At 64.2% G+C, this 42,686-nt stretch carries 49 protein-coding genes; 23 read left to right on the top strand and 26 right to left on the bottom strand.

The window, feature by feature from the left end; genetic code table 11:
- Positions 1–82: 82 nt before the first annotated feature.
- Complete coding sequence (rpsI, locus tag RMO89_RS18085) at positions 83–610, top strand: 30S ribosomal protein S9 (RefSeq protein ID WP_310534902.1); 528 nt, start codon at positions 83–85, stop codon at positions 608–610.
- Between the two features lie 93 nt (positions 611–703).
- Here the strand turns inward: rpsI and RMO89_RS18080 are convergent, their stop codons facing one another.
- Complete coding sequence (locus RMO89_RS18080) at positions 704–1,435, bottom strand: metallophosphoesterase (protein WP_310534901.1); 732 nt, start codon at positions 1,433–1,435, stop codon at positions 704–706.
- Between the two features lie 3 nt (positions 1,436–1,438).
- Positions 1,439–1,705 carry a hypothetical protein gene (locus RMO89_RS18075; RefSeq protein WP_310534900.1) on the bottom strand — a complete coding sequence of 89 codons (267 nt, stop codon included), beginning with the start codon at positions 1,703–1,705 and terminating at the stop codon, positions 1,439–1,441.
- 203 nt (positions 1,706–1,908) lie between these two features.
- On the opposite strand from RMO89_RS18075, the gene RMO89_RS18070 reads away from it, so the two are divergent.
- A complete protein-coding gene (locus RMO89_RS18070; protein ID WP_310534903.1) occupies positions 1,909–2,202 on the top strand; it encodes a UrcA family protein in 294 nt (97 codons plus the stop codon).
- A gap of 86 nt (positions 2,203–2,288) precedes the next feature.
- On the opposite strand, the gene RMO89_RS18065 is transcribed toward RMO89_RS18070, so the two are convergent.
- The 3 genes from RMO89_RS18065 to RMO89_RS18055 form a co-directional block, all read right to left on the bottom strand.
- The gene (locus RMO89_RS18065; protein ID WP_310534899.1) at positions 2,289–3,053 is read right to left on the bottom strand and encodes a LytTR family DNA-binding domain-containing protein; all 765 of its coding nucleotides are present in this window, start codon (positions 3,051–3,053) and stop codon (positions 2,289–2,291) included.
- The gene (locus RMO89_RS18060) at positions 3,053–4,315 is read right to left on the bottom strand and encodes a histidine kinase (RefSeq protein WP_310534897.1); all 1,263 of its coding nucleotides are present in this window, start codon (positions 4,313–4,315) and stop codon (positions 3,053–3,055) included. The genes RMO89_RS18065 and RMO89_RS18060 overlap by 1 nt, the downstream gene beginning before the upstream one ends.
- 300 nt (positions 4,316–4,615) lie before the next feature.
- Complete coding sequence (locus tag RMO89_RS18055) at positions 4,616–6,139, bottom strand: fumarate hydratase (RefSeq protein ID WP_310534895.1); 1,524 nt, start codon at positions 6,137–6,139, stop codon at positions 4,616–4,618.
- 215 nt (positions 6,140–6,354) lie between these two features.
- Here RMO89_RS18055 and RMO89_RS18050 point away from each other — a divergent pair, with 215 nt between their 5' ends.
- The 6 genes from RMO89_RS18050 (at position 6,355) to RMO89_RS18025 (ending at position 11,810) form a co-directional block, all read left to right on the top strand.
- On the top strand, positions 6,355–6,942 hold the full coding sequence (locus RMO89_RS18050; RefSeq protein WP_310534894.1) for a protein-L-isoaspartate O-methyltransferase: 588 nt from the start codon (positions 6,355–6,357) through the stop codon (positions 6,940–6,942).
- Positions 6,943–6,971: 29 nt separating this feature from the next.
- A complete protein-coding gene (locus RMO89_RS18045) occupies positions 6,972–8,378 on the top strand; it encodes a TolC family outer membrane protein (protein ID WP_310534893.1) in 1,407 nt (468 codons plus the stop codon).
- Positions 8,379–8,397: 19 nt separating this feature from the next.
- Complete coding sequence (locus RMO89_RS18040) at positions 8,398–8,817, top strand: DUF2497 domain-containing protein (RefSeq protein ID WP_310534891.1); 420 nt, start codon at positions 8,398–8,400, stop codon at positions 8,815–8,817.
- Positions 8,818–8,880: 63 nt separating this feature from the next.
- Positions 8,881–10,992 (top strand): S9 family peptidase, encoded by a 2,112-nt coding sequence (locus tag RMO89_RS18035; RefSeq protein WP_310534890.1) that lies wholly within the window; start codon positions 8,881–8,883, stop codon positions 10,990–10,992.
- A 12-nt stretch (positions 10,993–11,004) separates the two neighbouring features.
- Positions 11,005–11,439: a thioesterase family protein gene (locus RMO89_RS18030; RefSeq protein WP_310534888.1), complete on the top strand. Its 435-nt coding sequence runs from the start codon at positions 11,005–11,007 to the stop codon at positions 11,437–11,439.
- Positions 11,436–11,810 (top strand): (2Fe-2S) ferredoxin domain-containing protein, encoded by a 375-nt coding sequence (locus tag RMO89_RS18025; RefSeq protein ID WP_310534886.1) that lies wholly within the window; start codon positions 11,436–11,438, stop codon positions 11,808–11,810. The genes RMO89_RS18030 and RMO89_RS18025 overlap by 4 nt, the downstream gene beginning before the upstream one ends.
- Here RMO89_RS18025 and RMO89_RS18020 read toward each other — a convergent pair.
- The gene (locus RMO89_RS18020; protein WP_310534885.1) at positions 11,807–12,100 is read right to left on the bottom strand and encodes a hypothetical protein; all 294 of its coding nucleotides are present in this window, start codon (positions 12,098–12,100) and stop codon (positions 11,807–11,809) included. The genes RMO89_RS18025 and RMO89_RS18020 overlap by 4 nt on opposite strands.
- Positions 12,101–12,217: 117 nt before the next feature.
- Between RMO89_RS18020 and RMO89_RS18015 the strand changes: the two genes are divergently transcribed.
- Genes RMO89_RS18015 through xth form a run of 3 tightly spaced genes read left to right on the top strand, consistent with a single transcriptional unit; the run spans position 12,218 to position 13,815 of the window.
- Positions 12,218–12,649 (top strand): CBS domain-containing protein, encoded by a 432-nt coding sequence (locus RMO89_RS18015; RefSeq protein ID WP_310534884.1) that lies wholly within the window; start codon positions 12,218–12,220, stop codon positions 12,647–12,649.
- A 54-nt stretch (positions 12,650–12,703) separates the two neighbouring features.
- A complete protein-coding gene (locus RMO89_RS18010) occupies positions 12,704–13,036 on the top strand; it encodes an iron-sulfur cluster assembly accessory protein (RefSeq protein ID WP_310534883.1) in 333 nt (110 codons plus the stop codon).
- On the top strand, positions 13,036–13,815 hold the full coding sequence (gene xth, locus RMO89_RS18005) for an exodeoxyribonuclease III (RefSeq protein WP_310534881.1): 780 nt from the start codon (positions 13,036–13,038) through the stop codon (positions 13,813–13,815). The genes RMO89_RS18010 and xth overlap by 1 nt, the downstream gene beginning before the upstream one ends.
- Positions 13,816–13,871: 56 nt before the next feature.
- Here the strand turns inward: xth and RMO89_RS18000 are convergent, their stop codons facing one another.
- From RMO89_RS18000 to RMO89_RS17955, 10 genes are all read right to left on the bottom strand, one after another.
- The gene (locus tag RMO89_RS18000; protein ID WP_310534879.1) at positions 13,872–14,450 is read right to left on the bottom strand and encodes a cell wall hydrolase; all 579 of its coding nucleotides are present in this window, start codon (positions 14,448–14,450) and stop codon (positions 13,872–13,874) included.
- A gap of 300 nt (positions 14,451–14,750) precedes the next feature.
- Positions 14,751–15,095 carry a DUF1491 family protein gene (locus RMO89_RS17995; protein WP_310534877.1) on the bottom strand — a complete coding sequence of 115 codons (345 nt, stop codon included), beginning with the start codon at positions 15,093–15,095 and terminating at the stop codon, positions 14,751–14,753.
- Positions 15,095–15,592 carry a PaaI family thioesterase gene (locus tag RMO89_RS17990; RefSeq protein ID WP_310534875.1) on the bottom strand — a complete coding sequence of 166 codons (498 nt, stop codon included), beginning with the start codon at positions 15,590–15,592 and terminating at the stop codon, positions 15,095–15,097. Before RMO89_RS17990 ends, RMO89_RS17995 begins: the two co-directional genes overlap by 1 nt.
- Entirely contained in the window at positions 15,567–16,028 is a 462-nt protein-coding gene (locus tag RMO89_RS17985) for a PTS sugar transporter subunit IIA (protein ID WP_310534874.1), read from the bottom strand. Before RMO89_RS17985 ends, RMO89_RS17990 begins: the two co-directional genes overlap by 26 nt.
- Before the next feature lie 110 nt (positions 16,029–16,138).
- The gene (hpf, locus tag RMO89_RS17980) at positions 16,139–16,705 is read right to left on the bottom strand and encodes a ribosome hibernation-promoting factor, HPF/YfiA family (protein WP_310534872.1); all 567 of its coding nucleotides are present in this window, start codon (positions 16,703–16,705) and stop codon (positions 16,139–16,141) included.
- A gap of 7 nt (positions 16,706–16,712) precedes the next feature.
- On the bottom strand, positions 16,713–17,417 hold the full coding sequence (dnaQ, locus tag RMO89_RS17975; protein WP_310534871.1) for a DNA polymerase III subunit epsilon: 705 nt from the start codon (positions 17,415–17,417) through the stop codon (positions 16,713–16,715).
- 80 nt (positions 17,418–17,497) lie between these two features.
- Positions 17,498–18,100: a dephospho-CoA kinase gene (gene coaE, locus RMO89_RS17970; protein ID WP_310534870.1), complete on the bottom strand. Its 603-nt coding sequence runs from the start codon at positions 18,098–18,100 to the stop codon at positions 17,498–17,500.
- Positions 18,097–18,951 carry a shikimate dehydrogenase gene (gene aroE / locus RMO89_RS17965; protein WP_310534869.1) on the bottom strand — a complete coding sequence of 285 codons (855 nt, stop codon included), beginning with the start codon at positions 18,949–18,951 and terminating at the stop codon, positions 18,097–18,099. Before aroE ends, coaE begins: the two co-directional genes overlap by 4 nt.
- Entirely contained in the window at positions 18,948–19,532 is a 585-nt protein-coding gene (locus RMO89_RS17960; RefSeq protein WP_310534867.1) for a Maf family protein, read from the bottom strand. The genes aroE and RMO89_RS17960 overlap by 4 nt, the downstream gene beginning before the upstream one ends.
- Entirely contained in the window at positions 19,529–20,353 is an 825-nt protein-coding gene (locus RMO89_RS17955) for a pyruvate, water dikinase regulatory protein (RefSeq protein WP_310534866.1), read from the bottom strand. The genes RMO89_RS17960 and RMO89_RS17955 overlap by 4 nt, the downstream gene beginning before the upstream one ends.
- 331 nt (positions 20,354–20,684) lie before the next feature.
- Between RMO89_RS17955 and hemE the strand changes: the two genes are divergently transcribed.
- From hemE to RMO89_RS17935, 4 genes are all read left to right on the top strand, one after another.
- Positions 20,685–21,713, top strand: a complete 1,029-nt coding sequence (gene hemE / locus RMO89_RS17950; protein ID WP_310534865.1) for a uroporphyrinogen decarboxylase — start codon at positions 20,685–20,687, stop codon at positions 21,711–21,713.
- 21 nt (positions 21,714–21,734) lie between these two features.
- On the top strand, positions 21,735–22,178 hold the full coding sequence (locus tag RMO89_RS17945) for a CopD family protein (protein ID WP_310534863.1): 444 nt from the start codon (positions 21,735–21,737) through the stop codon (positions 22,176–22,178).
- Positions 22,179–22,483: 305 nt separating this feature from the next.
- Positions 22,484–23,740 carry a transcription termination factor Rho gene (rho, locus tag RMO89_RS17940; protein ID WP_310534862.1) on the top strand — a complete coding sequence of 419 codons (1,257 nt, stop codon included), beginning with the start codon at positions 22,484–22,486 and terminating at the stop codon, positions 23,738–23,740.
- A gap of 10 nt (positions 23,741–23,750) precedes the next feature.
- The gene (locus RMO89_RS17935) at positions 23,751–24,884 is read left to right on the top strand and encodes an aspartyl/asparaginyl beta-hydroxylase domain-containing protein (RefSeq protein ID WP_310534861.1); all 1,134 of its coding nucleotides are present in this window, start codon (positions 23,751–23,753) and stop codon (positions 24,882–24,884) included.
- On the opposite strand, the gene RMO89_RS17930 is transcribed toward RMO89_RS17935, so the two are convergent.
- Positions 24,885–25,583 (bottom strand): dienelactone hydrolase family protein, encoded by a 699-nt coding sequence (locus RMO89_RS17930; protein ID WP_310534860.1) that lies wholly within the window; start codon positions 25,581–25,583, stop codon positions 24,885–24,887. It lies immediately after the preceding gene.
- A 144-nt stretch (positions 25,584–25,727) separates the two neighbouring features.
- Here RMO89_RS17930 and RMO89_RS17925 point away from each other — a divergent pair, with 144 nt between their 5' ends.
- From RMO89_RS17925 to RMO89_RS17900, 6 genes are all read left to right on the top strand, one after another.
- Positions 25,728–25,985 (top strand): DUF6489 family protein, encoded by a 258-nt coding sequence (locus RMO89_RS17925; RefSeq protein ID WP_310534859.1) that lies wholly within the window; start codon positions 25,728–25,730, stop codon positions 25,983–25,985.
- Between the two features lie 13 nt (positions 25,986–25,998).
- Complete coding sequence (gene mnmE, locus RMO89_RS17920) at positions 25,999–27,276, top strand: tRNA uridine-5-carboxymethylaminomethyl(34) synthesis GTPase MnmE (protein WP_310534857.1); 1,278 nt, start codon at positions 25,999–26,001, stop codon at positions 27,274–27,276.
- A gap of 64 nt (positions 27,277–27,340) precedes the next feature.
- A complete protein-coding gene (mnmG, locus tag RMO89_RS17915) occupies positions 27,341–29,206 on the top strand; it encodes a tRNA uridine-5-carboxymethylaminomethyl(34) synthesis enzyme MnmG (protein ID WP_310534855.1) in 1,866 nt (621 codons plus the stop codon).
- Positions 29,203–29,856 carry a 16S rRNA (guanine(527)-N(7))-methyltransferase RsmG gene (gene rsmG, locus RMO89_RS17910; protein ID WP_310534854.1) on the top strand — a complete coding sequence of 218 codons (654 nt, stop codon included), beginning with the start codon at positions 29,203–29,205 and terminating at the stop codon, positions 29,854–29,856. The genes mnmG and rsmG overlap by 4 nt, the downstream gene beginning before the upstream one ends.
- On the top strand, positions 29,853–30,629 hold the full coding sequence (locus RMO89_RS17905; RefSeq protein WP_310534852.1) for an AAA family ATPase: 777 nt from the start codon (positions 29,853–29,855) through the stop codon (positions 30,627–30,629). The genes rsmG and RMO89_RS17905 overlap by 4 nt, the downstream gene beginning before the upstream one ends.
- Positions 30,626–31,612, top strand: a complete 987-nt coding sequence (locus RMO89_RS17900) for a ParB/RepB/Spo0J family partition protein (RefSeq protein ID WP_310534850.1) — start codon at positions 30,626–30,628, stop codon at positions 31,610–31,612. The genes RMO89_RS17905 and RMO89_RS17900 overlap by 4 nt, the downstream gene beginning before the upstream one ends.
- 79 nt (positions 31,613–31,691) lie before the next feature.
- Here RMO89_RS17900 and RMO89_RS17895 read toward each other — a convergent pair whose 3' ends face one another.
- Positions 31,692–32,372 carry a glycine zipper 2TM domain-containing protein gene (locus RMO89_RS17895; RefSeq protein ID WP_310534848.1) on the bottom strand — a complete coding sequence of 227 codons (681 nt, stop codon included), beginning with the start codon at positions 32,370–32,372 and terminating at the stop codon, positions 31,692–31,694.
- Positions 32,373–32,592: 220 nt separating this feature from the next.
- Between RMO89_RS17895 and RMO89_RS17890 the strand changes: the two genes are divergently transcribed.
- Positions 32,593–34,053: a sorbosone dehydrogenase family protein gene (locus tag RMO89_RS17890; RefSeq protein ID WP_310534847.1), complete on the top strand. Its 1,461-nt coding sequence runs from the start codon at positions 32,593–32,595 to the stop codon at positions 34,051–34,053.
- Between the two features lie 20 nt (positions 34,054–34,073).
- On the opposite strand, the gene RMO89_RS17885 is transcribed toward RMO89_RS17890, so the two are convergent.
- Both RMO89_RS17885 and RMO89_RS17880 read right to left on the bottom strand, forming a co-directional pair.
- Positions 34,074–34,901, bottom strand: coding sequence for an ATP-binding protein (locus RMO89_RS17885; protein WP_310534846.1), 828 nt, complete (start codon positions 34,899–34,901; stop codon positions 34,074–34,076).
- Positions 34,898–36,634, bottom strand: a complete 1,737-nt coding sequence (locus RMO89_RS17880; protein WP_310534845.1) for an acyl-CoA dehydrogenase — start codon at positions 36,632–36,634, stop codon at positions 34,898–34,900. Before RMO89_RS17880 ends, RMO89_RS17885 begins: the two co-directional genes overlap by 4 nt.
- A 58-nt stretch (positions 36,635–36,692) precedes the next feature.
- Between RMO89_RS17880 and RMO89_RS17875 the strand changes: the two genes are divergently transcribed.
- Positions 36,693–37,640, top strand: a complete 948-nt coding sequence (locus RMO89_RS17875) for an L-threonylcarbamoyladenylate synthase (RefSeq protein ID WP_310534844.1) — start codon at positions 36,693–36,695, stop codon at positions 37,638–37,640.
- Positions 37,641–37,646: 6 nt separating this feature from the next.
- On the opposite strand, the gene RMO89_RS17870 is transcribed toward RMO89_RS17875, so the two are convergent.
- The 6 genes from RMO89_RS17870 to RMO89_RS17845 form a co-directional block, all read right to left on the bottom strand.
- Entirely contained in the window at positions 37,647–37,967 is a 321-nt protein-coding gene (locus RMO89_RS17870) for a hypothetical protein (RefSeq protein ID WP_310534843.1), read from the bottom strand.
- Between the two features lie 49 nt (positions 37,968–38,016).
- Positions 38,017–38,772, bottom strand: a complete 756-nt coding sequence (locus RMO89_RS17865; RefSeq protein ID WP_310534842.1) for a head GIN domain-containing protein — start codon at positions 38,770–38,772, stop codon at positions 38,017–38,019.
- Between the two features lie 127 nt (positions 38,773–38,899).
- Positions 38,900–39,433, bottom strand: a complete 534-nt coding sequence (locus tag RMO89_RS17860; protein ID WP_310534841.1) for a CarD family transcriptional regulator — start codon at positions 39,431–39,433, stop codon at positions 38,900–38,902.
- Positions 39,434–39,748: 315 nt separating this feature from the next.
- Entirely contained in the window at positions 39,749–40,087 is a 339-nt protein-coding gene (gene fdxA, locus RMO89_RS17855; RefSeq protein ID WP_310534840.1) for a ferredoxin FdxA, read from the bottom strand.
- Positions 40,084–40,398: a S4 domain-containing protein gene (locus RMO89_RS17850; protein ID WP_310534839.1), complete on the bottom strand. Its 315-nt coding sequence runs from the start codon at positions 40,396–40,398 to the stop codon at positions 40,084–40,086. The genes fdxA and RMO89_RS17850 overlap by 4 nt, the downstream gene beginning before the upstream one ends.
- A gap of 8 nt (positions 40,399–40,406) precedes the next feature.
- Positions 40,407–42,686 (bottom strand): helicase-related protein (locus tag RMO89_RS17845; protein ID WP_310534838.1); only part of this gene is annotated, 2,280 nt, incomplete at its 5' end.

Here is a 42,686-nt window from a genome sequence, read left to right as displayed (position 1 = left end):
GCACCGAGCATCCGCATGGTGGCACCCAGCCCCAGCCGCTCGACGTTGCTGCCATGAACCGCAAGAACAAGGTGGGCGCATAATGTCCGAGAACACCGTCACCGATCTCGCCGATCTCGGCAACCTCGCTGAAGGCGTCGCTGTTGAAGCGGCTGCCCCTGCTGCTGAAGCCCCGGTCCGCACCGGTCCTGCCGCGCCGATCCGCGACAAGGAAGTCGACGCCCAGGGCCGCGCCTATGCTACCGGCCGCCGCAAGGACGCCGTGGCCCGCGTTTGGCTCAAGCCCGGCACTGGCAAGATCACGGTCAATGGCCGTGACCAGGCCGTCTACTTCGCCCGCCCGACGCTTCGTCTCGTGATTGACCAGCCGTTCCAGATCTCGGACCGCGTTGGCCAGTACGACATCGTTGCCACGGTCAAGGGTGGTGGTCTTTCGGGCCAGGCCGGCGCCGTCAAGCACGGCATCGCTCAGGCTCTGTCGAAGTTCGAACCGCTTCTGCGCAGCACGGTCAAGGCCGCTGGCTTCCTGACGCGCGATCCGCGCGTCGTGGAACGCAAGAAGTACGGCCGCGCAAAGGCACGCCGCAGCTTCCAGTTCTCGAAGCGCTGATCCAGCCCTTCGCTGCAACAAACGAAACGCTCGGCCATCGTGCCGGGCGTTTTGCATTGTGCAGTGCGCAAGTGTGGGCCGAAAGTGTCGCGGTCAGCCGTGGACGCGGTTGGTTACCAGCAGCCCGGTTTCGCGCGACCAGTTGAGCTGGTTGTAGCTCGGCGCGGTGGTCCGCACGCGTTCCGACAGGGTGCCCGCGCCGATCATGCGGATGGTATTGCCGTCCAGCTCGACAGTCTTGTCGAAGGCATCGTGGACATGGCCCGACAGCACGGCATCGGCGCCCGCACGCGCCAGTGCCGCCAGCGCCCGCTTGCCGCCGCGGGTCGACGCCTTGGAATGGGTGTCCGCCTCGATCAATGGGTGATGGCAGGCGACCAGACACAGCGGCTTGGCCATGTGCAGCGACACCCGTGCCAAGGCTCTCTCCAGCCTGTCTCCGCTAATATGGCCCTTTGACTGGTCGATCCGGAACTGGAAACGCGTGATCGTACGCAGCGAGACGATTTCGACATCTGGAAACGTCAGCTCGGTCGACAGCTCCGCGCGCAGCGCGTCGTAATGCCGATAGGGCCACAGCAGCCGCCCGATCGGGTTGTTATAATAGGGCATGTCATGGTTGCCCGGCTCGACCAGCATCGGCACGCCGAGCCCCTTGAGCCATTCGCGCGCCGCAGCAAACTCGCGCCGGGTACCGCGCATGGTCAGGTCACCTGTGCATATCACCGCATCGGGCTTCTCCTGAGCCACCTCACGCGCGAACCAGTCGAGCGCTTCGCAGTCTTCCTGCCCGAAATGCAGGTCGCTGACGTGGAACAGTCGCATGGGTCAGATCCTCTGCGACAGGATCAGCCAGGCCGACAGCGCGTTCATCGCCGAATAGGCGACATAACCCCAGACCCACTGGCTAGCGCCATTGGCGACGACCAGCATGGTGCCCAGCAGCATCAGGAATTCGACAATCATGCTCACCTTCCCGCCCGGGCTGCGGAAGATCGATGGCAGCTGCGCCAACATTGGATGCCCGCTTTCGAGGACAGCCTTGTGCATGGCGAAATTCGCCACGCCCATGATGAAGATGAAAACCAGTGCCATGTGCAGTCTAATCTAGGGCGAACCGCGCCGAATGCCAGCGCCCAGTGACGTTCGTCGGTCATGGTAGGCGTCTTATCGATGTAACACACCTCTGGTCGGCGCGATGAACCTGTCGGTCGACCCTTGGTCGCGGAGGGCCGGGTCCGGGCCTAGCTCAAGGATGCGCGGACACCCCCGCCGCGCGGAAAACCGAGGAAGTGACGATGAAGAGCATCTTTGCGCCCGCCCTGGCACTTGCTGTGCTGGCCGCCCCCTTTGCTTCAGCCATGGCTGCCTCACCGCAGCGCAACTCAGTGCAGTTCAACGATCTGGACCTCGAATCCGCCGCTGGCAAAAAGACCCTGGATGGCCGTATCCGCAATGCCGCACGCCGGGCCTGCGACGATGTGGAATTGACCGGAACCCGTCTTGCCAAGTCAGCCTGCGTCGCAGACGTCCGCCGCCAGGTGATCGCGCAGGTCGAATCCTATCAGAATCGCGTCGGCAAGGGCGGCTGAGACCGCCACCATAACGACCGGCGACAAACGCCAGACTGACCCGGGCCGAATTGTCCCCTTGGCCCGGGTTACTTTTTATCTGAAGTTCAGCGGCCCGCCATCGCCTTGGCCTTGGCCAAGTAAGTCCGCCCGATCCGCACCGCCGAACCATCAGCCAATTCCGCCGACCAGACCCCCAGCCCGTCGTGCCGGAGCCCGACGATGCGATCCCGCCGCAGGATCGTCGAGCGGTGGAGCCGGATAAACATCGCCGGATCGAGCCGCGCCTCAAGCCCCGAAACCGTCTGCAGCAGGAGGTACGAACGCCCCTCGCCTTCCTTGGTCCCGACATAGAGCCGCACATAGTCGCGCTCGGCATCGATCCGGTCGACATCGGCGGCAGCGACGCGCAGCAGTTCGGAGCGGTAAGGCACCCAGAATTCGGCGATCCACGGACTGGCCGATTCGCTGCGCTTTTCCCCTCGCCGGGCGACCGCGCGCTGGATGGCGCGGCCCAGCCGGTCCGGCGCGACGGGCTTCAACACATAGTCGACGGCATCGAGATCGAAGGCCTCGACGGCGAAACTGTCATGCGCGGTGACGAAGACCAGCGCTGGCGGATTGGGCCCTTTGGCCAGCGCCCGGGCGACGCCGAGGCCGTCGAGTTCGGGCATCGTCATGTCGAGCAGGACTAGATCAGGGTCCAGCGCCCCGGCCTCACGCAGCGCGCTGGCACCGTCGCTGGCCGTGCCGACCACGTCGAGCCCGCCGATCTGGCGGCACAGCACTTGCAGCCGCTCGATCGCCAGCGGCTCGTCATCGACTATCAGTGTGCGCAGCGGCTGTTCCATTGTCCCCTCGTTCTCGCTCATCACGGCATCGGCAAGCGGAGTTCGGTACGGTAACCGCCCGGCACCGGCCCCGAAACGAAGGCCGCGCCATCGCCAAAGCGCGCGCTCAGCCGGTCGCGCACATTGGCGAGGCCGATGCCCATGCCGTGTTCTTCCTTGCCGGTGGCCGGACCGTCATCGACCACGCTGACCACCAGCCGCCCGAATTCGCTGCGCGCCGTAATCGTCAGGGTGACGGGCCGCGTGCTGCGGGCAACGCCGTACTTCACCGCGTTTTCCACCAAGGGCTGCAGGATCATGCCGGGAACGGGAACCCATGCCAGATCCTCCGGCACTTCGACCACCAGCGCCAGCCGATCGGGAAAGCGCACCGCCTCGATCTCGAGGTAAAGCCGCTGCAATTCGATTTCCTCGGACAGCGGATGGTCGCCGGTCGAATCCTCGGACAGGCCGCGGCGATAGAAGGCGGCGAGCGACTGGATCATCGTCTCCGCCGCCTCATTCCGGCCGGTGATGACCAGTGAGGACAGCGAATTGAGCGTGTTGAACAGGAAGTGCGGATTGATCTGATAACGCAGCGATCGCAGCTCGGCGGCCTTGGCGGCGCGGCGGTATTCGCCCTCGCGCCGTTCGGAAACGCGCGCCTGCTCGGCAATCAGCAGCGCGAGGTAAATCGCGCCCCAGGCGATGACGAGGAAGTAGCGTGACAGCGCCACGTCGGTCAGCTGGCGCCAGCGGGTCTCGGCCGCCGTTGCCGGATCGATGGTGACGAGGTTGTCCGCATCGGCTTCCTGCTGGGCGATGGTGCGCACATGCGGTTCGGGCGTGGGCAAGGCGAGCGGGCTGGCCTCGGGCACCGGCGGCTCTTCCACCTGCTTGCCCGGAACATCGACCAGCACGTTGCCAGCCTCGTCACGGCGGATGCGGATGCCTTCGCGCTCGCCGATCTTGTCGACCACCTGGTTCTCGATGTCGGAGAATACCCACTGGTTGATCTTGGCCATGGCAAGCGAAGCGGGCAGGGCGACCAGCGCCACGGTCAGCGCCTTCAGCCACAGGCTGCGCGAATCGAGCAGGCGCAGGATTGGCCAGATCCCAGCGGTCACCGCCATGCAGGCAACCGTGACCGCCAGCCGCCGACCGAACAACGGCCCCTGATATTCCAGCCCGACGAGATAGCTGCGCAGCGTCGTGACCAGCAGATAGCACAGCCACATGCCGGCTATCGAAGCCAGGACAAGCCGCGCGGGAACACGCGGCGGCAGGGAGTTTGATTCGGTCATGCGCGCAGCAACCGGCTTAGGGCCATGCCCGCAAGGCAGCCAGTCGCTTTGTCGAGGGTCGTCTGCCGTTGGTCGAAGGTGCTTGAAAGCAGGCCCGGCATGATGAAACCGGAATTCGCCACAAATCCGTGTCGTCATGCTGAACTTGTTTCAGCATCCATCGTGCCTCATGCCCGAAGCGTCGGGTAATGAAGCAAACCGCGCCGCTGCTCTTCCCATGAGAGAGCAGAGCAGGCGGAGAAATGGATGCTGAAACAAGTTCAGCATGACGGTGGAGATAGTGGGTGAGATACCCGCCGATCAGGCCTTCAGCAGACCTTCCTTGGCGATCTTGTCCTTCCACACCAGCGGAGCGATCTGGTGGACGTTGTTGCCTTCGCTATCGACCGCGACCGTCACCGGCATGTCCTCGACGGTGAATTCGTAAATCGCTTCCATGCCGAGATCTTCGAAACCGACGACCTTGGCCTCGCGGATCGCCCGCGCCACCAGATAGGCGGCGCCGCCTACGGCCATCAGATAGGCAACCTTGTGCTTGGCGATGATTTCGGTCGCGCCCTGCCCGCGCTCGGCCTTGCCGATCATCACCAGCAGGCCAAGATCGAGCATCATGTCGGTGAACTTGTCCATGCGGGTGGCTGTGGTCGGGCCGGCGGGGCCGACGACTTCGCCCAGCACTGGATCGACCGGACCAACATAATAGATCGCGCGGTTTTTGAACTCGACCGGCAAGGTTTCGCCCTTGGCCAGCATGTCCTGAATCCGCTTGTGCGCCGCGTCACGCCCGGTCAGCATCTTGCCGTTGAGCAGCAGGCGGTCGCCCTGTTTCCAGCTGCAGACTTCGGCCTGGGTCAGCGTATCGAGGTTCACCCGCTTCGCCGCCGCATCCGGCTGCCAGTGAACATCGGGCCATTCATCGAGCTTGGGCGTTTCAAGGAAGGTCGGCCCCGAACCGTCGAGCGTGAAATGCGCGTGACGGGTGGCAGCGCAATTGGGAATCATGCCCACCGGCTTGCCCGCGGCGTGGCACGGCGCGTCCATGATCTTGACATCGAGGATGGTCGAAAGTCCGCCCAGTCCCTGCGCGCCGATGCCCAGCGCATTGACCTTGTCGAAGATCTCGATGCGCATCGCCTCGATATCGTTCTGGGGACCGCGCGCTTTCAGCTGGCCCATGTCGATCGGCTCCATCAGCGCCTGCTTGGCGAGCAGCATGCAGTGCTCCGCCGTGCCGCCGATGCCGATGCCGAGCATGCCCGGTGGGCACCAGCCGGCGCCCATCTGGGGCAGCATCTCAACCACCCAGTCGACGATGTTGTCGCTGGGGTTCATCATCTTGAACTTGGACTTGTTTTCCGAGCCGCCGCCCTTGGCCGCGACATCAATCGATACCTTGCTGCCCGGAACCATCGTCACGTGCAGCACACAGGGCGTGTTGTCGCGCGTGTTGCGGCGGGTGAAGGCGGGATCGGCGAGGACCGAGGCGCGCAGCTTGTTTTCCGGGTTCAGATAGGCGCGGCGGACGCCTTCATCGACCACGTCCTGCAGCGACTTGTCCGAACCCAGCCGGCAGTCCTGCCCCCATTCGACGAACACATTGACGATGCCGGTATCCTGGCAGATCGGGCGGTGGCCTTCGGCGCACATGCGGCTGTTGGTGAGGATCTGGGCGATGGCGTCCTTGGCAGCCGGGCCCTGCTCCGCCTCATAGGCTTCGCCCAGTGCGCGGATGTAGTCCATCGGGTGATAATAGCTGATGTACTGGAGCGCGTCGGCGACGCTTTCGATCAGGTCTTCCTCGCGGATCGTTACCATGTCGGCCATTGCACCAGCTCCTTCGCATTTGGGCTATCGAGCCGCCCTTAGGACGGAGGCGTGCGGGGGTCAAAGCGTTGCAGCTTCGCCACGGCGACAATTCACGACATTCCGGCCCATTCTAAACGCTTGGCGCGTGGCGGAGCATGGCTTAGAAGCGGACGGGATTGCGCCGCTGTATTGTATGTGCAATACAGTGCGAACGCGAATGAGGATTTCGACGCATGACCCTGCTTGACGAGCGGCCGACGACTGCCCGCCGCGCGATGATTGACAGCCAGCTGCGCGTCAGCGGCGTCAATGACCCTGCCGTTCTCGCCGCCTTCGACAAGGTGGCGCGCGAAGACCACGTTCCTGCCGCGCTCGCCGGATCGGCTTATATAGACCGTGCATTGGCACTGGGCGATGGCCACAACCTGCCTGCACCGCTGGTGCAAGGGCGGATGCTTGTCGAAGCGGCAATCCAGCCGGGAGAAAAGGTCCTCGTCGTCTCGACCAACGGCTATCTCGCCGCGCTGGCAGGCGTCCTGGGCGCTTCGGTCACGACGCTCGCCCCCGCCGATGTTGCGGGCAAGAAGAAGGCTGGCCTGTTCGACGTGGTCCTGATCGACGGCGCTGCCGAAGCGCTGCCCGCTTCGCTCGCCGGCATGGTCTCCGATGACGGCCGTGTCGTTACCGGTGTGATCGAGCGCGGCATCAGCCGGCTCGCCACTGGCCGCAAGGCGGCGGACGCCATCGCCCTGCTGCCGCTGGCCGACATGGGCATCCCGGCGATTCCCGAATTTGCCGCGGCAAAGGGCTGGAGCTTCTGATCTTGACCCACCGTTTTCGTCTTGCCCTGATGGCCGCTGCGGCTGCCGGAACGCTTGCCGTTCCCGCAGGCGCCGATGACCTGCGCGAGGCGCTGACCCTGGCTTATAATACCAACCCGTCGCTGCAAGCGGCACGGTCGAGCCAGCGCGCGCTGGATGAAAGCGTGCCGATCGCCCGCGCCGCCGGGCTGCCCTCGCTGTCGGGCGCGGCGAGCTATACCCATGTTCTCTCGGGCGCTTCGCCGACCGGGCCGAACAAGATCTTCAGCCTGTCGGCCGACATTGGCGTGCCGGTCTATTCCGGCGGTGCGATCAAGAATCAGGTCCGCGCTGCCGAAACCCGCATCACTGCCGGGCAGGCCGACCTGCGCGGCACCGAAAGCGCGATCTTCAGCGCGGTGGTCGCGGCCTATCTCGATGTTATCGCCAACGAGGCCATCGTCGGCCTGCGCCGCAAGAACGTTCAAGTGCTGGGCGTCAACGTCCAGTCGACCCGCGACCGGTTCGAGATCGGCGACCTGACCCGCACCGACGTTGCCCAGTCGCAGTCGCGCCTGGCGATTGCGCGCAGTGGCCTCGAAACCGCAGAGGCCAGCCTCGCCGGCAGCCGCGAGCGCTATATCCAGCTGGTCGGCAAGGCGCCTGAGAACCTTGAGGCGCCGCCGCCGCTGACCGGCATCCCGGTAACCGCCGAAGACGCCGTGGCCATCGCGCTGGAAAGCAACCCCGACCTGATCGCCGCACGCACCCGTTCCAAGGCCGCCGGCTTCGACAGCGCCGGTGCCGGAGCAGGCCGCCTGCCGCGCGTTTCGGTTTTCGCCGGGGCCGATCGCACCGACTATCTCGGATCGCTGGGCGGCGGAGTGGTCAATCAGGTCAGCAGCGGCGCGCAGGTTGGTGTACGCGCATCAATCCCGATCTTTTCAGGCGGGCTCCCTGCCGCGCAGCAGCGCCAGGCCCGCGCCCGCGAAAGTGCGACGCTGGAAAACGAGATCGCCGCCGAGCGCGAAGTCATCGCCACGGTCCGCTCCGCCTATACCCAGTGGCAGGCGGCAGGCGCGGTGATCGTCTCGAGCCAGACCGCGGTCGATGCAGCCTCGCTCAGCCTTGAAGGCGTGCGCGCCGAAAACAGCGTCGGCAACCGCACGATTCTCGATATCCTCAATGCCGAGCAGGAACTGCTCAACGCGCAGGTCCAGCTCGTCTCTGCCCGCCGCAACGCTTACGTTGCAGGATTCAACCTGCTCTCCGCCATGGGCAAGGCCGAAGCCCGCGATCTCGGGCTGGATGGCGGCGCGCTTTACGATCCGCAGGACAATTACAAGCGCGTCCACGGCAAGATCTTCGACTGGGATCTCGACCCGGCGCCTACGCCCAAGTCGACGAGAACCGTTGACACCAAGGTGCAGGACGGTTCAGTTCCAACGGTGAAGTGAATCGGGGGCAAGACTTCTAATGACTCAGCCGGGCGAACCATCAGTCGAGGATATCCTCGCTTCGATCAAGAAAGTGATCGCCCGCGATTCGCGGCTTGATGAACAGCCGCGCCGCACAAAACCAACGGTTTCCGACAGTGAGAGCGATCACGAAGAAGCGATTCTCGACCTCGTCGAAGAAGTCGGCTCGGGCGACGAAGCCCCGCTGGTGACCGAGCAGGCCCGCCTGTCGATGCGCGAATCACTTGCCGCGCTGTCGGTCATGGCAGCACCCGGCGTGGCGCCGCAGATCGTCCGCTCGGGCGAAACCTCGCTTGAGGGCATGACGCGCGAACTGCTGCGCCCGGCGCTGGCGGAATGGCTCGACAAGAATCTGCCGCCGCTGGTCGAAGCCATGGTCGCCGCGGAAATTCAGCGCATCGTCGGCAAAAAGATCTGAATCCGCTCGGGTTTGGGCAACAGCGCTTGCACCGGGCGGCCCGCAGCGGCTAACCGGTTTCACATGAAAAGACATGCTTTCGCGCTGCTCGCGCTTTCGTCCGCGCTCGTCGCCGTGCCCGCGCTTGCCCAGTCCGCACCATCGGCGCAGAAGCCGATGGGCATCGAGGACCTCCTCACGCTCAAGCGCATTGCCGCGCCGGTTGCCTCGCCCGATGGCAAATGGGTGGTCTGGCAGCAGACCGACACCGACGCGCAAAGCTACAAGCGGCAGGCCGGCCTGTGGCGCGTGATGGCCAAGGGCGGCACGGCAGAGCGCGTTGCTGACCTGCCTGATGCGGCTGAAAGCGACCCCGCCTTCAGCCCGGATGGCAAGCGGCTCTATTTCTTGTCGGGCAAGTCGGGTTCGAGCCAGGTCTGGTTTCTTGATCTTGCCAACGCCGGCGCAGCACCCGTGCAGGCATCGAAGTTCAAGGCCGATGTCTCGGGCTTCAAGCTTTCCCCCGATGGCAGCAAGCTGATCGCCTGGGGCGATGTCGCGCGCGATTGCCCGACGCTCGGCTGCGAGAAGGATGGCAACACCACCCTGCCCGGGCCCGGCACCGGCCGTCACTACAAGGACGGCGCCGGCTTTGTCCGCCACTGGGACGCGTGGGAGACGCCCGGCAATTACAGCCGCGCCTTTGCCTTTGCGCTGGGCGCGGACGGCATGGTGGCCGACAGCGGCACCTCGCTAGATGGCCCAGCCGGCGTGCTGACCGGCGATACCCCGACGAAGCCGAATGGCGGCGGCGAGGAACTGGCTTGGGCCGCCGATTCGAAAAGCGTGTTCTTCGCCGCGCGGCAGGCCGATCGGAATGAACCGCTCTCGACGAATGTCGATGTCTGGCACGCGATGCTCGATGGCAAGCCGCCGCACAGCCCGACCAGCGCCAACAAGGGCACCGATTCGCTGCCCACGCCCTCGCCCGACGGCAAATGGCTGGCATGGGCGGCGATGGCTCGCCCGGGCTACGAGGCGGACCGCATGGTCGTCCAGATCATGAACCTGGTCACGCATGAGAAGCGCAGCCTGACCACGGCATGGGACCGCTCGGCCGCCTCGCTGGCATGGACGCCCGATTCGAAGAGCCTGATCGCCACCGCGCAGGACGTGATGGACACCCCGGCCTTCCGCATCGATCCGGCGAACGGCAAGGTCGAACGGCTCAAGCTGATGCCAAAAGGCATGACCGAAGGCCACATTGGCAATGTCGTGCCGCTCAAGTCCGGCGGCCTGCTGTTCACCCGCGACGCCATCGCCAATCCCGCCGAGGTGTGGATTACCGATAAGATCGGCAAGCCGGCCCGCCAGCTCAGCCGCGCCAACGATGCCCAATTGGCGGGGATGGTGCCCGTTGCCACGCAGCGCTTCAGCTTTGCCGGAGCGGGTGGCGACACCGTTTGGGGCCAGATCCACAAGCCGGCAGGCGCAAGCGCCAAGCTGCCCGTTCTGCTGTTCGTCCACGGCGGGCCGCAGAGCACCTATAACGATGCGTGGTCATGGCGCTGGAACCCGAAGGTCTTTGCATCGCAGGGTTATGCAGTGGTCTCGGTCGATTTCCATGGTTCGACCGGTTACGGTCAGGCCTTCACCGATGCGATCACCAAGGACTGGGGCGGCAAGCCGCTGGTCGATCTGCAGAAGGGCATGGAAGCCGCGCTGAAGATCGACGGCGCGCTGGATGGCTCCAACACCTGCGCGCTGGGGGCCAGCTATGGCGGTTACATGGTCAACTGGATCGAGGGGCAGTGGCCGGACCGGTTCAAGTGCCTCGTCCAGCACGACGGCGTCTTCGATGCCCGCGCCATGGCCTATGAGACCGAGGAGCTGTGGTTCGACGAGTGGGAGCACGGCGGCAAGCCCTATTACGAATCGCCCGAAGAGTACGAAAAGTGGAACCCGGTGAACCACGTCGCCAAGTGGAAAACACCGATGCTGGTGATCACCAGCGAGAAGGATTTCCGCATCCCCTATACGCAGGGCCTCGCCAGCTTCGCCGCGCTTCAGCGCAAGGGCATTCCCTCCGAACTGCTGGTCTTCCCGGACGAGAATCACTGGGTGCTCAAGCCGAAGAATTCGAAGCAATGGCACCAGACTGTCTTCGCATGGCTTGACCGCTGGCTGCGGAAGTAGCCAAGGGGGGTCATGGCCAAACCTGACCCCTCGCTGCTCGATCCCGCACGCTATCCGTTCTCGACCGAAGTCGACGTGCGCTTCAGCGACATGGATGTGAATCGTCACGTCAACAACGTGTCGCTGTCGAACTTCGTTGAGGAAGGGCGCGTGCGGTTTCACCGGGCTAGCGGCTATCACGCGGCGATCGCCGGGGTGGGATCGATGGTGGCAAGCGTGGCCATGGAATATGTCGGCCAGGCATTCTATCCGGGCACGCTGCACATGCACGCCGGGGCATCACACATTGGCCGCACCAGCTATACGCTTGAATTGCTGATCACGCAGGAAGGCCGCGCCGTGGTTTTTGCGCGATCGGTGATGGTCTGCACCAGGGACGGCAAGCCGCATCCGATCCCGGATGCCTTCCGCGATGCCGTGGCGGCCGATTGGGGTGTGCGATCATGACCGCAGACAGCCCGCGCATCACCGCCGCGCGCGAGGCGCTGGTCGAGGAATATCCCGCGCCGATCAAGCGCCACATTTTCATCTGCGCCGAAGCCCAGAAGGCCAAGTGCTGCCCGCCCGCCATCGGCGCGGCAAGCTGGAAGTTCCTCAAGAAGCGGCTGCGCGAAAAGGGGCTCGACCGCGACGGCGGCATTGCCCGGACCAAGGCCGATTGCCTGAAGGTCTGCGCCGCCGGACCCGTCGCCGTCGTCTGGCCGGACGGTGTCTGGTATCATTCCTGCACCGAAAAGGCGCTGGAACGGATCATCGACGAGCATCTGGTGGGCGGCGTTCCGGTGGAAGAATTCCGGCTCTACCCAGCCGAAGATTAATCTTCCTCGTCAGCCAGCGGATCGATCACGCTGGCATCGTGGCCGGTGCCATTCGACAGGTAGACCAACCCCATCAGCGCCGACATCAGCAACATGGCAAAACCGATGCCGAGCCCGGTGGCGATGTAGAAGTGGATCGAGACGAAGCCGACCTGCTGGTACAGTACGAACCAGCTCAAGATCACCACGCTGGTCGTGACCAGCGCCATGAAGCGCATCATCCGCTTGTACCGCGCCCAGGCAAACTGGGCGACGCGCGGATCGTCGAGCGGGCTGGGCTTGAGTTCCATGGGCCGGCCATGCTCCCGCCGGCTGCACTTGGCAATGGGGCGACTCTCGCGGGGACTCGCCTCGCAGGATGAATCGTGTCACCTTCCCGGCAGGCAAAGATGTCCGGGAGAGCCACCATGACCATCGCGCGCATAATCGCGAGCCGATCCAACGCCGAAATCATCAGTTGCAGCGCTGACATGACCGTTCGCGAGGCGATTGCCCTGCTGGCCGAAAAGCGCATCGGCGCGCTTCCGGTTTGCGAGGATGGCGGCGTTATCGGCATCTTCTCCGAACGCGACGTTATCTATTGCCTCGCCAATGCGGGGGCCGATGCGCTCGACAAGTCAGTCAGTGACGTCATGACATCGCCGGCGATCACCGTCGCGCCGGACACCGAAGTGCTGACCGCGCTGGCCCTGATGACCCGGCGGCGCATCCGCCACCTTCCCGTCACCGAAGGCGGCCGCGCAGTGGGGTTCATTTCGATCGGCGACCTCGTCAAGCACCGCATCGACCGGATCGAGGCTGATGCCGAGGCCATGCGGAGCTATATCCAGTCCGCTTGAACGCAGGAGCTATCCCGCCTTGCCGCCATCGCGGCGAGTGCCTACATCGGGCGCATGGACGCTGCGACAATCACTCTAACGCCTTCCGCTGCAAAGCGCGTGGCCTTTATTGCCGAAAAGCAGGGCAAGCCGGCGGCTTTGCGCCTCGCGGTCGAGGGCGGGGGCTGCTCCGGCTTCCAGTACCGCTTTGGCCTTGCCGAAGGTGTCGAGGCGGATGACGTGATCAGCGAAACGGACGGCGTGAAGCTGGTGGTGGATACCGTCAGCCTCGATCTGGTTGCCGGATGCGTCGTCGATTTCGTCGAATCGATGGGCGGATCGATGTTCAAGGTCGAAAACCCGCAGGCCGTGGCCGGCTGCGGTTGCGGCTCTTCCTTTGCCGTCTGATGAAGATCGCCACGTACAACATCAACGGCATCAAGGCGCGGCTGCCGCGCCTGCTGGAATGGCTTGAGGAAACGCGCCCGTCAGTCGCCTGCCTGCAGGAGATCAAGACTCAGGACGAGGGCTTTCCCGCCGAAGAGTTCGAAAAGATCGGCTACCATGCCATCTGGCACGGCCAGAAGGGCTTCAACGGCGTCGCCATTCTGGCCGATGGGACAAAGCCGGTTGAAGTCGCGCGCGGGCTGGCAGGAGAGCCCGAGGACGAGCATTCCCGCTATCTTGAGGCTGATGTCTTCGGGTTACGCGTCTGCTGCCTCTATCTGCCCAACGGCAACCCGCAGCCGGGGCCGAAGTTCGATTACAAACTGCGCTGGATGGACCGGCTGCGCACCCGTATGCGCGAAGTCATGGCCGAGGAAGTCCCGGCGATCGTGCTCGGCGATTTCAATGTGGTGCCCGAAGACAAGGACATCTGGTCGCCCAAGGCTCTGGCTGGCGATGCGCTGATGCAGCCCGAATCGCGCGATGCCTATGCGCGGATGCTGGGTGATGGCTGGACCGACGCACTTGACCGGCTCAACCCGCAGGGCGGCGTCTGGACCTTCTGGGACTATCAGGCCGGTGCCTGGCAGCGCGACCACGGCTTCCGCATCGATCACCTGCTGCTCTCACCCGAACTCGCCGACCGGCTGGTCTCCGCCGGCGTCGACAAGGACCACCGCGGCCGCGAAAAGGCCAGCGACCACGCGCCGGTATGGGTCAAGCTGCGCCCGGAAGTCTGAGCGCACGAAAAAAGGGCCGGAATTACCCGGCCCCCCGTTTCATTTTCATCCCGGAATTACCGGTAGAAGACGTGGTTGCCCAGCTTGCCGACGCGGGCAAGGCGCCAGCCCGGCGAAACGCGGGCAGCGTGGAAGAACATGGCGCCTTCGACGGGGCTTTTCCAAGATCCTTCATGCGCGATCTGGGCCAGGGCGACGGCTTCCTTCCAGTCCTGCGACCCCTTCGGAATCGCCGGCATCGAGCCGCCGCGCACGAAGGAGAACTGTGAGGGCTGGTAGACCACACCGCAATAGGAATTGGGGAAACGGCCCGAGCGCGAGCGCGCAACGATCACGCGGCCAACGGCGAGCTGGCCGACGAGCGGCTCGCTCTTCGATTCGAAGTAGATCGCGCCGGCAAGGCAATTGAGTTCGCGTGACAGCGGCGCATTGCTGGCCTGCTTGACCACGAGCTGCTGGAGCGAGGCAGCGGACACCGGAGCCGTATCGGGAGACGCATCATTGGCGTCCGCTTCCGGGGCTTCGGGAACTTCACTGTCTGGAATGGGTTGAACCTGGATATCGGGACGCTCATTCGCGGCATAGGGCGCGGCAAGGGCGGGCAGATCATTCTGGCTGGACGTATCTTGGGCCAAGGCGGCCGCACCAGTGGGTTCAGAGCTGAATAGCGTGAATGCAAACATGGATACCAGGGCAACTGTCCCGGCGAAGTTGGTCTTGCGACTCATGACGTATGCTTTTTGTGCGGTTGGAAGCCCGCGCGAGTGAGGAAATACCTGCCGGTCAGCGCCCGTTCAGGCTCCAACTCCAACATGGCACCCTGCTACTCGCCGGCTGCCCCCCGTCTGCGTGCCAGCAATCCGGAAGCCTGAGTGCTCCGTAATGCCGCCTTCGCTACGAAAGTGGCGGCGCTTTGATTGTGCGGCGCAACAAAGTCAACCTTTGGTTCCCGGCGATCCGATGAACCGTTCCGCATCCGCGATGTCCAGTTCGACAATCCACAAGTCCGAGTCCTGCGATCTGCGGCGGTCAACAAATTCGGTAAATGCGCCGGGAAGGTCGGGATCTTCGCTGCGAATGCACGTCCAGTCTCGGCTGCCATCGGCCTGCGGCATCCGCTCCCAGGCGCGGGAATTCCTGCCTTTTTCGCAGGTTACGACCATGATCGTGCCGGCATCGCGCTCGCCCTTGCTGAGCACCATGGCAAAGCCGCCCGCCGCCTGGACCTGCCGGACAAGACCCGACACCTCGAGATGGGCGGACAGCCGCGCTTCATCCATCAGGCGCGGTAACCGTCGAGCGTGGAAAGCGGGATGCGCGAACGCATGAAAGTGCCCGTTCCGCGCCCGATTTCCTCACCATCGGCGTCCAGCAGCCGCGATTCGGCCACCAATACGCGGCGGCGGCCGCTGATCCAGCGGCCTTCGGCAATCACGCGGCTCTTGCGGACGGGCCGCGAGAAATGAAGGTTGAACGAAGTGGTTAGCAGGAACCGGTCGGTCACCAGCGTATTGGCGGCATAGAAGGCCGCATCGTCGAGCATCTTGAAATAGACCGTGCCGTGCGCCGCGCCGGCGGCGTGGTAGCAGCTTTCATCAATATCGAATTCGATCCGCGCCGCGCCTTCGTGGGGAATCGCGATGCGCGAGGTGAACAGCGCGTTGATCGGCGCCGAGGCATAAAGCCCTTCAAGGCTGCGCCAGTGCAATTCGGCCCCGCTTGGGCCAACCACACCGGAACCGGCGTCCGCCTCAGGCGGCGTCGCGGTCAATGACATTGCTGAGCAACCCGTAGAGCGCTTCGGCGCCGGGTGCCTGGCTGAGCGCCTGGTGCATGGCATCGTCACGCATCAGGCGCGAGATTGCGGCCAGCGCATGAAGGTGGGCAGCGCCGGCAGTTTCAGGCGAAAGCAGGCCGAAGACGAGATCGACCGGCATGCCATCGGCGGCGTCGAAAGCCACCGGACTTTCCAGCCGCAGGAACGCCGCGACAGGGCGCTGCAGGCCGCTGATCCGTGCGTGCGGAATCGCCACGCCGCGACCGAAACCGGTGCTTCCCAGCCGCTCACGCTCCTCGATTCGCTCAAGCAGGCTGCCCGCGTCGAGTCCGTAGACTCCGGCAAAGGTCTCAGCCAGCTGGCGCAGGATCGCATCCTTCGAATCGGCCGAAATCGTGCCGACCGCTTCGGGAAACAGGGTGAAAAGTCCGTTCATCGCAGAATGTTGTTCCGTACCCGCGCAATCCGGCGTGCAACGGAAGAGGTGACCCGGAAAGGGTCATTCTCCTCCGCAATGCACGCTTGGTTGGTTGCGCCATTAAGGCGTCAGGACGGTTCGACCCAGCCGATCGACCCATCGCCGCGGCGGTAAACCATATTATGCTTTCCGGTGCCAGCGTTTTTGAACAGCAGCGCATTGGTGTTGCGCAGGTCGAGCATCATCACGGCATCGGAAACCGTGGCTTCCGGCACGTCGACGCGGGTTTCGGCGATGACCAGCGGCGCATCGACCGAGACTTCCTCGGCCTCCACTTCGGGCTCGGCGAAGACGACATAGGCGGCGTCTTCTTCCTTGCGAGCGTAGTCCGAAGCTTCGTGCCGGTCCTTCAGCCGGCGCTTGTAGCGGCGCAACTGCTTGTCGATCTTTTCGGCGGCTTGATCGAGCGCGACGTGGGCATCCTGCGCGACGGCGGCGCCCTTGAGAATCAGGCCATGCATGACGTGGGTCACGATATCGCAGCGGAATGCGCCGGCGGGCGCCTTGCCAAAGGTTACGTGGCTGGAAAGTGCCCGCGAGAAATATTTGCCGACCATGGCGGTCATGCGGTCTTCCGCATGTGTCTGGAGAGCGGCACCGGTTGCCATCTGATGACCCGAAACGCGAAGATCCATAAGCCTTTTACTCCTGTATGCGATCCGCTGGATTGCCCCAGGCAGGCGACGGGAATGTCGCCATGAGTGCGGCGTGGGCGGCTTTTTCCTCCGGACTGGCCGAATGCGGCCGGGCAGGACGGAAGGTTCGCTCGCGCACGATCACGCTGATCGAGGCAACGAGCGTGTCGGTGGAATCGGCAGCGAGCTCGAGCCCGATCTGCCGTCCACCGGTGAGTTCAACATAGACCTGCGCCAACAGTTCCGCGTCTAGCAGCGCGCCGTGCTTGGTGCGGTGGCTGCGGTCGATGCCGTAGCGGGTGCACAGCGCATCGAGCGAATTCTTCGCACCCGGATGCCGCACGCGCGCCAGGGCAACGGTATCGATCATGCGCTCACGGCTGAGCGGTTCGAGCCCACAGGCGGCCAGCTCCATATTGACGAAGCCGAAGTCGAAACCGGCATTGTGCGCGACCAGCGGCGAATCCCCGATGAATTCGAGGAACTCCTCGGCATGTTCGACGAAGCGCGGCTTGTCCGACAGGAAGGCGGCGGACAGCCCGTGCACGGCCTCGGCCTGCGGTGGCATGTCACGATCAGGGTTGAAATAGGCGTGATAGGTGCGGCCAGTGGTCACCCGGTTGACCATTTCGACACAACCCAGTTCGACCAGTCGATCTCCGCTTTGGGGATCGAGACCGGTCGTTTCGGTATCGAAGACGATTTCACGCATTGTTAGAATCATATCGGCCTGTGTTTGGCCATGTGCAAGGGCGTGACTCGGAAATTTTCATGTCACGTCGCCCTGCCGCGTCAGGGGGCCGGCTTACCGAGCAGGGCGTGGACCAGCGCCTGGACGGCATGGCGCGTTTCGGCGAGCGAGACGCCGGTATCGATGACGAAATCGGCGCGGGCGCGCTTCTCGGCATCGGGGACCTGCAAGCCCAAAATGCGTTCGAACTTTTCCTCGGTCATGCCGGGACGGGCAAGGACGCGGGCGCGTTGGGCTTCCGGCCCGGCGGAAACGACCAGCACGGCATCGACCCCGGCATTGCTGCCCTTTTCGAACAGCAACGGAATGTCGAAAACCACCAGCGGTTCGTGGGCCATGTCGTGCAGAAACTGCCGCCGCATCGCCGCGACCGCCGGGTGGACAATAGCCTCCAGCCGCGCCAGCGCCGGGGCATCACCGAAGACGGCAGCACCCAGCTTCTGCCGGTCGACGCCGTCCGGTCCGGTTGTGCCGGGGAAGGCGGCTTCAATCGCCGGGAGCAGCGGACCACCGGGGCCTTGCAATTCGTGAACCGCCTTGTCGGCATCGAAGACGGGCACACCCAGACCGGCGAACATGGCTGCGACCGCCGATTTGCCCATGCCGATCGAGCCGGTGAGACCCAGGATAAAGGGCTTGCTCATGCCGTGAGCATGGCGCGCAATTCGGCGTCATGCGCGCGCGGGGCTGGCTGGCCGTAAAACTTCTCGAACGCAGCCGCGGCTTGCCCGATCAGCATGGCAAGGCCGTCGATCGTCGGCAGGCCCTGAGCAAGGGCAGTTTGCAGCAGCGGCGTGTCCAGCGGATGCGTGACAATGTCATAGACCACCGATCCGGGCGGGGCATGGCTGAAGTCAAAGGCCAGCGGCGGTTTACCCGCCATGCCGAGCGGGCTGGCGTTAATGATCAGGTCCAGACAGCCCTTGCGGTCGTCGAATTCAAAGTCAGTTTCGGGTGCGAAATGGGCGAGGTCGACGGCGTGGTGCTCGCCGTCGGGATCGAGCTCATCGAGCAGGGCGCGCGCCTTGGCCGGATCGCGCGCCGCCACGACCAGCGTGAAATTCTTGCCTGCCAGCGCGGCAATGATCGCCCGCGCCGCGCCGCCTGCGCCGAGAATGCGCGCCATGCGGTAGAGGTGGACCTCGCTCAGCCGCGACTGCAGCGGCTCAAGGAAACCGGCCACGTCGGTGTTGTAGCCGACCAGCCTATCATCTTCGCGGACAATGGTGTTCACCGCGCCAATGCGCGCGGCGAGTGGATCAATCGCGTCAAGGAAGGGCATGACCGCCTGCTTATGCGGCATGGTGACATTGCATCCGCGCCAATCAGAATCAGCGCGGCGCTCGGCGAGGTAGACCTCTACGCCGTCCGATAGCACGTGGCAGGCGCGGTATTCGGCGGCAATACCCAGTTCGGCCAGCCAGAAGCCGTGAATCGTCGGGCTTTTCGACTGCTCGATGGGATCGCCGATCACTTCGGCATAGGGACCCGTCACGAAGTCAGCTCGCCCAGATCGCGCAAAGCGCCGAGTACCAGCAGGAGCGGCATGCCAAGCACGGTAAAGTGATCCCCTTTGATACCCGCAAACAGCTGCGGCCCGCGCGCCTCGATCCGGAACACGCCCACGCAGCCGCTCACCGCCGGCCATTCGTGCGCGAGATAGTCGGCAATGAAGGCCTCCGACAAGGTCCGCAGCTTCAGCCGGGCGATATCGCCGCTGCTCCACAGCACTTCTCCGTCGCGTGCGAGCGCCGCGGCGCTGTGCAGCTCCATCGTGCGGCCCGAGAAGAAGCGCAGATGTTCGGCCGCATCCTCGCGGCTTGCCGGCTTGTCGAAGCGGCGACCATCAACCACGACGAGAGAGTCGCTGCCCAAAACAACCCGCCCCGGGTGGGCGGGAGCGGCGGCAAGCGCCTTGGCCTTCGCCAGTTCCTCTGCCACCGTTTCCGGCGAAGCACCGGCAAGCGCGGCTTCAAGTGCGCGTTCGTCCACTGGTGCAGGCGCGGCAATGAAATCCACGCCGACAGCTCCGAGCATGGCCTTGCGCGAGGCGCTTTGCGAAGCGAGGATGATCATGATTCTTCTTCGCTGCCCTTCTGGTCGTCATACAGCCGGATCACTGCCGCCGCCGTTTCCTCGATTGAACGGCGGGTGACGTCGATCACCGGCCAGCCGTTATCCGCAAACATGCGCCGGGCATACTTCACTTCCTTGGCCACGCGATCCTCGTCAACATAGGCGGTTTCGGGCCGCTGGTTGAGCGAAAGCAGCCGGTTGCGCCGCACCTGAATCAGCCGGTCAGGTGCTGTGGTCAGCCCCACCACCAGCGGGCGCTTCAGCGAATAGAGCGCATCGGGCGGCGGGCTTTCCGGCACGATGGGAATGTTCGCCACCTTGTAGCCGCGGTTGGCGAGGTAGATCGAGGTTGGCGTCTTTGACGTGCGCGACACGCCGGCGAGGACAATGTCCGCCTCTTCCCAGTCCTCGTGGCTCACCCCGTCGTCATGAGCGATGGTGTAGTGGATGGCATCGACGCGGGCGAAATAGGCATCGTCCATCAGGTGCTGGCGGCCGGGGCGGGCCTTGGCCTGTTCGCCCAGCAGGTCCTCCAGCACGGCGGTCACCGTATCGAGCGCCGCGACCGAGGGTAGGGCGAGCGCACGGCAGCGTTCCTCCAACCGGTTTCGCAGCTCGGAATTGACCAACGTGAACAGCACCAGCCCCGGATGCGCCGCAATTTCGCCAAGCACGCGGTCCATATGTTGCTGGCTGCGGACCATCGGCCAGAAGTGGCGCGAGACCTGGGCATCGTCGAACTGGGCCAGCGCCGCCTTAGCGATCATCTCCAGCGTTTCGCCGGTGGAATCCGACAGAAGATGGATATGAATCTTGGGCATGGAAACAGTCGCGCCGCCTTGTGGACAGATGGGGGCATAAACCACGGGACAAGGCTGGTGACAACTTGGCCGGTTGGCGAAGGCCCCGATTCCCACCCACTACCGGCGCGGCGATCGGACTCTTGTGGACAGGTGGATAACGATTCCCACAGGCTGGAGACAGGGGGGATAAGTCCTGCTTGACGCACCGGACCGGCGATTCGGGAAGCCGCCCCCCCTGTTCAGGCCGGGACAATTCAGGCAAGGGCGCGTTGTGCCCAGTATCCACAGGCCAACTACCTACAGAATCCTTATATAAAACTTTCTCTTATTTTGTTTGGGACCTGATCCGATGGCCGGACTCCTTCTCGAAACCCTGCGCGGAACCAATGGGGAAACGCGCCCGGTGTGGTTCATGCGACAGGCGGGCCGCTACCTTCCAGAGTACCGCGCACTGCGGGCAGAGAAGGGCGGATTCCTCGCGCTGGTCTATGACGCAGAGGCCGCCGCAGAGATTACCCTGCAGCCGATCCGGCGCTTCGGCTTTGACGGCGCGATCCTGTTTTCCGACATCCTGATCGTGCCTTACGCCATGGGGCAGGACCTGCAGTTCCTCGTCGGCGAAGGTCCGCACCTGTCGCCGCGGCTGATCGATACGGCGTTGTCCTCGCTTGCAGCTGTGCCGTCTCGGCTCGATCCGATTTATGAAACCGTGGCGCGGGTGAAGGCGGGGCTGGGCAGTGACCGCACGCTGCTCGGCTTTGCGGGAAGTCCCTGGACCGTCGCGACCTATATGGTGGCGGGCGAGGGCAGCCGCGACCAGCACGATACACGCGCGCTAGCTTACCGCGATCCGGCGGCCATGCAGGCGATCATCGATGCCATCGTCGAGGTAACCGTCGATTACCTCGCTGGCCAGATCGCCGCCGGGGCCGAGGCGGTGCAACTTTTCGATTCGTGGGCGGGCAGCCTTGCCCCCGCCGAGTTCGAGCGCTGGGTCATTGCCCCCAATGCCGCCATCGTCAGCCAGTTGCGCGCGCGCTGCCCAGGCGTGCCGATCATCGGTTTCCCCAAGGGCTCAGGCGAAAAGCTTCCCGCCTATGCGCGCGAGACGAAGGTTGACGTGCTGGGCCTTGATGAAACGGTCGATCCAATCTGGGCACACCGCAACCTGCCAGAAGGTTTGCCGGTGCAGGGCAATCTCGATCCGCTGCTGCTGCTGGCTGGTGGCGAAGAGCTCGAACGCCAGACCCGCCGCGTGCTCGATGCCTTTGCCGATCGGCCCCACGTGTTCAATCTGGGCCACGGCATCGGCCAGACGACCCCGATCGACAATGTTTCGACGGCTCTGGCGACAGTCAGGGGCTGGCGCCGGCCCTGAGCCTCGCCTACATTCCCACCCATGCTTACGGTGCTCAGCATGACTTACTACTGGCTCAAGGCCGGACACATCATCTTCGTGATCTTCTGGATGGCCGGGCTGTTCATGCTGCCGCGCTATTTCGTCTATCATCAGGAAGCGCCCGAAGGTTCACCCGAGAACGCGGTCTGGACGGAGCGTGAGGGCAAGCTGCTCAAGATCATCCTGTGGCCGTCGATGACCATCGTCTGGGTGCTGGGGCTGCTGTTGGCGGTCACCACCGGCGCTCTCACTCAACCATGGTTCCTCGCCAAGCTGCTGCTCGTCGCAGCATTGAGCGGCTATCACGTGTGGCTGGCCGGCTATCACAAGTCCTTGGCGCGCGGCGAACGGCGGCTGACCGGCAAGAAGCTGCGCCTGCTCAACGAAGTCCCCGGGATCGCAGCCGCGCTGATCGTTGTGCTCGTGGTGATCCGTCCGTTTTGACCTTCAAGATCCTCCCCAAATTCGCGTAGCGCATTTGGGGAGGTGGCAGTTCCGCAGGAACTGACGGAGGGGCAATAGCGCTGACCTCGATACCCCTCCGACCTTCGCTGCGCTTCGGCCACCTCCCCGTTTGCGCCTACGGCGAAAGCGGAGAGGATCTGAACCGCGTTGACCTTTGGCGAATAGAGGCATAAATCGCGCCTGTCCGGCAAGGCTCGCGCCCTTTTGCGCGCGAGCAGGTCTGCTTTCTCCAAGCCCATCGACCCGCCCGGCCATCACGTATAAAAATACATGGAATACAAAAGATGCATCTGAAAGAACTCAAGAAAAAAACGTCGGCCGATCTGGTCGAGATGGCCGAGGAATACGAGGTCGAGGGCGCCAGCACGCTGCGCCGCCAGGATCTGATGTTCGCCATCCTCAAGGAAGTCGCCGAAGACGGCGAGGAAATCATGGGTCTCGGCACGATCGAAGTGCTGCCCGAAGGTTTCGGCTTCCTGCGCAGCCCCGAAGCGAATTACCTCGCCGGGCCTGACGATATTTACGTTTCGCCGAACCAGGTCCGCAAATGGGGCCTGCGCACCGGTGACACGGTTGAAGGCGAGATCCGCGCCCCCAAGGACGGCGAGCGCTATTTTGCCATCACCAAGCTGACCAAGGTCAACTTTGATGAACCCGAAGCCGTTCGCCACCGCGTCAATTTCGACAACCTGACCCCGCTCTATCCGGACGAGCGCCTCGTGCTCGACAGTTCGGACCCGACGGTCAAGGACAAGTCGGCCCGCGTGATCGATCTCATCAGCCCGCAGGGCAAGGGCCAGCGCGCGCTGATCGTCGCGCCGCCGCGCACCGGTAAAACGGTGCTGCTGCAGAACATCGCCAAGGCCATTACCGACAACCATCCCGAAGTGTTCCTGCTCGTCCTGCTGGTCGACGAACGCCCGGAAGAAGTCACCGACATGCAGCGCAGCGTGAAGGGCGAGGTGATCTCCTCCACTTTCGACGAACCCGCCACGCGTCACGTGCAAGTTGCTGAAATGGTTATTGAAAAAGCCAAGCGTCTGGTCGAGCACAAGCGCGATGTCGTGATCCTGCTGGACTCGATCACCCGCCTTGGCCGCGCCTACAACACGGTCGTGCCCAGCTCGGGCAAGGTGCTCACCGGCGGTGTCGACGCCAACGCCCTGCAGCGCCCCAAGCGCTTCTTCGGCGCGGCGCGCAACATTGAGGAGGGCGGTTCACTCTCGATCATCGCCACGGCCCTGCTCGATACCGGCAGCCGCATGGACGAGGTCATCTTCGAAGAATTCAAGGGCACCGGTAACTCGGAAATCGTCCTTGATCGGAAGGTTTCCGACAAGCGCATCTTCCCCGCGCTCGACGTGGGCAAGAGCGGCACCCGCAAGGAAGAGCTGCTGGTTCCCAAGGACCAGCTCTCGAAAATGTGGGTCCTGCGCCGTATCCTCATGCAGATGGGCACGGTCGACGCGATGGAGTTCCTGCTCGACAAGATGAAGGACTCCAAGTCCAACGAGGACTTCTTCGCAACGATGAATCAGTAAGGACAGCAGGATGGCAGGCCCTTCGGATCCGCATCAAGCGATCGCCGAGGGCCTTGCCGCCTTGCAAGCACGCGATTCGCAGCGCGCGGCAGAATTGCTGCGATCGGCGAGCGGTGCACTGCCCGAAATCGAATTCCCCTGGATGGCGCTCGGCAATGTCGAGCTGGCGCTGGGCAATCTCGATGCAGCTGAAGCGGCGATTGACCGGCAATTGAAACTGGAAACCCGCGATGTCGCTGCGCTGTTGGTCAAAGGCCACCTGCGCGAGCGGCAGGGCGATCGGCGCGGCGCGTCCAGTTTCTATCAGGCGGCGTCGAATCAGGTGGCGACCGGGTCCCCCGTCCCGCCGCCGCTCGCCAACTTGATGGCGCATGGCCGGCACTTCATCGAATCATCCAAGGGTGATTACGGCGCGCACCTGCGCGAAGTCGTTGGCGATGCGCTCAGCCCGACGATGCGCGAGGCGATCGACCTGCTCACCGGGCAGTCGCGGCTTTACCTGCAGGAGCCCTCGGTTTTCTACTATCCGGGCCTGCCGCAGAAGTGGTTCTACGATGCTACGGATTTCCCTTGGCTCGAATCAATGCTGGCGCTAGCTCCCGCGATGCGTGAGGAACTGGAAGCGCGCGAGGGAGCGGGTTTCGAACCCTATGTAAAGCAGCAGGCCAACCGCCCCGCACAGAACAATCCGCTGCTCGGCCGGATGGACTGGAGCGCGCACTATTTCTGGCAGGACGGGGCGTTGGTCGAGGACCACGCCAGAGCCTGTCCGCGCACCATGGAGGCGCTTGGCCATGCGCCGCTGCCACAGGTGCCCGGACGCGCGCCCAACGCGCTGTGGTCGCGCCTGCTGCCCGGTGCGCATATCACGCCGCACCACGGCATGCTCAATACGCGGCTGATCTGCCATGTCCCGGTGCGGACTGCACCGGGCTGTTCGCTGCGCGTCGGGAATGAACGGCGCGAATGGATCGACGGGCAGGCGCTGGTCTTCGATGATTCCATCGAGCACGAGGCGATCAACGCCGGACCCGAAACCCGCGTCATCCTGTTGTTCGAGATCTGGCATCCCGAAATCCCCGAAGAAGACCGCGCGGCGATCGCCCGGATTTTCCAGGCGATCGACACGTTTGGCATCAACTGATCAGGCGAGGTTCGCCGCGAAGAACTTGTCTGTCCGCTGATCGGCAAGCTGCGCCGCCACATCCTGCCGGCGCACGCCGTGTTCTGCCGCAAAGCCGTGATCGAGCCCGGCGTAATCGTGGATTGTCACGTGGGCATTGTCATCCAGCCCGGCATGCATCGCTGCCTGCGCTTCGGGGGGCACGAAACCGTCAGCTGTGGGCACGTGCAGCATGAGCGGCCGGGCGATGGCGTGAGACTCGTTCAGCATCTGGTCGATGCCGACGGCATAGTAGCCGACCGATGCATCGATATCGGTGCGCGCGGCGGCCTGATAGGCCACCTTGCCGCCCATGCAGAAGCCGACAAGGCCGACCTTGTCCACGCCTTCCACGCCGCGAATCCAGCGGATGGTCGCCTCGATATCGCGCACGCCGGTATCGAAATCGTGTGCCATCATGTGGCGGATCGCTTGCTGGAACTCCTCAGGAATATCCGAATCGAGATCGATGCCTTCGGCCTGCCGCCAGAACACTTCGGGAGCCACCGCGAGGTAGCCCTTGGCGGCCCAGTCATCGGCCTTCTTGCGGATGCCCGGGTTCACGCCGAACACTTCCTGCACGACGATGATCGCGGTGCGCGGGGCTCCGGCGGGGCGGGCGACATAGGCGGGGAAGCTTTTGTCGCCTTCGAACGTGGGGATGCGGACCTTTTCGCCCATCGAAACTCTCCTTGGGTAAAGTGTGCGGTTGGCGCTTGCCGCTTCTTTGGCCCAATCTTTCGGTGCTGCGCAAGGCCATTGCCAAGAGCGCGCGGGCTGCCCATCTAGTTGTTGAGCGCCACGCGGGCGCGGGAGGCATAGTCCATGAAGGTTCACGTCGAGGTTGATTGCTCGCCAGAGGAAGCCCGCCGCTTTCTGGGTCTGCCGGATGTCGCCAAGGCCAACGACGTTTATGTCGATGCCGTGGCCAAGGCAATGCAGGGCGTCGGTGATCTCGAAAAGCTGCAGACCATGGCCAAGCAGGTCGCGCCGATGGGCGAGATCGGCCTCAACATTTTCAAGCAATTCATGGACGCCGGGATGAGCGGCAGTGCGAAAAAGAAAAAGGACGGCGAGAGCTGATCGCCGACACCGCATGACCGATACGATCTTCGCCTTGTCGAGCGGCTCTCCGCCTGCCGCGATCGCCATTGTCCGGGTGAGCGGACCGGGGGCGGGCAATGCCCTGCGCTCGCTGACCGGAACGATTCCCGAACCGCGCCGCATGGGCGTGGCGCGGTTGATTGACGGCGAGGGCGAAGAGATCGACCGCGCGCTCGTCGCCTGGTTTCCGGGGCCGGGCACTGCGACGGGCGAAGATCTGGCCGAGTTTCACTTGCACGGCGGCCGCGCGGTTATCGCCGCGCTGGAAAATGCGCTGGGCGAGCTCCCCGGCCTGCGTGAGGCCGAGCCGGGCGAATTTACCCGCCGTGCCTTCGCCAACGGGCGAATCGATCTGGCCGAGGCTGAAGGGCTGGCGGACCTGCTCTCCGCCGAGACCGAACTCCAGCGCCGCAGCGCGATGGCCATGGCGGGCGGAACGTTCTCGCGGCTGGTCGAGGAATGGCGGGAGCGGCTATTGATGGCTTCGGCCAGCCTTGAAGCGGTGCTCGATTTTGCCGACGAAGACGATGTCGCGCTGTTGCCGCCCGAATTCCCGCAAGAAATCGAATCCTTGCGCGCCGAAATTGGCGACTGGCTGAGCCGTCCGCGCGCTGAAGTTCTGCGCGAGGGATTCCGTGTAGTTATCGCGGGTCCGCCAAACCTTGGAAAAAGCACACTATTCAACGAGTTGGTTGAATCTAATGCGGCTATAACAACGCCAATTGCCGGCACGACCCGCGATGTTTTGACCCGCCCGGTGGCGATCGAGGGCGTGCCGTTCCTGTTTGCCGACACAGCTGGCCTCCACGACGCGGTTGATGACGAGATCGAAGCCATCGGCATCGAACGGGCGATGGAAGCGCTCGACCGAGCGGATCTTGTGCTCTGGCTTGGCCCCGAAGGCATGGGGCCGCAAGACGCCTGGGAAATTGCCTCGCAAATCGACCGCAATGATTCGCAGCCCAAGCGTACTGCGCGGCACCGCATTTCGGCCATGACCGGGGCGGGTATGGACGACCTTCGGCATGATCTGGTCATGGCGGCGCGCAAGGCCATGCCTGCGCCCGGCGACGTGGCGCTAAACGAACGGCAGCACCGCCTGCTGACCCGGGCTACCCGGGCGCTGGCCGACGCTCGGCATGAGGTTGATCCCTTGCTGGCCGCCGAAGGGCTGCGGCAGGCACGGCTGGCTTTTGATAGCCTGCTCGGACGCACCACAACCGAGCACATGCTCGACACGCTGTTCAGCAGGTTCTGCATCGGCAAGTGAAGTGTTCCACGTGAAACATGCCGGGTTTTGACCGCGCGGTCTTGCGAGGCTAAACGCGGGCAACATGCACCAGTTTGACATCATCGTAATCGGCGGAGGACACGCCGGGGTTGAGGCCGCTGCCGTCGCGGCCCGCATGGGTGCGCGCGTGGCGCTGGTGACTTTCAATCCGGCAATGATTGGCGCGATGAGCTGCAACCCGGCCATCGGCGGGCTGGGCAAGGGACATCTCGTGCGCGAAGTCGATGCTTTCGATGGCATCATTGCCCGCGCTGCCGATGCTGGCGCGATCCATTATCGCATGCTCAACCGCTCGAAGGGCACAGCGGTGCAGGGCCCCCGCGTCCAGGCCGACCGCAAGCGGTTCAAGACGGCAGTCCAGACGCTGCTCGGCCAGCAAGGAGACTTGACGACTATTGCCGGTGAGGCGGCGGCCCTGAGGATCGATGCTGGACGCGTATGCGGGATCGATCTGGCAGATGGCACAGCCTTGCAAGCCCCGGCCGTGGTGCTGTGCACCGGCACCTTTCTTGGCGGCACACTGTTCAGGGGTGAGGAGCGGCTTGTCGGCGGGCGCATTGGCGAGGCCTCGGCGCAGGTTCTCGCGGCGCAGATGCGCGGCGCCGGATTGCCGATGGCGCGGCTGAAGACGGGCACGCCGCCTAGGCTCGATGGTCGGACGATCGATTGGGCCGTACTCGAAGAACAAGCTTCGGATACCGAGCCGTGGACGATGTCCGCCCTGCCGACTCCCGGGCCCGACGTACCGGGCCGGGCATTGCCACAGATTTTCTGCGCGATCACCCGCACCAATCCGCAAAGCCATGACATCATTCGCGCCAACCTGCACCGCTCGCCGCTGTTCACCGGTGCTATCGGTGCGTCGGGACCGCGCTATTGTCCGTCGATCGAGGACAAGATCCACCGCTTCGCCGACCGTGACGGGCATCAGGTGTTCCTTGAACCCGAAGGGCTCGATACGCATCTGGTCTATCCCAACGGGATCAGCACCTCATTGCCCGCTGATGTCCAGCTGGCGATGCTGCGAACCATGGCGGGGCTTGAGCGCGCCGACATGGCGATGCCGGGCTACGCAGTGGAATACGATCACATCGATCCGCGCGCGCTGCGGCCCAGCCTTGAGCTGAGGGACATGCCGGGGCTTTATTGCGCCGGGCAGATCAACGGCACCACTGGCTATGAGGAAGCGGCCGCGCAGGGCCTTGTAGCGGGTATGCATGCTGCCGCGCAGGCCTTGGGTCGCGAGCCAGCACCGCTCGACCGGGCTAATAGCTATATGGCGGTCATGGTCGATGACCTGACGCTGCACGGCGTGACCGAGCCCTATCGCATGCTCACCGCCCGCGCCGAATATCGCTTGCGGCTGCGCGCCAACAACGCTTCGACCCGGCTCACGCCGCTGGCGATATCGGTTGGAGCGGTGAGCGAGGCGCGCAGCGCGTGGTTCAATCGCCGCATGGATGATCGCGCCACGTTTGAAGCGGCGATTGATCGACAGGCCACCGGGACAGAACTTGCGCAGGCTGGCTTGCCGGTGCGGGCTGATACAGGCCGCTTGTCGCTGCGTGAATGGCTGCGCTTCGGCGGAGTTGACCTTGGCGGACTGGCCCCATGGCTCGGCGATTCGCTGCCGAATGATCCGGAGCTGGCGAGCGAGGTTGCCGAGGACGCCGCCTATGCGCCCTATCTTGCCCGACAGGACGGCGAGCTGCGGGATCTGCGTGCCAGCGAGGCGCTGCTACTCGGTGATGCCTTCGCCTATCATCGCATACCCGGGTTGTCGAACGAGATGGTCGAGCGGCTCACCCGCGCGCGTCCAGCTAATCTCGCGGCGGCCGGCCGGGTGCCGGGGATCACCCCGGCAGCCCTCGCGGCGCTGCTGGTCCATGCACGAAGGAACGCGGCGTGATCACCAATGAAGTTCAGGCGCGGGAATTTGTCAGCCAGATTCCTGGGGTGGACGCCGAAGCGATTGACCGACTTGAGCGACTCGCTGCCATGTTGGCTGAGGAGAACAGCGTCCAGAACCTGGTCGCTGCCGCCAGTCTCGACCATGTCTGGCAAAGGCACATTGCCGATTCACTCCAGCTTCTACACCATGTTCCACGTGAAACGTCGCGACCCTGGCTCGATCTTGGCACCGGGGCTGGCTTCCCCGGTTTGGCGATTGCCTGTGTCTTGCCGGAAACCTGCGTCCTGTTGGTCGAATCGCGCGCGCGGCGAATCGACTGGCTGGTCGGGGCATGCGAATCCCTCGGCCTCAAGCGGTCGGAAGTTATCGGATCGCGACTTGAGCTGATGGAATCTCGCAAGTGCAGCGTCATTTCGGCACGTGCATTTGCGCCATTGCCGCGTTTGCTCAATCTATCCGCACGTTTTTCCACACCCGACACGATTTGGCTGTTGCCCAAAGGGCGTTCGGCACGGCAGGAATTGGCAGAGCTCTCCGGCTGGCAAAACATGTTCCACGTGGAACAATCACAAACCGACCCCGATGCAGGGATTATCGTCGGCCAAGTCAGCGGCGAAACAGCGAAAGCGAAGAGGAACCGCGCGTGATCACCATCGCAGTAGCCAACCAGAAGGGCGGAGTGGGCAAGACCACGACTGCGATCAACATTGCCACGGCGCTTGCCGCCATCGGTTGGAAGGTGCTGCTGGTTGACCTTGATCCGCAGGGCAACGCCTCGACCGGTATCGGAATTAATGCCCCAGACCGCACCGCCTCGTCCTACGACGTGCTGCTCGATCAGGTGCCGATCGCCGACTGCGTTCATGCGACCAAGATTCCCGGACTTGATCTGATCCCCGCCACGGTCGACCTGTCAGGCGCCGAGGTCGAGCTGGTTGGCGAGGAAGATCGCGCGCACCGCCTGCGCAATGCTCTGGCCGCACATAAGGGCCACGACATTGTGATGATCGATTGTCCGCCGTCGCTCGGGCTCCTCACGCTCAACGCGCTCGGTGCGGCAAATACGCTGCTGGTCCCACTGCAGTGCGAATTCTTTGCGCTCGAAGGCCTCAGCCAGCTGCTCCAGACGGTCGAACGCGTGCAGCAGCGCTTCAATCCTGACTTGTCGATTCTGGGCGTGGCCTTGACGATGTTCGACCGGCGCAACCGCCTGACCGATCTGGTCAGTGACGACGTGCGGTCCTGCCTTGGCAACCTGGTGTTCGAAACGGTGATCCCGCGCAATGTGCGCTTGTCTGAAGCACCCAGCCATGGCCTTCCGGCGCTGGTCTACGATCACAATTGCCCGGGCAGCCGGGCCTATATGGCCTTGGCGCGCGAACTGATCACGCGGCTGCCGGCGATGAGGAAAGCGGCATGAACGACGATCCGGTAATCCGTATTTCAGTTCCTCAGGCCGAACCCGCCGCATCAGCCGCGCCTGCAAAGCGCAAAATGTCAGGCCTCGGGCGCGGCCTTGGCGCACTGCTCGGCGAATCGCGGCGGGAGGAGCCACTGGTGGGCGGCGTGCCTGCGCAGACCGCAGGAACCGTCTCGGCGATGACCGGGCTTGCCCAGCTGCCGATTTCGCTGATTGATCCTGATCCCAACCAGCCCCGCCGCCATTTCGATGAGGCGGCGCTGGCTGAGCTGGCTGAATCGATCGCCGCGCGCGGTGTTATCCAGCCAATTATCGTCCGCCCGGTCGGGCAGGGGCGTTTCCAGCTGGTCGCCGGTGAGCGTCGCTGGCGTGCCGCACAGCGGGCGCAACTTCATGAAATTCCAGCGCTTGTTCGCGAATTGTCGGACCGCGACGTCATGGCGCTCGCGCTTATCGAGAACCTGCAGCGCGAGGATCTTAATCCGGTTGAAGAGGCGAGAGCCTATCACCGGTTGAGCGAGGAAGAGGGCCTGACTCAGGCCGAAATCGCCCGGTTCGTTGACAAGTCGCGCAGCCATGTGGCGAATTTCCAGCGCCTGCTGCAATTGCCCGATGTCGTGCTTGATTATGTTCAGGAAGGCAGGCTGTCGATGGGCCACGCCCGCGCGCTGATCGGTGTCGGCAATGCCGAAGAGTTGGCCGCGACTGTTGTCGCCAAGCAGATGTCGGTACGCGAAATCGAGAAGTTGGTGCGCAAACAAACCCGCGGCGCATCGGCCGAACCGCGCCGGGCGCGCAGCAGCGGCGGGGCGGCAGACGATGCCGACATTGCCGCCGTTCAGGCCCACCTCGAGGAATTTCTTGGCCTGCCGGTGCGTATCCAAGCTGATGCCGATCCCCGCAGCGGCGCGGTGACAATCCGCTATCGTACGCTCGACCAGCTTGATTTGATTTGCCAGCGGCTGACCGGCGGCGGGATATAGACGGCTCCCATGCAGAAAGGCCGGAGTCTGCTTTTGCAGCTCCGGCCTTTCTCTCTAACAGGTACTTTAATTCAAGGACTTAGTCGGCCATAACGCGCTTGTCCGGCACCATCCGCACGCGCTTATCGGGAACAACCTTCACGCGCTTGTAAGTCGGCACCGAGCGGTAACGGACTTCGCGGACCTTGCGGTAGACCGTGTCATAGGTCGTGACATATTCAGTCGTCACGTGTTCGTGGCAGTCCTTCTTCGGATGCATCGGCATCGAAACCATAGTGACCGGCACCATCATCATCGGCACTGCATAGCCATAGCCATAGCCATAGGCCTGCTGCGGATAGCCCGGGCCATAGCCGCCCTGTGAATTGTCGAGCATGGCTTCGCATTCGTCACGGTAACGGCGGCCTTCGCTGCCACGTTCGATTGCGGCGCCGGCAACGGCTCCAATCGCTGCGCCAGCGATCGTACCGACTGCGCGATTGCCGCGACCGGCAACCTCATGGCCAAGCACTCCGCCAACGACTCCGCCAAGGACAGCGCCGGTCGCACCGCTGCGGTTTCCGCCAATTCGGCGGCGGCATTCGACCAGCCAGCCCTCGCGCTGGCGTTCCCAGGCGCCGTCGCCAGGTCCAGATTGCTGCCAACCCGGCTGCATGCCCCCCCGCTGGTGATGCATCGAATGCGGTCCGCGCATCGGTTCACCGCCATGCTCATGAGCGAAGGCGGGTGCAGCGAACAAGGCAGTCGATGCGGCGATCATGGCAGTTGCGCAAAGGCGCATGGGCAATTCCCCTCTGTTCCGTAAGGCTGGACGGACGAGTCCCGCCTGTTAACTTGGAACTTACCATCGTCACCGGCAGAAAACCAAGAGATCCGAGCGGTGACTTGAGGCGCTGTCCCGAAACGGTGCAGTCCGGGGAGTGCCGCTTACCGAAAAAGCAGCGGTTGCGGGGCGCCGGGAGCGAGCCTATCTTCAGGTGATGCGCTCCTTCAAAAAACCTCTCATCGTCCTTGTCGTCCTCGCCATCCTGCTGGGCGGCGTCTGGGTCTGGTTCTCGCACGGCAACCCCTCGAACCTGCCGCTTGGTGCGACCGAGGGCACGCAGGTCGAGCTGCGAGCGCCCGAGACCGAGACAATTCCCAGCATGGGAATTGCCAAGCCGGTGGGCTGGGCTGCGGGCGAAGCCCCCACGGCTGCAACTGGCCTCGCAGTCAACCGCTTTGCTGCCGGGCTGAATCACCCGCGAACCATGTTGGTCCTGCCCAACGGTGACGTTCTGGTGGCCGAGACTGACCACCCCGCGACGAAGGATGAAGGCGGCGGCATTACCGGCATGATCGAGCGTTATTTCTGGAAGAAGGCAGGGGCCGGCCAGCCTTCGCCGAACAAAATCGTTTTGCTGCGCGATGCTGATGGCGACGGCTTGGCCGAAACCCGCTCGGTCCTGCGCGAAAAGGACATGGATTCACCATCGGGCATGGCCTGGATCGGCGGCAAGCTCTATATCGCCAATCACAACGCGGTGCTGGCGTTTGACTATGCGCCCGGCGCCACCACGCTGGAAGGCGCGCCGACCAAGGTCGCCAACCTGCCGGCCTCGGGCAACCACTGGATGCGCAACTTGCTCGCCAGCCCCGATGGCACCAAGCTTTACGTCGCGGTCGGTTCGGCATCGAACATCGCCGAAAGGGGTATTGAAGCCGAAAAGGGCCGCGCGGCGATCTATGAGCTGGACGTCGCCACTGGCCGCATGCGCCAGTACGGCGGCGGTCTGCGCAATCCCAACGGGCTCGACTGGAATCCGGTGACCGGCGAATTGTGGACCGTGGTCAACGAGCGCGACATGCTCGGCCCTGACCTCGTCCCCGACTATATGACGAATGTGCCGGTGGGCGCGCAGTATGGCTGGCCGTGGTACTACTGGAAGGACCGGCTTGATGACCGGGTCGAGCATCCGATGCCCGACTTCCTCGGCGAATATGTCCGCAAGCCGGAGTTCGCGCTGGGCGCACATGTCGCCCCGCTCGGTATGCGCTTTGTCGCCGAGGGCAACCGGCTGGGGACGCAGTTCAACTCCGGCGCTTTCGTGGCGCGGCATGGTTCGTGGAACCGCAAGCCGCTCTCGGGCTATGACGTGGTCTTCGTCACTTTCGACGAATGGGGCAACCCGAAGGGCAAGCCCGCGCCGGTGCTGACTGGGTTCCTCGCCGATGGTAAGAAGGCGCGCGGCCGGCCGGTGTGGCTCGGCTTTGACAAGACCGGCGCGCTGTTGGTCACCGATGATGTCGGCGGCGTGGTCTGGCGGGTGATCGCACCGAAGGCGCAGCCGCTGGCAAAGCCAAAGATGATCACCAGCACGCGCATGCCGCCCTCGCGCGCGATCGATTCGGCATCGGAGGCGCAGATCCGTCGTCAGATCGAGCAAGCGCTCAGCAAGTAAGGGTCGGACGCGTTTGTTGGTTAGACCGGGCGTCCAGCGCGCCCGGCCAGTTCCGTGACATAGTGCCAGGCGACCCGGCCAGATCGGGCGCCGCGCCGCTTTGACCATTCGAGCGCATCGCCTTCATCGAAAGGCAGATCGAGGCTCTCGGCATAGCCACGGATGATGTCTAGGTAATCGTCCTGGCTACAATTGTGGAAGCCGATCGACAGCCCGAAGCGGTCGGCCAGTGCGAGCCGGTCATCCACGGCATCGCGCGGATTGATCGGATCGTCCTGCTCGCTCATGTGGCGGGAAACAATGGCGCGGCGATTGGCGGTGACGGCGATGCGGACATTGTCCGGCCGGGCCTCGACCCCGCCTTCGAGCCATGAGCGCAGCTGACGCGGGCCGGTGCTGTCGCCGTCCTCGAATCCGAGATCGTCAATATAAACGATAAAGCGGCGCTTCACCTTGCCGAGCTCGCCGAACAGCGCGGAGAGGCCCGAAAGTGCATCGGGCGCGACCTGAACCAACGCGATGGCGGCGGCGTTCCCGGCCTGAGCATCGCGCACCGCCGAACGGATCAGCGCCGACTTGCCCATGCCGCGCGAACCCCAGAGCAGCATGTCGTGCGCGGCGTGCCCGGCGGCGTGGCGGACGACATTGCCGACAACGGAGTCCTTCTGCTGGTCAACCCCCCGCAGCAGAGCGAGCGCTGGGGCATCGAGGCGTTCGACAGGGCGCGCGCAGGCTCCGTCCCAGACATAGGCGGGGGCGGCTAGCCAGTCCGCAACGGCGCGCGGTGCGGGCGCAAGCTGTTCAAGCGCAAGGGCAATCCGTTCGATCAGCGGACCGTCTGACGTCATGACGCCAGGCTCTCGCTGTCGAGCGCGTAGAGCAGGGCGGCACCAGCCGTCGCCGATGCCTTGAGCCCGGCAGCTTCGGGAACGAGGTGGTCAAGGAACCAGCGCGCGACGACCGGCTTGGTCTTCGCCAATGCACCACCGGCTGTTCCTGCGGCGCGCGACTGGCGCAGCAGTTGCCATCCTGCGACCGCGACCGCGCACATCGTCTGGAACGGAACCGAACCGGCCAGCTTGTCATCAAGGCTGGCGGAATCGCGCATCCATTCACCCACCGCCGCGCAGTCGGCCGCCAGCGCCGAGAGGCCGCGTTCCTCGCCGGCATCGCGCGCGATCTCCGCCATCAGCGCCGCCAGCACGCCGCCGTTTTCCATGCCGAGCTTGCGGGTGACGAGGTCAGCGGCCTGAATGCCGTTGGTGCCTTCATAGATCGGGGTGATCCGGGCATCGCGGTAATGCTGGGCCGCGCCGGTTTCCTCGATGAAGCCCATGCCGCCGTGGATCTGCACGCCAAGGCTGGCGACTTCGCAGCCAGCGTCGGTCCCCCATGCCTTGATCAGCGGCACCAGCAGGTCAGCGCGTGCCTTGGCTGCCTCATCGCCCAGCGCGGCGCGGTCCACTTGTCCGCAGGTGTAGTAAAGCAGCGCGCGTGCGCCTTCGGTCAGCGCGCGCATGCGCAGCACCATGCGGCGCACGTCGGGATGCTCGATGATCGCGACGGGTGTCTTGTCGGGCGATCCGGCGCGGGAGGATTGAACGCGGCCCTGTGCATAGGCAACCGCGTGCTGCAACGCGGCCTCGGCCACCATAACCCCCTGCGCGCCGACGTTGATCCGCGCCGAGTTCATCATCGTGAACATGCATTTCAAGCCTTCGTTCTCGGCCCCGATCAGTTCGCCCACGCAATCGTCGTGGTCGCCATAGGACATCACGCAGGTCGGCGAGGCGTGGATGCCGAGCTTGTGCTCAAGGCTTACGGCCTTCACGTCATTCGCCGCGCCAATGGAGCCATCAGCCCCCACGTGGAAGCGCGGGACGATAAACAAGCTGATCCCGCGCGAGCCCGCTGGCGCTCCCGGCGTGCGGGCGAGGACAAGGTGAACGATGTTGTCCGCCAATTCGTGCTCGCCCCAGGTGATGAAGATCTTGGTGCCCTTGATCAGGTACTTGCCGGTGTGCTCGCCTTCTTCAATCGGCGTGGCAGTGGTGCGCAGCGCGCCGACATCCGACCCGGCCTGCGGTTCGGTCAGGTTCATCGTGCCCGGCCATTCGCCGCTGACCAGCTTGGCGAGGTACATCGCGCGCTGTTCGTCCGAGCCGTGCTTCTCGATCGCCTCGATCGCGCCGACGGTGAGCATCGGCAGCAGCGAGAACGCCATGTTGGCCGTTCCGAGGCTTTCGAGAACGCAGGCGGCGAGGCTGAATGGCAGCCCCTGACCGCCGAAGTGTTCGGGTCCTGAAACCGCATTCCAGCCCTGCTCGACATAAGCGCGGTAGGCCTCGGCATAGCCGGCGGGAAGCGTGACCACGCCGTCGATCATCCGCGCGCCCTGCGTGTCGCCCACGCGGCTGAGCGGGGCGAATTCACCGGCGGCAAATTGCCCGACCCCCTCGACAATCGCATCAACCATGTCGGCGCTGGCGGCGGCGAAGCGCTCGCTGGTCGCAAGCTCCTCGATGCTGGCGCTGATTTTCAGGGCAAAGGCCTGTTCGGCACTGGGCGGTGTATAGGTCATGGCGGTTCCCCGGGGCTTTCGCTTGGAATGTTCGCTGGCTTGCCTATAGCGCAGCAGGATGAGCGGCAAGAGCGGCCCTGACGTACGACTGGTTGACGCTACGGCACTGGCCGCGGCGGCAGACTGTTTGCGTAGCGGAGGTTTGGTCGCGGTCCCGACCGAGACGGTCTACGGCCTTGCCGCGCGGGCGGACAGCGAATCGGCGGTCGCTTCGATTTACCGCGCCAAGGGCCGGCCAGACTTCAATCCGCTGATCGTCCACGTGCCTTCGCTTGAGGCCGCCGATCAGTTCGCCGTGTTCGACGCGCGCGCGCGCAAGCTGGCGGAGGCTTTCTGGCCGGGGCCGTTGACGTTGGTGCTGCCCTTGCGCGAAGGCACCGGGATTACTCCCGCCGTTACCGCTGGCCTGCCGACCATTGCCCTGCGCTGCCCGGCCCATCCGGCGATGCGGGCGCTGCTCGAAATCAGCGGCCTGCCGCTCGCCGCGCCTTCGGCCAACCGCAGCGGCGGGGTCAGCCCGACGACTGCCGAACACGTTGCCGCGAGCCTTGGCAGCCGGGTCGACATGGTGCTTGATGGCGGGGCCTGCAAGGCCGGGATTGAATCGACAATAGTTGCGCCGCGCGACTTTGGCTGGTCGATCCTGCGGCCCGGCCCGATAAACGAAGCCGAGATTTCCGCCGTTATCGGGCCGGCTGGTGACGGCATGACGTCAACCGGCAAGATCGAGGCGCCGGGACAACTGGCTAGCCACTATGCCCCCGGAAAGCCGGTGCGGCTGGGCGCGACACAAGCGCGGGACGATGAATATCTGATCGGGTTTGGCACGGTCGCCGGCCATACCAACCTTTCGGAAGCGGGCGACCTCGCCGAGGCCGCCGCGCGCCTTTACGCCTGCCTGCATCTCGCCGCCACCGATACGCGGCCGCGCGTGGCGGTTGCCCCGGTGCCCGAAGAAGGCATCGGCGCGGCGATCAACGACCGCCTGCGCCGCGCTGCTGCCTGATCAGTCCTACGGGGCGGGGATGGTTGAGCGGAGCTGCTGCATTTCTGAGCGCGCGGCATCGCGCCGTTCGCAGGCTTCAATGTCACCCTCGCGGCATTTGCCATCGTCCTTGGCGAACTGCCGCGAAAGCTTGCCATAGCGTTCTTCGCGCTTGCGCAGGTCGCGGCCGCGCTTTTCGTCGGATTCTGACTTGCTGGTCGTCGCCATATCCACCGCCTTGCCGGCAACCTTGACCGGGGCGGTCACCACGTCGAGCGCGGTGCGCGCAAGGCAGCCCGAAAGGAGGACTGCGCCGAACAGGGCGATCGGGATGCGCAAGCAGGTCATGGCGCCAAGCCATACCCCGTCTACTCTGTGCAAAATATGAACGTCCGGCCTATTCGCTTTTCTTGGGCTCGCCGCTTTCGCAGACCAGCGATCCAGACCCCATCGATTTGACCGTGCAGGTGGCCCGGCCTTTCACGGTGACCGTGCCTGAGCCGAGAATCTTGGCCTTGACCTGACCATCGGAAGCGAAAGAGGCGCTGCCTGAGCCGAGGATATCGACATCGGCGTTGTCCGCCTTCACCGCGGAAAGATCGGCGCTGCCCGAGCCCATGACCTTGAGGTCGAGCTGCTTGACCGTGCCGGCGCCGTGCATCGTGCCCGAACCCATCACTGCAAGTGAGAGCTTGTCACCGGCCATCGCGGTTGCGTTGACATCGCCCGAGCCCATCAGGTTGACTTTGGCATCCTTGTCGAGCGCGCCGGTCTCGATCTTGCCCGAGCCCATTTGCGCGATTTCGCGGGGGGCTGGCATGGTGACGTTGACCGTGACTGAATGGCCTTCCTTCCAGTCCTTGGCGCGCAGGATCGCCAGGGTGCCGTTCTTGAGCGAGAAGCGCAGCTTGTCCGCCGAGGCGGCATCGCCGTCGATGGTGATGGCGAGCTTTTCGCCTTGGCTGACCTTCACAAAGTCCGGCCCGAACAGCGCCAGCTTGTGCGGAGCTTCTCCGCCCATGTCGAGTTCGGACAGCTTCTTGCCGTCGTCACCGTTGATCGTGACGTGACCGTCACAGGCGGAAACCGAGAGGCCCATGGCGACGACTGCCGCCAGCGGCGCGATGGTGCGGATGAACTTGGCGAATTGCATCTGGGCATCTCCCTATGATCTGTGTTGCTGATGTAATACAGCATAATCAGAGATTCAAGAGGGTCATGAAAAAGGGCCGCTTCCTTGCGAAAGCGGCCCTTCTCGGTGATTGGATTACCCGTCCGTATCAGGCGGAAGCGGCAGTCTCGTAATACCTGGGTGCATGCTCGTTCAGGATCGCGAGGATCTTCTGCAGCGCTGCCGGTTCGTCGGTCTTTTCCATGGCCGCCAGTTCGCGCGCAAGGCGCGAGGAGGCTGCTTCGAAGATCTGGCGTTCCGAATAGGACTGTTCCGGCTGATCGTCGGCACGGAACAGGTCGCGCGTCACTTCGGCGATCGACACGAGGTCGCCCGAGTTGATCTTCGCTTCGTATTCCTGGGCGCGGCGCGACCACATGGTCCGCTTGACCTTGGGCTTGCCGGTGAGCGTATCGAGAGCTTCGCGCAGGGTCTTGTCAGACGACAGCTTGCGCATGCCGATCGCTTCGACCTTGTTCATCGGAACGCGCAGAGTCATGCGTTCCTTTTCAAATCGCAGGACATAGAGTTCCAGCTTCATTCCGGCGATTTCCTGCTCTTGCAGTTCGATCACCCGGCCGACACCATGCTTGGGATAAACGACATAGTCACCAACATCAAAGGCGTTCGCCTTGGCCGACATCGTGCGTCCTTTCGTTCGGCAAGATCGGATGACGCCGGCGATATTGGGAGCGGAGAGAATGGAACGCCTTTCGGCGCGCCGGGCTCCAAACCCGATCAACCCACGTTTGCGCGACCTGTGCCTTTCATGAAACCATATGTACGAGGTGGCGAAATGCGCCGCCACTCGCAGCATTATATAGCATCACTGTAACAAAATTGCCAGACCCACGAGTCGCAATGGCGAACAGCCTCGCCATGCGCCGTGCGGCGGGGAGAACAGCCCTTGGTAATTCAAAGGTTTATCCGCAGGAAACCATGCGGACAGGCGCGTGGTTCAGTCGCCTTCGCCGGGTTCGGGGGAGAAGAACTTCTCAAACTTGTCGTCGACTCCCTTGAACTCGTCGGCATCTTCCGGCGAATCCTTCTTGGTCGTCAGGTTGGGCCATTCGGCCGAGAACTTGGCGTTGAGCTCAAGCCACTGCTCAAGTCCGCTTTCGGTGTCGGGCAGGATAGCCTCGGCCGGGCATTCGGGTTCGCAAACGCCGCAATCGATGCACTCGCTGGGGTTGATCACCAGCATGTTGTCACCTTCGTAGAAGCAATCGACCGGGCAAACCTCGACGCAGTCCATGTACTTGCACTTGATGCAGGCGTCGGTGACGACATAGGTCATGGCTTGGTATCCCCTTCGATATCTTGCTTCGTTTGAGGTGCTGCTATCGGCATTGGTGAGGTCGCGTCAAGCGCGCGATAGCACGATTGGGCTTCGGAGGCGGGACCGCGCCGCTGCGGCAGGGCGATAATCTCGATCACAGCCACCCCGGAACGCACTGGCAAGGTGAGCACATCGCCCTCCGCGATTCCGGCGCTGGGCTTCTCGATCCGCCGGCCGTTCACGCGAATATGCCCGTCGAGCGCCCAGTCGTGTGCGAGGGTCCTGCTGGAAGCCAGGCGAAGGAACCACAACAGGCGGTCGATGCGCATCGTGCAGGTCAGTCTTTTGCTCCGCCGCGCAGGAGATCGGCCAGTCCGGCAAAGGCACCACCGCCGGCGAGAGGTGGCGGCGGGCGCGTCTCAGGGCGCTGCTGCGCCGGCTTCTGTGGCCTGGCCTTTGCATCGGGCCGACGCTCTTCACCGCCGCCGGTAGCGACCCGCTCCGGTTTTGCCCGATCCTTGCGGGGTGCCGGGCGATCGCGCGGCGGGGCGTCATCAGGCCGGGGCGGGAGCCAGGTCCACAGCTTGGGCGTAAGTGGACCGAATTCGCCTTCGCCAAGCGCACGGCGCGGCTTGGGGCGGAAGCCGGCGCTGCGCATCAGCGCCTCATATCCAGGCTCTGTCAGGCCCATCGAAGTCGCCATGGCTTCGTCGATGGGGAAGGGTTTGCGGTGCGATTCCACCCGCACGCTGTGGGCGGCGCGGAACAGGCGCTCGGCCAGATCGATACGGATCGCCTGCTTGCCGGCGCGGCGATAGGCCGCCGGGGGGCGATCCTTGTCCGCCGCGATGACCGACGGCATACCTTCGGGTACCGGGGGCACGGTCCAGCCCCGAGCCATGGCAAGTTCGCGCCAGCGCTGCTGGGCGGCCGGCTTGAGCGCGGAAAACAGGTAGATGTCGAGCGCGCCGAAGAACACCTTGAGTTGGCGCAGCTTGTGGCGCTGCTCCTTCGATAACCCTTCAAGCCCCGAGCGCGCCCGCAGCAGAACGCCGCCGCCATCGACCAGCTTGATCAGCAATGCGCGCAGTTCGGGCCCACCATCCTCGGCCCGCGCCGCTTCATCAAGCGCGACCAGCCCGGCGAGCGGTGCGAGCCAGGCGACCAGCCATTCATCGAGCCGTTCTTTCAATGCCCGGCGCTCGGCCTCGGGCACGGTTTCGAGCGTCCGGTCGAGGACAATGCGCGGGGTCATGGACCGCGCGCGGTCAACCTCTATCCGGGCCAACACTTCGTTGCCGCGCAGCAGCGAGCTATTGGCGATGTGCAGCGCCTCGCTGCCGCTGGCCACGCCCTCAGTCAGGTCGCGGGCGCGCTCGGCGAAAATCTGCGGCAAGTGGCGCTCGGCAGCGGCAAAAAGCAGCTTGTGATCAGCGTGATGCGTCGCCGGGTCGACCTTGAACCTGAATCCTTCCAACTTACCAATCGGCTCTCCGTCGACCAAAACGTCCTCTCCTTGTGTTGTTACCGGCAGCAGGGCCGCGTCTGCGCCGGCTCCTCGCATGAGAATGGTTAGCCTTCGGTTGACAAAGCGTTCGGTCAGCCGGGAATGGAGCGCATCGGACAGCCGCGCCTCCACCGCCCGCGCCCGCGCCGCCATCTCCTCGCGGGCGATAACCCAGTCGGGTCTCTGAGTAATGTATGACCATGACCGTATTGCGGCAATGCGCCCTTGCAGGGTGTCGATATCGCCCGAGACATTGTCGAGTTCGGCAATCCGGGCGGCGATATAGTCGGTCGGCAAGGCCCCATGGCGCAGGTCCTGCCACAACCGCGCGACAAAGCGCGAATGGACTTCGGCCCCTTGCTGGCGAAAGTCGGGCAACATGCAGGCCTCGCGAAACCGTTCGACCAGTGCGCGGCCGCGAACGGTGGTAGCCACGTCTGGTTCTTCGGAAAGCCGCCGCATCACGGCAAGATCGATCGCCTCGGGCGCGGGGGCGAGTTCGGGGCGCTCGGGCGGAGCGGAAAGATCGTCGATGAGGTGCTGCAGGCTATCGGTACGCGGGTCCGAATTGCGCCAGAACAACTTGGTCAGCGGCGGGAAGCGGTGCTCCTCGATGGCATAGACTTCCTCGGGCGAGAATTCGGCGTCATGGCTGCGCGTGCCCGACAGCGTGCCGAAGGTCCCATCGCGGTGATGCCGGCCCGCCCGTCCGGCGATCTGCGCCATTTCCGCCGTGGTCAGTCGGCGCTGGCGCTGGCCGTCGAACTTTGAGAGGCCAGCGAAGGCAACATGGTCGAGATCGAGGTTGAGCCCCATGCCGATGGCATCGGTGGCGACGAGGTAATCGACCTCGCCCGACTGGAACATGGCGACTTGCCGGTTGCGTGTTTCCGGGCTGAGCGCGCCCATGACCACTGCCGCGCCGCCGCGAAACCGACGCAGCAGCTCGGCCACGGCATAGACCTGCTCGGCGCTGAAGGCGACGATGGCACTGCGCGGCGGCACCCGGCTGAGCTTCTTCGCCCCGGCATGGCGCAAGGTTGAAAAGCGCGGCCGGCCGATGATCTCGGCGCGGGGGAGCAGGCTGCGGATCAGCGGTTCAATCGTCGA

Origin of the sequence: Novosphingobium sp., from assembly GCF_031424035.1 — a bacterium.
Taxonomy (GTDB): Bacteria; Pseudomonadota; Alphaproteobacteria; order Sphingomonadales; family Sphingomonadaceae; genus Novosphingobium.
This window is presented reverse-complemented; position numbering and strand designations above follow the sequence as displayed.

What these genes read in the sequence shown, in the direction of transcription:
- rpsI (WP_310534902.1), top strand. Translation starts at nt 83, where the DNA reads ATGTCCGAGAACACCGTCACCGATCTCGCCGATCTCGGCAACCTCGCT.
- RMO89_RS18080 (WP_310534901.1), bottom strand. Translation starts at nt 1,435, where the DNA reads ATGCGACTGTTCCACGTCAGCGACCTGCATTTCGGGCAGGAAGACTGC.
- RMO89_RS18075 (WP_310534900.1), bottom strand. Translation starts at nt 1,705, where the DNA reads ATGGCACTGGTTTTCATCTTCATCATGGGCGTGGCGAATTTCGCCATG.
- RMO89_RS18070 (WP_310534903.1), top strand. Translation starts at nt 1,909, where the DNA reads ATGAAGAGCATCTTTGCGCCCGCCCTGGCACTTGCTGTGCTGGCCGCC.
- RMO89_RS18065 (WP_310534899.1), bottom strand. Translation starts at nt 3,053, where the DNA reads ATGAGCGAGAACGAGGGGACAATGGAACAGCCGCTGCGCACACTGATA.
- RMO89_RS18060 (WP_310534897.1), bottom strand. Translation starts at nt 4,315, where the DNA reads ATGACCGAATCAAACTCCCTGCCGCCGCGTGTTCCCGCGCGGCTTGTC.
- RMO89_RS18055 (WP_310534895.1), bottom strand. Translation starts at nt 6,139, where the DNA reads ATGGCCGACATGGTAACGATCCGCGAGGAAGACCTGATCGAAAGCGTC.
- RMO89_RS18050 (WP_310534894.1), top strand. Translation starts at nt 6,355, where the DNA reads ATGACCCTGCTTGACGAGCGGCCGACGACTGCCCGCCGCGCGATGATT.
- RMO89_RS18045 (WP_310534893.1), top strand. Translation starts at nt 6,972, where the DNA reads ATGGCCGCTGCGGCTGCCGGAACGCTTGCCGTTCCCGCAGGCGCCGAT.
- RMO89_RS18040 (WP_310534891.1), top strand. Translation starts at nt 8,398, where the DNA reads ATGACTCAGCCGGGCGAACCATCAGTCGAGGATATCCTCGCTTCGATC.
- RMO89_RS18035 (WP_310534890.1), top strand. Translation starts at nt 8,881, where the DNA reads ATGAAAAGACATGCTTTCGCGCTGCTCGCGCTTTCGTCCGCGCTCGTC.
- RMO89_RS18030 (WP_310534888.1), top strand. Translation starts at nt 11,005, where the DNA reads ATGGCCAAACCTGACCCCTCGCTGCTCGATCCCGCACGCTATCCGTTC.
- RMO89_RS18025 (WP_310534886.1), top strand. Translation starts at nt 11,436, where the DNA reads ATGACCGCAGACAGCCCGCGCATCACCGCCGCGCGCGAGGCGCTGGTC.
- RMO89_RS18020 (WP_310534885.1), bottom strand. Translation starts at nt 12,100, where the DNA reads ATGGAACTCAAGCCCAGCCCGCTCGACGATCCGCGCGTCGCCCAGTTT.
- RMO89_RS18015 (WP_310534884.1), top strand. Translation starts at nt 12,218, where the DNA reads ATGACCATCGCGCGCATAATCGCGAGCCGATCCAACGCCGAAATCATC.
- RMO89_RS18010 (WP_310534883.1), top strand. Translation starts at nt 12,704, where the DNA reads ATGGACGCTGCGACAATCACTCTAACGCCTTCCGCTGCAAAGCGCGTG.
- xth (WP_310534881.1), top strand. Translation starts at nt 13,036, where the DNA reads ATGAAGATCGCCACGTACAACATCAACGGCATCAAGGCGCGGCTGCCG.
- RMO89_RS17995 (WP_310534877.1), bottom strand. Translation starts at nt 15,095, where the DNA reads ATGGATGAAGCGCGGCTGTCCGCCCATCTCGAGGTGTCGGGTCTTGTC.
- RMO89_RS17990 (WP_310534875.1), bottom strand. Translation starts at nt 15,592, where the DNA reads ATGTCATTGACCGCGACGCCGCCTGAGGCGGACGCCGGTTCCGGTGTG.
- RMO89_RS17985 (WP_310534874.1), bottom strand. Translation starts at nt 16,028, where the DNA reads ATGAACGGACTTTTCACCCTGTTTCCCGAAGCGGTCGGCACGATTTCG.
- hpf (WP_310534872.1), bottom strand. Translation starts at nt 16,705, where the DNA reads ATGGATCTTCGCGTTTCGGGTCATCAGATGGCAACCGGTGCCGCTCTC.
- dnaQ (WP_310534871.1), bottom strand. Translation starts at nt 17,417, where the DNA reads ATGCGTGAAATCGTCTTCGATACCGAAACGACCGGTCTCGATCCCCAA.
- coaE (WP_310534870.1), bottom strand. Translation starts at nt 18,100, where the DNA reads ATGAGCAAGCCCTTTATCCTGGGTCTCACCGGCTCGATCGGCATGGGC.
- RMO89_RS17960 (WP_310534867.1), bottom strand. Translation starts at nt 19,532, where the DNA reads ATGATCATCCTCGCTTCGCAAAGCGCCTCGCGCAAGGCCATGCTCGGA.
- RMO89_RS17955 (WP_310534866.1), bottom strand. Translation starts at nt 20,353, where the DNA reads ATGCCCAAGATTCATATCCATCTTCTGTCGGATTCCACCGGCGAAACG.
- hemE (WP_310534865.1), top strand. Translation starts at nt 20,685, where the DNA reads ATGGCCGGACTCCTTCTCGAAACCCTGCGCGGAACCAATGGGGAAACG.
- RMO89_RS17945 (WP_310534863.1), top strand. Translation starts at nt 21,735, where the DNA reads ATGCTTACGGTGCTCAGCATGACTTACTACTGGCTCAAGGCCGGACAC.
- rho (WP_310534862.1), top strand. Translation starts at nt 22,484, where the DNA reads ATGCATCTGAAAGAACTCAAGAAAAAAACGTCGGCCGATCTGGTCGAG.
- RMO89_RS17935 (WP_310534861.1), top strand. Translation starts at nt 23,751, where the DNA reads ATGGCAGGCCCTTCGGATCCGCATCAAGCGATCGCCGAGGGCCTTGCC.
- RMO89_RS17930 (WP_310534860.1), bottom strand. Translation starts at nt 25,583, where the DNA reads ATGGGCGAAAAGGTCCGCATCCCCACGTTCGAAGGCGACAAAAGCTTC.
- RMO89_RS17925 (WP_310534859.1), top strand. Translation starts at nt 25,728, where the DNA reads ATGAAGGTTCACGTCGAGGTTGATTGCTCGCCAGAGGAAGCCCGCCGC.
- mnmE (WP_310534857.1), top strand. Translation starts at nt 25,999, where the DNA reads ATGACCGATACGATCTTCGCCTTGTCGAGCGGCTCTCCGCCTGCCGCG.
- mnmG (WP_310534855.1), top strand. Translation starts at nt 27,341, where the DNA reads ATGCACCAGTTTGACATCATCGTAATCGGCGGAGGACACGCCGGGGTT.
- RMO89_RS17900 (WP_310534850.1), top strand. Translation starts at nt 30,626, where the DNA reads ATGAACGACGATCCGGTAATCCGTATTTCAGTTCCTCAGGCCGAACCC.
- RMO89_RS17895 (WP_310534848.1), bottom strand. Translation starts at nt 32,372, where the DNA reads ATGATCGCCGCATCGACTGCCTTGTTCGCTGCACCCGCCTTCGCTCAT.
- RMO89_RS17890 (WP_310534847.1), top strand. Translation starts at nt 32,593, where the DNA reads ATGCGCTCCTTCAAAAAACCTCTCATCGTCCTTGTCGTCCTCGCCATC.
- RMO89_RS17885 (WP_310534846.1), bottom strand. Translation starts at nt 34,901, where the DNA reads ATGACGTCAGACGGTCCGCTGATCGAACGGATTGCCCTTGCGCTTGAA.
- RMO89_RS17880 (WP_310534845.1), bottom strand. Translation starts at nt 36,634, where the DNA reads ATGACCTATACACCGCCCAGTGCCGAACAGGCCTTTGCCCTGAAAATC.
- RMO89_RS17875 (WP_310534844.1), top strand. Translation starts at nt 36,693, where the DNA reads ATGAGCGGCAAGAGCGGCCCTGACGTACGACTGGTTGACGCTACGGCA.
- RMO89_RS17870 (WP_310534843.1), bottom strand. Translation starts at nt 37,967, where the DNA reads ATGACCTGCTTGCGCATCCCGATCGCCCTGTTCGGCGCAGTCCTCCTT.
- RMO89_RS17865 (WP_310534842.1), bottom strand. Translation starts at nt 38,772, where the DNA reads ATGCAATTCGCCAAGTTCATCCGCACCATCGCGCCGCTGGCGGCAGTC.
- RMO89_RS17860 (WP_310534841.1), bottom strand. Translation starts at nt 39,433, where the DNA reads ATGTCGGCCAAGGCGAACGCCTTTGATGTTGGTGACTATGTCGTTTAT.
- fdxA (WP_310534840.1), bottom strand. Translation starts at nt 40,087, where the DNA reads ATGACCTATGTCGTCACCGACGCCTGCATCAAGTGCAAGTACATGGAC.
- RMO89_RS17850 (WP_310534839.1), bottom strand. Translation starts at nt 40,398, where the DNA reads ATGCGCATCGACCGCCTGTTGTGGTTCCTTCGCCTGGCTTCCAGCAGG.